Annotated in this window: 54 protein-coding genes and 3 pseudogenes (1 of these 57 cut by a window edge); 22 read left to right on the top strand and 35 right to left on the bottom strand. The window is 70.3% G+C overall.

The genetic code is table 11. The annotated features are described in order from the left end of the window. The 3 genes and pseudogenes from H4N64_RS12865 to H4N64_RS12855 all read left to right on the top strand — a co-directional run. Positions 1–56 (top strand): annotated as a pseudogene (locus tag H4N64_RS12865) (Dyp-type peroxidase); its annotated part reaches 493 nt to the left of the window's first position; the annotation flags it as partial. 4 nt (positions 57–60) lie between these two features. After that, positions 61–933, top strand: coding sequence for an iron uptake transporter permease EfeU (efeU, locus tag H4N64_RS12860; protein ID WP_186282398.1), 873 nt, complete (start codon positions 61–63; stop codon positions 931–933). After that, positions 893–1,888, top strand: coding sequence for an SCO2278 family lipoprotein (locus H4N64_RS12855; RefSeq protein WP_186282397.1), 996 nt, complete (start codon positions 893–895; stop codon positions 1,886–1,888). Before efeU ends, H4N64_RS12855 begins: the two co-directional genes overlap by 41 nt. A gap of 31 nt (positions 1,889–1,919) precedes the next feature. Here H4N64_RS12855 and H4N64_RS12850 read toward each other — a convergent pair whose 3' ends face one another. Continuing rightward, a complete protein-coding gene (locus tag H4N64_RS12850; protein ID WP_186282396.1) occupies positions 1,920–2,651 on the bottom strand; it encodes a bifunctional DNA primase/polymerase in 732 nt (243 codons plus the stop codon). Positions 2,652–2,810: 159 nt separating this feature from the next. Here H4N64_RS12850 and H4N64_RS12845 point away from each other — a divergent pair, with 159 nt between their 5' ends. Continuing rightward, positions 2,811–3,650 carry a glycerophosphodiester phosphodiesterase gene (locus H4N64_RS12845; RefSeq protein WP_186282395.1) on the top strand — a complete coding sequence of 280 codons (840 nt, stop codon included), beginning with the start codon at positions 2,811–2,813 and terminating at the stop codon, positions 3,648–3,650. Here the strand turns inward: H4N64_RS12845 and H4N64_RS12840 are convergent. Then, complete coding sequence (locus tag H4N64_RS12840) at positions 3,620–4,234, bottom strand: TetR/AcrR family transcriptional regulator (RefSeq protein ID WP_186282394.1); 615 nt, start codon at positions 4,232–4,234, stop codon at positions 3,620–3,622. The genes H4N64_RS12845 and H4N64_RS12840 overlap by 31 nt on opposite strands. A 99-nt stretch (positions 4,235–4,333) precedes the next feature. Here H4N64_RS12840 and H4N64_RS12835 point away from each other — a divergent pair, with 99 nt between their 5' ends. Continuing rightward, entirely contained in the window at positions 4,334–4,516 is a 183-nt protein-coding gene (locus tag H4N64_RS12835; protein WP_186282393.1) for a DUF6243 family protein, read from the top strand. Here the strand turns inward: H4N64_RS12835 and H4N64_RS12830 are convergent. Then, positions 4,513–5,502 (bottom strand): small ribosomal subunit Rsm22 family protein, encoded by a 990-nt coding sequence (locus tag H4N64_RS12830; RefSeq protein WP_186282392.1) that lies wholly within the window; start codon positions 5,500–5,502, stop codon positions 4,513–4,515. The two genes, H4N64_RS12835 and H4N64_RS12830, sit on opposite strands and share 4 nt — an antisense overlap. A gap of 435 nt (positions 5,503–5,937) precedes the next feature. Here H4N64_RS12830 and H4N64_RS12825 point away from each other — a divergent pair, with 435 nt between their 5' ends. After that, complete coding sequence (locus H4N64_RS12825) at positions 5,938–6,606, top strand: hypothetical protein (RefSeq protein ID WP_186282391.1); 669 nt, start codon at positions 5,938–5,940, stop codon at positions 6,604–6,606. A 6-nt stretch (positions 6,607–6,612) separates the two neighbouring features. Here H4N64_RS12825 and H4N64_RS12820 read toward each other — a convergent pair whose 3' ends face one another. Both H4N64_RS12820 and H4N64_RS12815 read right to left on the bottom strand, forming a co-directional pair. Beyond that, positions 6,613–7,788, bottom strand: coding sequence for a serine hydrolase (locus H4N64_RS12820; RefSeq protein WP_186282390.1), 1,176 nt, complete (start codon positions 7,786–7,788; stop codon positions 6,613–6,615). Next, the gene (locus H4N64_RS12815; RefSeq protein ID WP_186282389.1) at positions 7,740–9,044 is read right to left on the bottom strand and encodes a multidrug effflux MFS transporter; all 1,305 of its coding nucleotides are present in this window, start codon (positions 9,042–9,044) and stop codon (positions 7,740–7,742) included. Before H4N64_RS12815 ends, H4N64_RS12820 begins: the two co-directional genes overlap by 49 nt. A gap of 88 nt (positions 9,045–9,132) precedes the next feature. Here H4N64_RS12815 and H4N64_RS12810 point away from each other — a divergent pair, with 88 nt between their 5' ends. After that, the gene (locus H4N64_RS12810; RefSeq protein WP_186282388.1) at positions 9,133–10,155 is read left to right on the top strand and encodes a Gfo/Idh/MocA family protein; all 1,023 of its coding nucleotides are present in this window, start codon (positions 9,133–9,135) and stop codon (positions 10,153–10,155) included. Here the strand turns inward: H4N64_RS12810 and H4N64_RS12805 are convergent. After that, entirely contained in the window at positions 10,142–11,812 is a 1,671-nt protein-coding gene (locus H4N64_RS12805; protein WP_186282387.1) for an alkaline phosphatase D family protein, read from the bottom strand. The genes H4N64_RS12810 and H4N64_RS12805 overlap by 14 nt on opposite strands. A gap of 135 nt (positions 11,813–11,947) precedes the next feature. Here H4N64_RS12805 and H4N64_RS12800 point away from each other — a divergent pair, with 135 nt between their 5' ends. The 3 genes from H4N64_RS12800 (at position 11,948) to H4N64_RS12790 (ending at position 15,353) form a co-directional block, all read left to right on the top strand. Then, complete coding sequence (locus H4N64_RS12800; RefSeq protein WP_186282386.1) at positions 11,948–12,715, top strand: SDR family oxidoreductase; 768 nt, start codon at positions 11,948–11,950, stop codon at positions 12,713–12,715. A 375-nt stretch (positions 12,716–13,090) separates the two neighbouring features. Next, positions 13,091–14,548: an ABC transporter permease gene (locus H4N64_RS12795; protein ID WP_186282385.1), complete on the top strand. Its 1,458-nt coding sequence runs from the start codon at positions 13,091–13,093 to the stop codon at positions 14,546–14,548. A gap of 121 nt (positions 14,549–14,669) precedes the next feature. Continuing rightward, complete coding sequence (locus tag H4N64_RS12790; protein WP_186282384.1) at positions 14,670–15,353, top strand: ABC transporter ATP-binding protein; 684 nt, start codon at positions 14,670–14,672, stop codon at positions 15,351–15,353. Here H4N64_RS12790 and H4N64_RS12785 read toward each other — a convergent pair. Beyond that, the gene (locus H4N64_RS12785; protein WP_186282383.1) at positions 15,325–16,347 is read right to left on the bottom strand and encodes an aldo/keto reductase; all 1,023 of its coding nucleotides are present in this window, start codon (positions 16,345–16,347) and stop codon (positions 15,325–15,327) included. The two genes, H4N64_RS12790 and H4N64_RS12785, sit on opposite strands and share 29 nt — an antisense overlap. Before the next feature lie 55 nt (positions 16,348–16,402). Then, positions 16,403–16,729: a nuclear transport factor 2-like protein gene (locus H4N64_RS12780; RefSeq protein WP_186282382.1), complete on the bottom strand. Its 327-nt coding sequence runs from the start codon at positions 16,727–16,729 to the stop codon at positions 16,403–16,405. 131 nt (positions 16,730–16,860) lie between these two features. On the opposite strand from H4N64_RS12780, the gene H4N64_RS12775 reads away from it, so the two are divergent. Together H4N64_RS12775 and H4N64_RS12770 are read left to right on the top strand one after the other, a co-directional pair. Next, entirely contained in the window at positions 16,861–17,418 is a 558-nt protein-coding gene (locus H4N64_RS12775) for a DoxX family membrane protein (RefSeq protein ID WP_186282381.1), read from the top strand. A 44-nt stretch (positions 17,419–17,462) separates the two neighbouring features. Continuing rightward, complete coding sequence (locus tag H4N64_RS12770; protein ID WP_186282380.1) at positions 17,463–17,801, top strand: MazG-like family protein; 339 nt, start codon at positions 17,463–17,465, stop codon at positions 17,799–17,801. Between the two features lie 10 nt (positions 17,802–17,811). Here H4N64_RS12770 and H4N64_RS12765 read toward each other — a convergent pair whose 3' ends face one another. The 21 genes and pseudogenes from H4N64_RS12765 to H4N64_RS45015 all read right to left on the bottom strand — a co-directional run. Beyond that, the gene (locus H4N64_RS12765; RefSeq protein ID WP_222108881.1) at positions 17,812–18,174 is read right to left on the bottom strand and encodes an ArsR/SmtB family transcription factor; all 363 of its coding nucleotides are present in this window, start codon (positions 18,172–18,174) and stop codon (positions 17,812–17,814) included. Positions 18,175–18,236: 62 nt separating this feature from the next. Beyond that, positions 18,237–19,031 carry a winged helix-turn-helix domain-containing protein gene (locus H4N64_RS12760; protein ID WP_186282379.1) on the bottom strand — a complete coding sequence of 265 codons (795 nt, stop codon included), beginning with the start codon at positions 19,029–19,031 and terminating at the stop codon, positions 18,237–18,239. Positions 19,032–19,099: 68 nt separating this feature from the next. After that, entirely contained in the window at positions 19,100–19,975 is an 876-nt protein-coding gene (gene pstB, locus H4N64_RS12755; protein ID WP_186282378.1) for a phosphate ABC transporter ATP-binding protein PstB, read from the bottom strand. Between the two features lie 4 nt (positions 19,976–19,979). Next, positions 19,980–20,894, bottom strand: a complete 915-nt coding sequence (gene pstA, locus H4N64_RS12750; RefSeq protein ID WP_186282377.1) for a phosphate ABC transporter permease PstA — start codon at positions 20,892–20,894, stop codon at positions 19,980–19,982. Continuing rightward, complete coding sequence (pstC, locus tag H4N64_RS12745) at positions 20,891–21,841, bottom strand: phosphate ABC transporter permease subunit PstC (RefSeq protein WP_186282376.1); 951 nt, start codon at positions 21,839–21,841, stop codon at positions 20,891–20,893. The genes pstA and pstC overlap by 4 nt, the downstream gene beginning before the upstream one ends. Next, positions 21,838–22,818: a PstS family phosphate ABC transporter substrate-binding protein gene (locus H4N64_RS12740; protein WP_336246698.1), complete on the bottom strand. Its 981-nt coding sequence runs from the start codon at positions 22,816–22,818 to the stop codon at positions 21,838–21,840. Before H4N64_RS12740 ends, pstC begins: the two co-directional genes overlap by 4 nt. Positions 22,819–23,075: 257 nt before the next feature. Next, complete coding sequence (locus H4N64_RS12735) at positions 23,076–24,758, bottom strand: SWIM zinc finger family protein (protein WP_186282375.1); 1,683 nt, start codon at positions 24,756–24,758, stop codon at positions 23,076–23,078. A 66-nt stretch (positions 24,759–24,824) separates the two neighbouring features. After that, on the bottom strand, positions 24,825–26,141 hold the full coding sequence (locus H4N64_RS12730; protein WP_186282374.1) for a TIGR02679 family protein: 1,317 nt from the start codon (positions 26,139–26,141) through the stop codon (positions 24,825–24,827). Then, the gene (locus H4N64_RS12725; protein ID WP_186282373.1) at positions 26,138–30,361 is read right to left on the bottom strand and encodes a TIGR02680 family protein; all 4,224 of its coding nucleotides are present in this window, start codon (positions 30,359–30,361) and stop codon (positions 26,138–26,140) included. Before H4N64_RS12725 ends, H4N64_RS12730 begins: the two co-directional genes overlap by 4 nt. Then, positions 30,358–31,701 (bottom strand): TIGR02678 family protein, encoded by a 1,344-nt coding sequence (locus H4N64_RS12720; RefSeq protein ID WP_186282372.1) that lies wholly within the window; start codon positions 31,699–31,701, stop codon positions 30,358–30,360. The genes H4N64_RS12725 and H4N64_RS12720 overlap by 4 nt, the downstream gene beginning before the upstream one ends. Then, a complete protein-coding gene (locus H4N64_RS12715; protein WP_336246697.1) occupies positions 31,701–33,332 on the bottom strand; it encodes a TIGR02677 family protein in 1,632 nt (543 codons plus the stop codon). The genes H4N64_RS12720 and H4N64_RS12715 overlap by 1 nt, the downstream gene beginning before the upstream one ends. Before the next feature lie 220 nt (positions 33,333–33,552). Further along, complete coding sequence (locus H4N64_RS12710; RefSeq protein ID WP_186282370.1) at positions 33,553–33,945, bottom strand: hypothetical protein; 393 nt, start codon at positions 33,943–33,945, stop codon at positions 33,553–33,555. A 15-nt stretch (positions 33,946–33,960) separates the two neighbouring features. Then, positions 33,961–34,095 (bottom strand): hypothetical protein, encoded by a 135-nt coding sequence (locus H4N64_RS45025; RefSeq protein ID WP_260859700.1) that lies wholly within the window; start codon positions 34,093–34,095, stop codon positions 33,961–33,963. A 181-nt stretch (positions 34,096–34,276) separates the two neighbouring features. Further along, positions 34,277–34,600: a hypothetical protein gene (locus H4N64_RS12705; protein WP_186282369.1), complete on the bottom strand. Its 324-nt coding sequence runs from the start codon at positions 34,598–34,600 to the stop codon at positions 34,277–34,279. Then, positions 34,594–35,001 (bottom strand): ATP-binding protein, encoded by a 408-nt coding sequence (locus H4N64_RS12700; RefSeq protein ID WP_186282500.1) that lies wholly within the window; start codon positions 34,999–35,001, stop codon positions 34,594–34,596. Before H4N64_RS12700 ends, H4N64_RS12705 begins: the two co-directional genes overlap by 7 nt. A gap of 172 nt (positions 35,002–35,173) precedes the next feature. Continuing rightward, the gene (locus H4N64_RS12695) at positions 35,174–36,022 is read right to left on the bottom strand and encodes a helix-turn-helix domain-containing protein (protein WP_186282368.1); all 849 of its coding nucleotides are present in this window, start codon (positions 36,020–36,022) and stop codon (positions 35,174–35,176) included. 15 nt (positions 36,023–36,037) lie between these two features. Further along, positions 36,038–36,571, bottom strand: coding sequence for a DUF6879 family protein (locus H4N64_RS12690; RefSeq protein ID WP_186282367.1), 534 nt, complete (start codon positions 36,569–36,571; stop codon positions 36,038–36,040). Next, positions 36,540–36,806, bottom strand: a complete 267-nt coding sequence (locus tag H4N64_RS12685) for a hypothetical protein (RefSeq protein WP_186282366.1) — start codon at positions 36,804–36,806, stop codon at positions 36,540–36,542. The genes H4N64_RS12690 and H4N64_RS12685 overlap by 32 nt, the downstream gene beginning before the upstream one ends. Before the next feature lie 142 nt (positions 36,807–36,948). Continuing rightward, the gene (locus H4N64_RS46350) at positions 36,949–37,263 is read right to left on the bottom strand and encodes a hypothetical protein (protein ID WP_186282365.1); all 315 of its coding nucleotides are present in this window, start codon (positions 37,261–37,263) and stop codon (positions 36,949–36,951) included. Between the two features lie 591 nt (positions 37,264–37,854). Then, complete coding sequence (locus H4N64_RS12675; RefSeq protein ID WP_186282364.1) at positions 37,855–38,850, bottom strand: hypothetical protein; 996 nt, start codon at positions 38,848–38,850, stop codon at positions 37,855–37,857. 391 nt (positions 38,851–39,241) lie between these two features. After that, positions 39,242–39,316: pseudogene (locus H4N64_RS45015) on the bottom strand (DNA-binding protein); the annotation flags it as partial. A 274-nt stretch (positions 39,317–39,590) separates the two neighbouring features. Between H4N64_RS45015 and H4N64_RS12670 the strand changes: the two are divergent. Further along, on the top strand, positions 39,591–40,643 hold the full coding sequence (locus H4N64_RS12670; protein ID WP_186282363.1) for an RNA polymerase sigma factor: 1,053 nt from the start codon (positions 39,591–39,593) through the stop codon (positions 40,641–40,643). A gap of 124 nt (positions 40,644–40,767) precedes the next feature. Here the strand turns inward: H4N64_RS12670 and H4N64_RS45010 are convergent, their stop codons facing one another. After that, entirely contained in the window at positions 40,768–42,066 is a 1,299-nt protein-coding gene (locus tag H4N64_RS45010) for a NucA/NucB deoxyribonuclease domain-containing protein (RefSeq protein WP_186282362.1), read from the bottom strand. Positions 42,067–42,248: 182 nt separating this feature from the next. On the opposite strand from H4N64_RS45010, the gene H4N64_RS12660 reads away from it, so the two are divergent. Next, positions 42,249–42,899, top strand: a complete 651-nt coding sequence (locus H4N64_RS12660; protein WP_186282361.1) for an SMI1/KNR4 family protein — start codon at positions 42,249–42,251, stop codon at positions 42,897–42,899. A 78-nt stretch (positions 42,900–42,977) separates the two neighbouring features. Here H4N64_RS12660 and H4N64_RS46735 read toward each other — a convergent pair. Beyond that, positions 42,978–43,197, bottom strand: a pseudogene (locus tag H4N64_RS46735) (ISKra4 family transposase); the annotation flags it as partial. A 103-nt stretch (positions 43,198–43,300) separates the two neighbouring features. Between H4N64_RS46735 and H4N64_RS12655 the strand changes: the two are divergent. Together H4N64_RS12655 and H4N64_RS12650 are read left to right on the top strand one after the other, a co-directional pair. Then, positions 43,301–43,513: a hypothetical protein gene (locus H4N64_RS12655; RefSeq protein ID WP_186282360.1), complete on the top strand. Its 213-nt coding sequence runs from the start codon at positions 43,301–43,303 to the stop codon at positions 43,511–43,513. 603 nt (positions 43,514–44,116) lie between these two features. Further along, positions 44,117–44,320: a hypothetical protein gene (locus H4N64_RS12650; protein WP_186282359.1), complete on the top strand. Its 204-nt coding sequence runs from the start codon at positions 44,117–44,119 to the stop codon at positions 44,318–44,320. Positions 44,321–44,535: 215 nt separating this feature from the next. On the opposite strand, the gene H4N64_RS45005 is transcribed toward H4N64_RS12650, so the two are convergent. Further along, the gene (locus tag H4N64_RS45005; protein ID WP_260859699.1) at positions 44,536–44,820 is read right to left on the bottom strand and encodes a hypothetical protein; all 285 of its coding nucleotides are present in this window, start codon (positions 44,818–44,820) and stop codon (positions 44,536–44,538) included. Next, the gene (locus tag H4N64_RS45000) at positions 44,781–45,125 is read right to left on the bottom strand and encodes a protein kinase domain-containing protein (RefSeq protein ID WP_336246696.1); all 345 of its coding nucleotides are present in this window, start codon (positions 45,123–45,125) and stop codon (positions 44,781–44,783) included. The genes H4N64_RS45005 and H4N64_RS45000 overlap by 40 nt, the downstream gene beginning before the upstream one ends. A gap of 128 nt (positions 45,126–45,253) precedes the next feature. Between H4N64_RS45000 and H4N64_RS12640 the strand changes: the two genes are divergently transcribed. Next, positions 45,254–45,481 carry a hypothetical protein gene (locus H4N64_RS12640; RefSeq protein WP_186282358.1) on the top strand — a complete coding sequence of 76 codons (228 nt, stop codon included), beginning with the start codon at positions 45,254–45,256 and terminating at the stop codon, positions 45,479–45,481. A gap of 80 nt (positions 45,482–45,561) precedes the next feature. Here the strand turns inward: H4N64_RS12640 and H4N64_RS12635 are convergent, their stop codons facing one another. After that, complete coding sequence (locus tag H4N64_RS12635; RefSeq protein ID WP_186282357.1) at positions 45,562–46,773, bottom strand: HupE/UreJ family protein; 1,212 nt, start codon at positions 46,771–46,773, stop codon at positions 45,562–45,564. A gap of 314 nt (positions 46,774–47,087) precedes the next feature. Here H4N64_RS12635 and H4N64_RS12630 point away from each other — a divergent pair, with 314 nt between their 5' ends. The 5 genes from H4N64_RS12630 (at position 47,088) to H4N64_RS12610 (ending at position 53,766) form a co-directional block, all read left to right on the top strand. Beyond that, positions 47,088–48,470, top strand: coding sequence for a CBM96 family carbohydrate-binding protein (locus tag H4N64_RS12630; RefSeq protein WP_186282356.1), 1,383 nt, complete (start codon positions 47,088–47,090; stop codon positions 48,468–48,470). Between the two features lie 98 nt (positions 48,471–48,568). Continuing rightward, entirely contained in the window at positions 48,569–49,846 is a 1,278-nt protein-coding gene (locus H4N64_RS12625; protein ID WP_186282355.1) for an MFS transporter, read from the top strand. Next, positions 49,843–50,886, top strand: a complete 1,044-nt coding sequence (locus H4N64_RS12620; RefSeq protein WP_222108879.1) for a TolB-like translocation protein — start codon at positions 49,843–49,845, stop codon at positions 50,884–50,886. Before H4N64_RS12625 ends, H4N64_RS12620 begins: the two co-directional genes overlap by 4 nt. Positions 50,887–51,667: 781 nt before the next feature. Further along, entirely contained in the window at positions 51,668–52,159 is a 492-nt protein-coding gene (locus H4N64_RS46345; protein WP_186282354.1) for a DUF485 domain-containing protein, read from the top strand. Next, positions 52,159–53,766: a sodium/solute symporter gene (locus H4N64_RS12610; protein ID WP_186282353.1), complete on the top strand. Its 1,608-nt coding sequence runs from the start codon at positions 52,159–52,161 to the stop codon at positions 53,764–53,766. Before H4N64_RS46345 ends, H4N64_RS12610 begins: the two co-directional genes overlap by 1 nt. A 920-nt stretch (positions 53,767–54,686) precedes the next feature. Here H4N64_RS12610 and H4N64_RS12605 read toward each other — a convergent pair. After that, positions 54,687–55,382, bottom strand: a complete 696-nt coding sequence (locus H4N64_RS12605) for an ester cyclase (RefSeq protein ID WP_186282352.1) — start codon at positions 55,380–55,382, stop codon at positions 54,687–54,689. Between the last annotated feature and the right edge of the window lie 644 nt (positions 55,383–56,026).

The following is a 56,026-nucleotide window of genomic DNA, read 5'->3' as shown; positions in this document are numbered from 1 at the left end:
GCGTCCGTGACAAGGACGACTGGTGGGGCCGGGCGCTGTTCGCCGGGGAGGCGTAGGACCGTGTTCGCGAACTATCTGATCGGCCTGCGTGAGGGGTTGGAGGCCAGCCTCGTCGTCTGCATCCTCGTCGCCTACCTGGTGAAGACGGACCGCAGGGACGCGCTCAGGCCCGTCTGGATCGGCATCGGGGTCGCGGTCGCGCTCGCCCTGGGCTTCGGCTGCGCCCTCGAATTCGGCTCCCAGGAGCTGACGTTCGAGGCGCAGGAGGCGCTCGGCGGCTCGCTGTCCCTCATCGCCGTAGGCCTGGTGACGTGGATGGTGTTCTGGATGCGGCGCACCGCCCGGCATCTGAAGGCCGAGCTGCACGGCAGGCTGGACGCCGCCCTTCAGATGGGCACCGGCGCGCTGGTCGCCACGGCGTTCCTGGCGGTGGGCCGGGAGGGCTTGGAGACGGCTCTGTTCGTGTGGACGTCGGTGCGCGCGGCCGGTGACGGCTCCCCGCGCCCCGTGGTCGGCGCCGGTCTCGGCCTGGCCACCGCGGTGTTCCTGGGCTGGCTGTTCTACCGCGGCGCCCTGAGGATCAATCTGGGCAAGTTCTTCACCTGGACCGGCGGGATGCTGGTCGTGGTCGCGGCGGGTGTGCTGGCGTACGGCTTCCATGACCTCCAGGAGGCCGACTGGCTGCCGGGCCTGACCTACAAGGCCTTCGACATCACCGGCACGATCCCGCCTGACAGTTGGTACGGCACGCTGCTGAAGGGCGTGTTCAACTTCCAGCCCGATCCGACCGTCCTCCAGGTCACGGTGTGGCTGCTGTACCTGGTCCCGACGCTCGCGCTGTTCCTCGCCCCGGTAGGGTTCGCCTCCGGGAAGGGGAAGGTGAAGGGACCCGATGAGCAGGGATCGCAGCCCTCGAAGGCTTCGCAGGCTTGACCGGAGGGCGCTGATAGCGGCCTCCGTGACCGCTTTGTCGTTGACGGCGAGCGGGTGCCTGGTGGTGCACGGGGAACGGGAGTTGATCCCCGCCGCCACACAGGCCGAGGCCGCCGAGGCGCTGAAGGACTTCACCGCCGCGTACAACGCGGCCGACAAGGCGTACGACAGTTCCCTGGACGCCGACCGTGTCACCGGCGCGCTCGGCGACATCGACGAGGCGCGGCTGAAGGCGGGCCGCGCCAACAACCCGGACGGCAACACCGGGCACTCGCCGCTGGCGTTCACGGACGCCGAGTTCACCATCCCCAAGAAGCCGGGCTGGCCGCGCTGGTTCCTGGCCGATGCCAAGGCCAACCGCGGCGGTGACTCCCGCTGGCTGCTGGTGTTCACCCGGGACGGTCTCGAAGACCCGTGGGAGGCCGCGTATCTGACGCTGGTGGCGCCCGACGACATGCCGGAGTTCAAGAAGGACAAGGACGGCTGGGCCGAGGCGGTGGACCCGAATTCCACCGAACTGGCCGTCGCCCCGGACGACTTGAGCAAGGTCTACACGGCCTACCTCAAGGACGGCGGGGAGACCTTCGCGGACGGCAGCCACACCTCCGGCTGGCGGGAGAAGCGCGCGAAGAACGCGGAGCGGCCGGGTCTGGTCACGCAATACATCGACGAACCGCTGACCGAGGGCGACTACCGGCCGCTGGCGTTGCGCACGGCGGACGGCGGGGCGCTGGTGTTCTTCACCACGCACCACTACCAGAAGCAGACGGCCGCGCCGGGCGCCGCCGTGCCGACCCCCAACAAGGACGTGCTGGCCCTGACGACGGGCGAGATCAAGCAGTCGCTGACGATGGAGTTCATCTCGAACGAGGTGGCGCTGGACCCGGCGGGGGGCGCGGGCGGTGTGTCGGTGCTGGGCCGGATCGAGGGCCTGACGGGCGCGAAGGGCGAGTAGCTTTCTCGGGTGAGCAGCCGCTTCGGGCCGTTCAGCGGCGCGAGGGCCAGGCGGTGTGCGCGTGGTCGGACTCCTGGCCGGCGTGGCGGGCGCAGGAGTCGGTGAGGACCTCCAGCAGGCTGAGCGGATCCGGCAGGGGATGCTCGGTCCCGCGTACCCAGCGCACGCTCTGGTCGTCACCGCTGAGGCGGGCGGGCGGCACGAGGACGTACGAACCGCGGCAGTGCCACCGTAGGCCCGGATGCTCGTCCATCGTCTCGGGGTGGCAGTCCAGCTCGCAGGGCCACCACTCGTCCTCGTCCTCGGGGGTGCCGCGGGTGAGGGTGAAGAAGAGCAGGCGGCCATTGTCGCTCTCGGCGACGGGTCCGACCTCGACGCCGGCGTCGAGGAGCCGGCCGAGGGCCTCGCGGCCGGCCTCCAGGGGGACGTCCAGGACGTCGTGCACCATGCCGGTGGCGGTGATGAAGTTGGCCTGCGGCTGGTTGCGGGCCCAGCGTTCGATCTGGGCGCGGTCGGTGGTGGACTGCGTCTGCCAGGCGAACGACACCGGGTGCTGGGCGGGGGTCGGACAGCCGACGCGGTCGCAGGAACAGCGGTAGCCGGGCGCCGGGTGGGCGGCGGGCGCGAGCGGCAGTCCCGCGGAGGCGGCGGCGAGCAGCAGAGCCTCACGACCGCCGTCGTCGGCGGTCTGCTGGGGGCGGCGGCCGCGCAGCCACCGGGAGAGTTTGCCCTGCAGGCCTCGGTCGCCGAACTCCGCGCTCATCTATCCCCTCGCCTCGCTGTCGTGCGGAACAGCATGCCTCATGGTCCCACCATCGTGCGCTCCGGGGGGCCGTAGCCGACAACAGGGGTAGGTGGGACGAGGCCCGGGATCGAGTGTCATTGCGCGCTTTGGCATGATGTACACCCCTACGGTGTCGCCATGATCACCTGGACCGCACTGGCCGCCACTCTGGCGGGCACGGCCTCCCTGATCCCGCCGACCCCCCTGGAGTGGGGCACGGGCCCCCTCACCGTCGACGCGCTGCCCCGCATCACGTACGTCGCCCATCGCGGCGGCGCCCACGAGGTCCCCGAGAACAGCATGTCGGGCCTGATGGCGGCGTACGCGCGCGGGACGGCACAGGTCCTGGACTTCGACACGCGCGTGCTGCGCGACGGCACGCCGGTGGTGTTCCACGACCCGACCCTGCGCCGCACGACGGACCGGTCGGGAGAGGTGCGGACCTTGGACGTTCGCGACTGGCACACGGTACGGCTGCGCCCGGCGCCGTCCCTGCCGGGCCGCTGGCGTCCGGAGCGGCCGCCGACGGTGGCGGAGGTGCTGGATCGCTTCGGCGGCCGGATCGTGCTGATGCTGGAGGTGAAGGACCGTCAAGCCCTGGGCGCCCTGGCCCGCCTGATCCGCACCCGCGACCTGACCCGCTCGGTGCTGGTGAACACGAACGACCCGAAGGTGGCGCGGCGGGCCGACCGCCTGGGCCTGCTGTCTCAGCTGTGGCGCTCGGCCCGCCAACTGCGAACGGACCGCCCCGCCCGCTGGCGCTCCTACGTGGACGTGCTGGACGTGGACCACCGGGCCCGGGACGCGGATCTGCGGCGGGCGGTCCGGTCCGGGATCCCCCGGGTGTGGGCGCACACGGTGGTGACCCCGGCCCAGCGGGACCGGGTGCTGGCGCTGGGCTGCGACGGGGTGATCACGGACGCGCCGGGCCGTCTTGCGCGGGCGGCTCAGCGGGGTGCGATGCCGTGGAGGGCGTAGTCGACGAGGGTGTCGGTGTACTCGTGGGAGATGGGCCCGGAGTACTGCAGCCACCGCTGGGCGAGAGGTGAGACGAACAGCTCGAGGGCGATACGCGGATCGACGTCCGGGCGGACGTCCCCGGCCGCCTGGGCGGAACGCAGGCGCTCGACGTAGAGCTGGAGCGAGGGTTCGAGAAGCTTGGCCACGAACTGCCGCCCGAGCTGCTCATTGACGACGCCCTCGGCGGCCAGCGCACGGGAGGGCACCTCGAAGCGCGGGTCCTTGAGCTCGTCGACGGTGGCGCGGAGCACGGCCTTGAGATCGGCGGCGAGATCGCCGGTGTCGGGGATGACGTACGGCTCCTGCCCGACGTCCCGGTTGACCTGCTCCCCCAGATCGAGGAACGCCTCCATGAGCACCTCGGCCTTGGAGGACCACCACCGGTAGATCGTCTGCTTGCCGACACCCGCGCGGGCGGCGATGCCCTCGATGGTGGTCTTGGGGTATCCGACCTCCCCGACGAGGGCGAGGGCGGCGTCGTAGATGGCACGGCGGGACTTCTCGCTGCGGCGAGTGGAGTCGGGGGCGAGGTTCTTGGCCATGGGTCGAATTTATCAGGTTGACAAGACGGAGCGTCTCGCCGGAGAGTTGTTTATCGAGACGATACGTCTCGTCGTGGACGCTGTGGAGAGGAGCCGGCGATGGCCCGAGGCGGAAACATGCTGGGAGTGGGCGGCACCCGAAAGAACCTGGGCCGAGACGCACTGCGCGGACGCGCTCGCGGCAGCCGGGTGGGCGGAGCAACCGACCCCCAGGCGCAGAAACGGGAACTGCTGCGGAAGTTGCAGGAGAAGCGGGGGGAGGCCGGCCCGGTCGACGACTAGTCGTCGACCGGGGGCCAGGCGTCGCCCCAGTCGGCGTCGCGGGCGGCTTTGTAGAGGTCGCCGTGGCGCTTGGTAACCGTCGTGCGGTTGAGGGCCGGGTGTGTCTCGCAGAGGTCGAGGAGCACCTGGCCCTTGCGGATCTGCGGTTTGCGGACGACTCGGGCGGGGGCCGGGGTGACCGGGAAACGGGCGGCGGCGACGTAGGCGAACTTCTCGTCCTCGTAGGCGAGGGAGCCGCCCTTGACCTGCCGGTGGAGGGAGGAGCGGCTGACCCTCGTCGAGAAGTGGCACCAGTCGGTGCCGGGGGTGATGGGGCAGGCGGCACTGTGGGGGCAGGGGGCGGCGATCCGGAAGCCGGCCGCGATGAGCCGCTCCCGGGCCTCGATGATCCGGGTGTAGCCGTCGGGGGTGCCGGGTTCGACGATGACGACGGCTTGGGCGGCGGAGGCGGCGGTGTCGATGAGGGTGACGCGGTCGCCCTCGTCGAGCTCATTGAGGACGTAGGAGATGGTGACGAGGTCGGTGCTCTCGATGGAGAGCGCTGATCCGATGCGGGAGCGTTGCCAGGTGACTTGGCGAAGGGCCGGGTTGGCGGCGGCGATCTCGCGGCCCAGGGCGAGGGCGGGTTCGGCCCAGTCGAGGACGGTGACGTCGCGGGGGCCGGACCAGGTGGCACTGACGGCCCAGGTGGCGGCGCCGGTGCCGCCGCCGACGTCGATGTGGCCGGACGGGGTCCAGTCAGGGGTGGCCTCGGCGAACGCGTCCAGCGCGGCGCGTACGGCCTCGAAGGTGGCGGGCATGCGGTATGCGGCGTACGCGGCCACGTCTGCGCGGTCGCGGAGGATGGGGGCGTGGGTGGGGGTGGCCCCGCGATAGTTGGCGATCAGCCGATCGACTGCGGCGGCGGCCTGCCGGGGCGGAAGTCCATCAAGGAGGCCGGCAAGGGCGGCACGCAGAGTCTCGGCCGGGGCTACGGGGTCGTTCACCCGCCGATTCTAATCCGGTCCGCGGCGGCCCTCCGGGCCCCATCCGGCGGGCAGGACCTCGATGGAAGGTGCCGGCAACCAGAAGGCGGGCCCGTCTGGGCTCACGTGCCGAGCCCGTTCCGACTCACCGGCCCGTCACCGATCCCGGGTTCCGATATGTCCGGCTGTTGGTGTACGGGGTCCGGAGCGGTGTATATCCGGGGGCGTTGATCCGGTGGACATGATGGGGAGTTGGGCATGGCCAGGCGCGGTGTGGGACGGATGGGTGCTGTCGCTGTGGGTGTCGCCGGTCTGGTGGGGATGCTGGGCGGGTGTTCCGGGGGTGAGGAGGAGCCGGAGACCGGGGCTTCGGGCAGCTCTGTCTCCGCCTCCGCCTCAGTCAGTTCTGCGCCGCCCACCACTCCGGGCGGCATTCTCGATGCCGCCGAGGAGGCTATGCGGGGCGAGCCCGGGTGGACCTTCGATGTGGAGGGGCAGGAAGCTCTCGATCTTGCGGGTGGGGGGAGCGAGGCGTCCTATCGCGCCACCGTGCGACGGACCGGGGAGTCCGAGGCCCTGCATTCCAGCGGCACCGTGGTGAGCAAGGGGAGCAGTACCCCCGAAGAGGTCTTCGTCGTGGACGGGGTGGGGTACGTCCGGGAAGGGGAGGGCGCCTGGGAGTCGGGGGACGTCTCCGATCCTGAGATCGCCAACAAGGTCGAGGACCCCGTTGCTGCCCTCGACGTGTTTCGGGCCTACTCCAAGGGCGGCGAGCGCATCAGCGTCGCCCACGAGGGTGGCGGCATCACCCTGCGCGTCGAGGTTCCCTCCGGGAAGCTCTCCGATGACCGGCCCGCTCTCGCCAAAGCCGTACGTGAAGTGCGGCCGACCATCGAGCAGTTGCGTGAGGGCGGGGTCACCGCCACCGACAGCGAGATCGTCCTTACCCGCCTCGCCGATGTGCTCGTGCTGGACCAGGACACCTATCGGATCAAGTCCCACCGGTTCTCCTTCGGCTTCACCATCCCCTACCAGGGGCAGCAGATCACCTACCGGCAGGAAGTCGGGGAGGAGAACCGCGGCGTCTTCACCGGAGACATCACACTTCCCGACGGCGTCGCTTGACGCGCATCACCGTTCCCGTACCGCCCGTGCCACCCGGGTCCCCGCCGCCGCCCGAGGCCGGCTGTCCGCCGCCCGCCTCCGTGGGTGCACCGTGTTCGCCAGCAGGACCAGGAAGGTGTCTGTCGCCCGGTCCAGGACGAGCATCGTTCCGGTGAACCCGGTGTGGCCCGCGGCCCCCCGCCCCGCCAACTCCCCCATGAACCACTCCTGGTCCAGGGCGAAGCCGAGGCCCGGTGGGGTCAGGAGGAGTTCCACGAAGTCGGGGCCGAGGATGCGGGCGGGGCCGTAGGAGCCGCCCGTCAGCAGTGTCCGGCAGAACACCGCCAGGTCGCGTGCCGTGGAGAACAGGCCCGCATGACCCGCCACCCCGCCCAGCGCCCACGCGTTCTCGTCGTGGACCACCCCCCGCAGCATCCCCCGGTCCGCCTTCGCCCACGGCCGCCGCTGGTCCTCGGTCGCCGCCGCACCGGGGAACGGACCGAACCGGGTCGAGGTCATGCCCAGGGGGCGGGTGATGCCGTCGTGGATCAGGACGTCCAGGCCACGGCCCGTGATGCGTTCCAGCACGTGCTGGAGCAGGAGCATGTTCAGGTCGGAGTAGCAGTACGTGCCGGGGACCCCGATCGGGACCTCGGTCCGCAGCCGCGCCAACCTCTCCTCGTCGTCCGCGCAGTCGTACAGCGGGAGTTCGGGCCGCAACCCGGACGTGTGCGTCAGCAGCTGCCGTACCGTCACGCCGTGCCGCGCCGCCCCGCGGAAGTCCGGCAGGTACGCCCCCACCTCCGCGTCGATGCCGAGCGTCCCCCGCTCGATCTGCTGCACCGCCGCGACCGCCGTGAACACCTTGGTCAGGGACGCGAGGTCGAAGGCCGTCGAGACCGTCATCGGTACGCGGGCGGAAGGCGGCAACTCCACGCCAGTGTCCGTCTCCGGGTCGTACGACGCGTAACGGACCGCCCACCCCGCCGCCTCCTCCACGGCCACACAGGGGCCGCGTCCGGCGATCACCACCGCGCCCGCCGCCCAGGGCCGCTCACCCGTGGTGAGGGCCTGGACGTCGGCGGCCAGACGACCGAGTTCCTCGGGGTCGAGGCCGGCCCGCTCCGGTGTGTCGCCGCGCAGTCTCGGTGCGCTCAGCTCCCCGCTCCCTCCACGCCGGCCCCCCTGTTCCAGGGACGGCACATTCCCATGAAGCAGGCCGACGCCACCAGTGCGGCGGCCACTTGGACGACGGCCATCGGGACGGCGGTGTCCTCCCCGGCGACACCCACCAACGGGGACACCACCGCGCCGATCAGGAAGGACGATGTACCCAGCAGCGCGGACGCCGAACCCGCCGCCTGCTTGGTCCGCAGCAGCGCGAGGGTCTGGGTGTTGGGCAGCGTCACGCCCATCGCCGACATCAGCACGAACAGCGCGGCCGCCACCGGGGCGAGGCCCACCTCCCCGAACACCCCCGTCGACATCAGCAGCAGCGCACCTGCCGCCAGCACCACCACACCGAGCCCGACCGCCAGCACCGCGTCCAGGCTCACCCGCCCCACCAGCACCTTGCCGTTGATCTGGCCGACGACGACCAACCCGATGGAGTTCAGGCCGAACAGCAGGCTGAAGGTCTGCGGAGACGCGCCGTAGATCTCCTGGATCACGAACGGCGACGCCGAGATGTACGCGAACAGCGCCGCGAAGGAGAAGCCGCCCGTCAGCATGTAGCCAGCGAAGGCCCGGTCCGCCAGCAGTCCCCGCATCGAGCGCAGCGCCTCGCCCACGCCTCCCTCGTGGCGGTCGGCCGGCGCCAGCGTCTCCGGCAGGCGCGCCCACACCAGCCCCGCGAGCAGCACGCCGACCACCGTCAGGACGACGAACACGCCCCGCCAGTCCGTCACCCGCAGGATCTGTCCGCCGATCAGCGGCGCGATGATCGGCGCGACCCCGGAGATCAGCATGAGCGTGGAGAAGAAGCGGGCCATCGCCACGCCGTCGTAGAGGTCGCGTACGACCGCCCGCGCGATCACGATCCCGGCGGCGCCCGCGAGCCCCTGCGCCAGCCGGAAGGCGACCAGGAACTCGACCGTGGGGGCGATGGCGCACAGGGCGGTGGCGACGACATAGACCGCGAGGCCGATGAGCAGCGGGCGTCTGCGGCCCCACTTGTCGCTCATCGGGCCGACCACGAGCTGGCCCAGCGCCATGCCGGCCAGGCAGGCGGTGAGGGTGAGCTGGACGGTGGCGGCGGGGGCGTGCAGGGCCTCGGTGACCTGCGGGAGGGAGGGGAGGTACATGTCCATCGCCAGCGGGGGCGTGGCGGTCAGGCCGCCGAGGACCAGGGTGACGAGAAGTCCGGTGCGCCGCATGGCGCGGGCGGCCGGTTCCGTCGTCGGCACGGCCGCCTGCGCTTCGTTCGATATGGATGCCCTGGACGCCCCGCTCTCGGGCATGTGCCCTCCCTCTCCTCGCGATACGGCACCTATGCTCTCAGCTCGAACACAGTGCCGAGGGTCACTAAAGCGAGGGTGGGGTTCGGGGATGGCGGAGCAGAGCGTGCGCTGGGGGATTCTGGCGACCGGGGGGATCGCGGCCACGTTCACGGCGGATCTGGTGGATCTGCCGGATGCCGAGGTCGTGGCGGTGGCCTCGCGCTCGCAGGAGTCGGCGGACGCGTTCGCGGAGCGCTTCGGGATCGGGCGGGCGTACGGCGACTGGGCCGCGCTGGCTGCGGACGAGGACATCGATGTCGTCTACGTCGCCACCCCGCACTCGGCGCACCGCGTGGCCGCAGGGCTGTGCCTGGAGGCCGGACGGAACGTGTTGTGCGAGAAGGCGTTCACGCTGAACGCGCGCGAGGCGGAGGAGCTGGTCTCGCTGGCCAAGGCACGTGGGAGCTTCCTGATGGAGGCCATGTGGATGTACTGCAATCCGCTGGTGCGGAGGCTCAAGGGGCTCGTCGACGACGGGGCGATCGGTGAAGTGCGCAGTGTGCAGGCCGACTTCGGGCTTTCGGGGCCGTTTCCGCCTTCGCATCGGCTGCGCGATCCGTTGCAGGGCGGGGGCGCGCTGCTCGATCTCGGGGTCTATCCGGTGTCGTTCGCGCAGTTGTTGCTCGGGGAGCCCTCGGACATCGTCGCGAGAGCAGCGCTCTCCGACGAGGGCGTCGATCTCCAGACCGGAGCACTGCTCTCCTGGGAGAGCGGGGCTCTCGCTTCGGTGCACTGCTCCATCATCGGCGGTACGGCGACCTCGGCGTCGGTCACCGGCTCGCGCGGCCGGATCGACATCCCGTACGGCTTCTTCTTCCCGGACCACTTCGTGCTGCACCGGGACGGCCAGGACCCCGAGAAGGTCGCCGCCGACCCGGCCGACGGCCCCCGCAACAGCATGCGCCACGAGGCCGCCGAGGTGATGCGCGCCCTGCGGGCCGGCGAGACGGAGTCCCCGCTCGTCCCGCTCGACGGCACCCTCGCCGTGATGCGGACGCTCGACGCGATCCGGGACCGCGTCGGCGTCCGCTACCCGAGCGAGACGAGCGAGGCCGCGCTCACGCAGGCCTGAGCCCCGGCTCCCCCGCATCCGTGACGAAGGACGCGGCCGTCGTGACCGGCGCCCCCGGCGTGGTCACGTACGGCACCGTCTTGAAGTCCGCCCGCGCCTGGTCCTCGCCCAGCGCGACGGTCACATAGCCGCGCCGGCCGTTGTAGAACCTCAGGTGCGGGTTGGCGGTCATGTAGGTGTCCCAGTTCGCGGGCTTGTCGGCGCCGTCCCGGCCGCTGGCGATCGAGGTCGCCACGATCTCGGTGCCGCGCACCCGCGAGCCCGGGTCGTCGAAGTCGTCCTTGATGTCGAAGGCGTACCCGACGTGCACATCGCCGGTGAGCACCATCAGGTTCTCCACCCCGGCGGCCTCGGCACCGTCCAGGATCCGTCGGCGGGAGGCGCGGTAGCCGTCCCAGGCGTCCATCGAGACCCGGGACGGTTCGGTCAGGTCGAACTTGCGCTGCGAGAAGACGACCTGCTGCGGGACGACGTTCCACAGCGCCCGTGACTGGCGCCAGCCCTCCAGCAGCCACCGCTCCTGCGTCTCGCCGGTCATGGTGCGCGCCGGGTCGTCGACCTCGGGCCCCGGCACCTTGGCGCCGTCGCCCTGGGCCTGGTTGCTGCGGTACTGCCGGGTGTCGAGCACGTCGAACTGGGCGAGCCCGCCCCAGTGCAGCCGCCGGTACAGCTGCATGTCCGGGCCCTCGGGGAGCTGGGGGCGGCGCAGCGGCAGGTTCTCCCAGTAGGCGCGGTAGGCGGAGGCCCGGCGCAGCAGGAACTCCTCCGGCGGAACGCTGTTCTCGGGGGTGTCGTCGGCGTAGTTGTTCTCGGTCTCGTGGTCGTCCCAGGTGACGACGAAGGGGTGCGCGGCGTGCGCGGCGCGCAGATCGGGGTCGGTTTTGTAGAGGGCGTAGCGCAGGCGGTAGTCCTCCAGGGTCACCGTCTCGCGGTTGAAGAGCGCGGGCAGGGTGCGGTCGGTGTAGTTGCGGGAGCCGCCGACGGAGCTGACCGCGTACTCGTAGAGGTAGTCGCCGAGGTGGAAGACGACGTCGACGTCGTCGGCGGCGAGATGCCCGTACGGGGTGAAGTAGCCGTCGTGGTACGCCTGGCAGGAGACGGCGGCGAGCTTGAGGGCGGAGCTGTGGGCGCCGAGGGCGGGGGCGGTGCGCGTGCGGCCGGTCTCGGAGATCCAGCCGCCCACGCGGAAGCGGTAGTAGAAGACACGGTCCGTGTCGAGGTGGTCGACCTCGACACGGACCGTGTGGTGGAACTCGGGGTGTGCGGTGGCGGTGCCGCGTCTGACGGTGCGGCGGAAGTCCTCGTCGCGGGCCAGCTCCCAGTGCACCGTGACGCGTTCGGCGGGCAGGCCGCCGTCGGGCTGGTAGGGGGCGGGCGCGAGGCGCGTCCACAGCAGTACGGAGCCGGGCAGCGGGTCGCCGGAGGCGACGCCGAGCGTGAACGGGTCGTCGGTGATCCGCGCGGCGTCGAGCTCGGCGGCGCCGGCGACACCGGCCGTCGGCAGGTTCACCGCGAAGGCGAGCGCGGCGGCGGCGCCGGTGGCCGTGAGGAAGCGGCGCCGACCCAAGTGCCGGGCCGCCGCGTGAAGTTCGGGGGCGTGCCCTGAGGGCGTGTCTCCTGAGGGGGTGTGCTGTGACTGACGTGCGTCGGGTGTCATCCGGTCCTCCCCTGGCGTAATGAATGCACCTGGGATTGGAGTGGCCCGGGACGACTCATGATTGGCGCGTACACAACACCCGGATGGCGGACGGATGAGTTCCGTATGGCGGACCCTCCCGTACGCTGCGGGGCCATGAATACGAAGCGAACTGGCAGGCCGAGGACCGCCGTGGTGACCGGGGCGGGCTCCGGCATGGGACGCGCGGTCGCCGTGGAGCTGCTGCGCGCGGGCTGGTCGGTGGCGCTGGCGGGCCGCCGCACCGAGACCCTGGAGGAGACGGCGGCACTGGCACCCGAGGGCGCCGGCATCGCCGTACGCACGGATGTGTCGCGGCCGGACGACGTGGCCGCGCTGTTCGCCGCCGCGGTGGACCGGTTCGGGCGGGTCGACCTGCTGTTCAACAACGCGGGGACGTTCGGGCCGGGCGGGGTGCCGGTGGAGGAGCTGTCCTACGACGCCTGGCGGCACGTGGTGGACACCAACCTCAACGGGGCGTTCCTGTGCGCGCAGGCGGCGTACCGGCAGATGAAGGAGCAGGACCCGCAGGGCGGCCGGATCATCAACAACGGGTCGATTTCCGCCCATACGCCCCGTCCGCACTCCGTCGCCTACACGGCGACCAAGCACGCGCTGACGGGCCTGACCAAGTCGCTGGCGTTGGACGGGCGGCCGTACGGCATCGCGGTGGGGCAGATCGACATCGGGAACGCGGCCACCGACATGACGGCCCGCATGCAGACGGGCGCGCTCCAGGCCAACGGCGAAGTGGCGCCGGAGCCCGTGATGGACGTGGCCGATGTGGCGCGCACCGTCCGGCACATGGCGGAGCTGCCACTGGAGGCGAATGTGCAGTTCGCGACGGTCCTGGCGACGGCCATGCCGTACGTGGGCCGCGGCTGAGCACTCCCAGTGGACCCGGGCTCCACAACCTGCACAACCGGAATTTGACCGTCCGCTGCATTGCGGCCGGTCGGAGACTTATGCTCAACTCTCCTACACAAGAGCTTCACAGTTGGAGTGGAGAGCTTCCGCCGGCCACACCCGAGGGGGGAAGACGGCAGCCGTACCACGGCGCGGGTTGGGGGTGGACCCCGCGTGGGACCGCGGGGTACGCACCGCGCCGTGGACGGCTGCCGTACGTATGCGGCGGCCGCATTCTCAGCTCGCGCACATTCCTTCTCAGGTCGCACATATCCCTTACTCACGGCCACGCAACGTTTCGTCCCTAGCTTGAGGTCGCGCCCACAGCGGGCGCCAAGAACCTCTAGGAACGGGATGTTTGGCATCTATCTCAAGCGCGAGCTGAGTCGGCGCAAGAAGGTGGCTCTGGTCGTCGCCCTGGGTCTGGCGCTCGGAATCGCGCTCGTCATCACCGTCAACTCCGTGTCGGCGGGCATGCAGAAGGCGCAGGACAAGGTCCTCGAATCGCTCTACGGCCTGGGCACCGACATGACCGTCACCAAGGCCAGATCGGCTCCCGGCGACAACGCCTCGGGCGGACCGCGGTTCGAGTTCGACGCCCAGTCCGACGAGGACGAGGAGCAGAGCTCGGACCGGGTGATGACACAGGGCGGTGAGGCGCTCAGCGCGTCCCTGGTGGAGAAGGTCGGCAAGCAGAGCGGGGTCGCGAACGCGGTCGGCGCCCTCACCCTGAACGTCACCAAGGTCGACGGCTCCTTCACACAGGGCCAGGCGCAGTCGGGGAGCGGCCAGTCGCAGGGCGAGGGCGGCCCCGGCGCCGGCGGCACCAGCACCGGTCAGCCGCAGGTCCAGGGCGGCGGCGCCTCCTTCGACGTCAACTCCTACTCCGTCGCCGGCGTCGACGTCACCGACCAGGACCTCGGCCCGCTGGCCGGCTCGGAGATCACCTCCGGCAAGACCTTCACGACCGCGCAGAGCAACGCGAAGGTGGCGGTGCTCAGCAAGTCGTACGCCAAGGAGAACGAGTACAAGGTCGGCGAGACCTTCAAGATCTCCGGCACCAAGTACACGGTCATCGGCATCGCCACCCCGGAGAGCAGCGAGTCCACCACCGACGTCTATCTGCCGCTGAAGCAGGCGCAGACCCTGGGCGACGCCAAGAACAAGGTCACCACGATCTACGTCAAGGCGACCGACTCGCAGCGGATCGACGCCGTGAAGTCGGCGATCCAGAAGAACATCTCCGGTACGACGGTGACGACCTCCGCGGATCTGGCGGACACGGTGTCGGGCTCCCTGTCGACGGCGTCCGACCTGGCGTCGAGCGTCGGCAAATGGCTGTCGATCGCCGTGCTGGCGGCGGCCTTCCTGGTCGCCGGGCTGCTGACGTCGTCGGCGGTGTCGCGCCGGGTACGCGAGTTCGGCACGCTGAAGGCCCTGGGCTGGACCTCGGGCCGGGTGACCCGGCAGGTCGTGGGCGAGGCCGTCGTCAGCGGCCTGGTGGGCGGTGTCCTGGGCATCGCGGTCGGCCTGGCGGGCGCGTACACGGTGACGGCGATCAGCCCGACCCTGGAGGCGGAGTTGGGCGCGACGGCCGGCGGCATGGGAGGAGGCCCGGGTGGCGGCATGGGCGGCCCCGCGGCCCAACAGTCCTCCAACGCCCTGGAGATAGCCCTCACCGCCCCGGTGAGCGCGACGACGATCGCCCTGGCGGTGGGCCTGGCGGTGACAGGCGGTCTGATCGCGGGCGCGTTCGGCGGCTGGCGGGCATCGAGACTCCGCCCGGCGGACGCACTGAGGCGAGTCGAGTAGCACCTGTCCGCCGGAGCGGGCCGGGGGACGGTCAGCCCGCGGCGGAGCCGCATATCGACACAGCCCCCACAAGCCCGCAGCCGGCACCGAACTCGCACCACCCCGAACTCCAGGAGCCCCCATGTACGAACTCAGAAACGTCACCAAGCGCTATACGCGCGGCAAGGAGACGGTGGAGGCGCTGCGCGGCGTCGACCTCACCATCCAGGACGGCGACCAGCTCGTCATCCAGGGCCCGACCGGCGGCGGCAAGTCGACGCTGCTCCAGATGATCGGCGGCCTGGACCGCCCCTCCGAGGGCAGCGTGGAACTCGACGGCGTCGACCTCGCGACCATCAGCGAGGCCCGGCTGACCCGGATGCGCGCCGAGAAGATCGGCATCATCTTCCAGGCGTTCAACCTGATCCCCACGCTGACCGCGCAGGAGAACGTCGAGACCGCCCTCGTCCCCCTCGGCGTCAAGCCCGCCGAACGGCGTGAGCGGGCCGCCGAGGCGCTGCGCTCGGTCGGTCTCGGCGAGCGCCTCACCCACGTCCCCTCCGAGATGTCCGGCGGCCAGCAGCAGCGCGTCGCCATCGCCCGCGCGCTGGTCAAGCGGCCGAAGGTGCTGCTCGCCGACGAGCCCACCGGCAACCTCGACGAGGGCACCCGCGACGACATCATGGCCCTGCTGGAGGGGCTGTGGCGCGAACACGGACTGACCTTCGTCCTGGTCACCCACGACTCGTCGATCGCCCGCCGCGCCCCGCGCCTGGCCACGATCAGGTCGGGACGGATCACACTGACGGAACAGCAGGTGGCGTAGTGGCCGAGGGGCCGCTCAGGATGCCGTCGATCTCGGTCAACTGGTCGGCGGTGAGCGGCCCTCGGTCCATCGCCCCCGCGTTCTCCTCGGCCTGCGCGACCGTACGGAACCCCGGAATCGGCACCGTGAGCGCACTGCGCGCCCAGATCCAGGCGAGCGCGCCCTGGGCGAGCGTACGGCCGCCGCTGGTGAGGATCTCCCTGAGCGCGTCGACCCGCTTCAACCACTCGGGATCGGCGCCCCCTTGGGAGAAGCCGGGCAACCAGGCGGGCGGCGTGCTGCGGATGTCCCCGGCGTCCAGCGCCTGCCCGGCGGCCCGCTTCCCGGTCAGCAACCCCATGGCCAGCGGGCTTCGGTTGATGCTCGCGAGCCCCGACTCCTCGCACAGCGCCAGCATTTCGGGCGCGTCCTGAAGCACATTGAGCCGATGCTGTACGGCCGCACAGTGCGCACCCTCGGCGAAGACAGCGGCGCGGGCGGGGTCGTCGGTGCTCCAGGCGTAGGCGCGGACGAGCCCTTCGCGCACGAACTCCTCGCAGACGTCCCGGAGTTCGAGAGCCCGCTCGGGATCCGCCTCCGACAGGTGCAGCTGGTACAGGTCGACGTAGTCGGTGTCGAGGCGCCGCAGAGAGGCCGTCAGGGCCCGCCGGGCGTACGCCGCCGAGTCGTCGCCGCCGGTGAGGGTCCGGGTCTCCTCGTCGAAGACGTTGCCCCACTTGGTGGCGACGACCACATCGGCGCGGCGCTTGCCCAGCGCACGGCCGAGGACGCGCTCGCTGTGCCCGGCGCCATAGGTGTCGGCGGTGTCGAAGAAGGTGACGCCGAGGTCGAGGGCGCGGCGCACGGCCCGTACGGACTCCTCGTCGTCGACCCGGCCCCAGCCGAGCGGCTGCCCGTCCGGGTCGGTCCACTCACCGCCGATCGCCCAGCAGCCGAAGCCGAGCGCGCTGACGCCGATGCCGGTACGACCCAGGGTCCTGAAGTTCGTCTCCATGGGGGCAGACGCTACGAGTTGGAGCGCACTTCAGGGCAAGAGGTCGTACGACGGTCTACGCCTGGCCGGTCTCGAAGCGGCTGATCTTGCCGCTCTCGTCGACCTCGAAGCGCCAGCGGGTGCGCATCTCGCCCCAGGTGTCGTTGCGGTAGCGGGCGATGAGGGCGTGGCCGCCGTCGGACTCGCGATCGACCTCCATGTGCCCGTGGGACTGGAAGATCTCCCGGTCGATCCAGTCGTCGAGGTCACGGTCGGCGCCGTCGTCCGCCATGGTCGCGTCCGGGGTGAGCAGGGCCATGAAGGCGTCCCGGTCGTGCTGGTTGACGGCGGTCACGAAGTCCCGGACGACCGGGTCGCTGAGGTTCTTCGGTTGGATCGTCATGACGGCAGACTCACACCGCTCCCGGCGCCCCGCCACCCGAACGGCGGTCCGGGCAGGCCCGTCGGGTGTGAGCGGTGCGACCGTGGACACGCGGGAGGGGACTGTTCCTGCTGACTGCCACGGGAGAGATCGTGAGCGCTTACGACCGACGTGATCTGGGTCTGCTTCTGCTCCGGCTGGGTGCCGGAGGGGTGCTCGCCGCACATGGCGCGCAGAAGCTGTTCGGCTGGTTCGGCGGGGGAGGTATCGAGGGCACCGGCGAGTTCATGGAGTCCGTCGGATACCGGCCCGGCCGGACGAACGCCACCATGGCCGGGCTTGCCGAGGCGGGCGGCGGCACGCTGCTGGCGCTCGGTCTCGCGACCCCGGCGGCGGGTGCGGCGGCCTCCGGCGCGATGGCGGGCGCGGCCGCGGTGCACACCCCGAACGGCTTCTTCAACGCGAGCGGCGGCTACGAGTACGCGGTGACCCTGGGCCTGGCGGCCATGGGCCTGGCGGTCTCCGGCCCCGGCCGGCTGTCCCTGGACCACGCCCTCGGCCACGTCTTCGACCGCGGCTGGATGGTCCCGGCGGCCCTGGCGGCGACGGCGGCGGGCACCGCGGTGGTCGTGGGCATGCGCAGCAAGCGGCTGCGCGAGGAGCAGGAGGGCGAGCAGGTGGCGCTGTTCGAGGAGGAGTTCTCGCGGTAAGGCCCATGGGGCCCGCTGTCAGAGGGGCATGGCAGTGTCGCCGTATGACTGAACAGGCGCCCCCTTCCGCGGACCTTTGGTCCGGCATCGACGACCTCTGGACCTGGCTGGACGCCAACCGTCCGATCGGCGGCCAAGAAGGCCTGCTCCTGCGCGTCCTGAAGCTGTCGGAGGAGGTCGGCGAGGTCGCCGAGGCGGTGATCGGGGCGACCGGTCAGAACCCGCGCAAGGGCGTCACGCACACCTGGGACGACGTCCAGGCGGAGCTGTGCGATGTCGTGATCACGGCCCTGGTCGTCCTGCGGACCCTGACACCGGACACCCGGGAGGTCTTCGCCGGGCATCTGGCCCGGGTGAGGGAGCGGTCGCTGGGGAGGGCTTGAGACGGGTGCTCTAGGCCGCCCGCGGCAGGATGTCCCGCACCCGGTGCAGTCCGGCCCGGTCGACCGCGTACCAGACCCAGGTCCCCCGCCGCTCCCGGGTGAGCAGCCCCGCCTCGGTCATCACCTTCAGATGGTGGCTGACGGTCGGCTGGCGCAGTCCCAGACAGTCGGTGAGGTCGGCGACGCAGGCCTCACCGTCGGGGGCGCGCTCGATGAGCCGGAGCAGTTGCAGCCGGGTCGGGTCGGCGATGGCCTTCAGTACGGCGGCGAGCCGTTCGGCCTCGTCGCGGTCGATCAGCAGACGGGACAGGGACGAGGTGCGCGCTTCCGGTTGGTCGGCCGCGGCCTCCGTTTCCGCAGGAGAGACGTTCATCCACCCACCATAGGGCGGCTCCGGCGCGCCCTTCGAACCCGGTGGGCGCACCCACGGGTTGTTCACCCACGGTTCACCTTGACCCCGGCGCGGCCGCTTGCGCCGGGGTTCTCACGCCCGCTCTCCAGCCGGTAGCCCATGCCCCGGATGGCGTCGATGGTGCACCGGCTGCCCGCCTCGTCCCGCAGTTTGTTGCGCACCCGGCGCACATGCACGGTGAGTGTGTTGCTGTCGAGCTTCTCCGCACCCCACAGCGCCTTGGTCAACTCCCCTCGGCTGACGACCTTGTTGGGCCGTTCCATGAGATAGCGCAGGAGCAGGAACTCACGGACGGGCAGGGTGAGCGAGCGCCCCCGCACATACACGTGAAAGCCCTCGACATCGAGCTCGATGTCACCGACGACCAGCATCCGCGCGGCGCCCTCGGAGGCGGTCCCGACCTTGAGGAGCGGCAGGATCTCCTCGGCCCGGTAGGGGCGGGCGACGAAGGCCACGGCGCCCGCCGAGAGCGCGGCGGTGGCCTCTGCGGCGCCCTCCGCCCCGGCGCCCACGATGACCGGCACCGGGTGGAGCCGGGCGATCAGCTCGGTGACCGCGGCGGCGCCGACCACCGGCAGCGGCGCGGCGAGCAGCACCGCCTTCGGGCGGCTGGCGCCGACCCGGAGCAGGGCCTCGGCACCGTCGTGGCAGACCAGGGTGCGCACGCCCGCGTTCAGGAAACGGGCCACGACGTCCCGGGCGAGCTCCCGGTCGGGTTCGGCCAGCAGCAGATCCGGGGGCCTGCCGTCGTCCGGCCTGCCATCGTCGGGACCGCCGGTGGACGCGGTCGCCGGCGGTCCGTGTGCCTCGGGTGTCACCCGTCGTACTCCTTCACGTGGACGCGCAAAGGGGCGCGGAGCGGACGGACCTCGGACGGGACATCGGCTCAGCCGAAACGGCCGGTGATGTAGTCCTCGGTGCGCTGGTCGGCGGGGTTCTCGAAGATCTTGACGGTGGTGTCGTACTCGACGAGCCGGCCGTGCCGTACGCCCTTGTCGTCGACGTCGGCCGTGAAGAAGGCGGTGTAGTCGGAGATGCGGGCGGCCTGCTGCATGTTGTGCGTGACGATGACGATGGTGAAGTCGGCGGCGAGTTCCGCCATCAGGTCCTCGATGCGGGCGGTGGCGATCGGGTCGAGCGCGGAGCAGGGCTCGTCCATGAGGATCACCTCGGGCCGGACCGCGATGGCCCGCGCGATGCACAGCCGCTGCTGCTGCCCGCCGGACAGGGCGAGGGCGCTGTGCTTGAGCTTGTCCTTGACCTCGTCCCACAGGGCGGCCCCGGTGAGCGCCTCCTCGACGAGGTCGTCCATGTTGCCCTTCATGCCGTTGACCCGGGGCCCGTAGGCGATGTTGTCGTAGATCGACTTGGGGAACGGGTTGGGCTTCTGGAAGACCATGCCGATCCGCTGGCGCACCTCGATGGGGTCGACGTCGGCGTCGTAGAGGTTCTCGCCGTGGTAGGCGACCTTGCCGGTCACCCGGGCGCCTGGGATCAGGTCGTTCATCCGGTTGAAGCAGCGGATCACGGTGGACTTGCCGCAGCCGGAGGGGCCGATCATCGCGGTGATCTGGCGGCGTCCGATGAGCATGGTGACATCGCGTACGGCCTGGTGGTCGCCGTACCAGACGTCCAGGTCGGAGATGTGGAACACCGGGTCGTTCAGGGAGGGTTCGGGCCGGCCCCGGCGGCGGTCGCCGACGGCGAGGGGGAGGGCGTGGGCGTCGTCGGTGTTCTGGGCGGGTATGGCGTCGTCGGTCATGGGGTCACCAGCGCTTGCTGAAGCGGTTGCGCAGCCAGATGGCGGCCGCGTTCATGAGCAGGAGGATGGCCAGGAGGATGACGATCCCGGCCGCGGCGAGGTGGTGGAACTCCTCGCGGGACTGGCTGATCCAGCCGAAGATCTGGATGGGCAGCACGGTGTACGCGCTCTCCAGACCCTCCGGGTTGAACGCCACGTAGGTCACCGCGCCGAGCAGCAGCAGCGGTGCGGCCTCGCCGATCGCCCGGGACAGGGCGAGGATCGAGCCGGTGGCGATGCCGGGGACGGCGGCGGGCAGGACCTGGCGCCAGATGGTCTGCCACTGGGTCGCGCCAAGTGCCAGCGAGGCCTGTCGAATTGACTGCGGTACGGCTCTGATGGCCTCGCGCGAGGCGATGATGACGACGGGCAGGACCAGCAGCGACAGGGTGAGGGAGGCGGTCAACACCGTGGTCCCGAGGGACAGTTCACGGGCGAGGAGGCCAAGTCCCAGGATGCCGTAGATGATTGAGGGCACGGCGGCCAGGTTCTGGATGTTCAGCTCGATCATGCGGTTGTACCAGCGGTTCTGGTCGGCGTACTCCTCCAGGTAGATCGCCGCCATGATGCCGGTCGGCAGACAGAACAGGGCGGTGAAGGCGATCACCCAGATCGTGCCGAAGATCGCGGACTGGGCGCCGGCGCGCTCGGGCCGGCGGATGGAGGGGAAGTTCTCCCACAGCCGGGAGTCGAGCCGGGGCCAGGCCTCGACCAGCACATAGGTGATGAGGACGCCGAGGAAGATGATGCCCACGGCCAGACAGCACAGCAGGAGCAGCCGGAAGGCGCTCTCGCCCGGCCGGAAGCGCGGTCCGGCGAGCTTGCGGGGCGCGGGGTGGGAGGGCGGTTCGCTGACCCGGATTCCGGTCCCGGCGGTCATTCGTACACCTCCCGGTACTTGCGCACGAGCCGGATGCTGATCACGTTCATGACGAAGGTGATGACGAACAGCAGGGCGCCGACGGCGAAGATGGTCTTGTACTCGAAGGACTGCACCGGCACGTCGCCCTGCCCGGCCTGGGCGATGAACCCGGTCATGGTCTGCATCGCTTCCAGCGGGTTGACGGTGAGAGTGGCGGTGAGCCCGGACGCGATGGCGACGATCATGGTCTCGCCGATGGCCCGCGAAATCCCCAGCACACAGGCGGCGACGATGCCGGAGAGCGCGGCGGGCACGACGACCCGCACGGAGACGATCCGCTTGCCCGAGCCGAGCGCGTAGGCCCCGTCCCGCAGCGAGTCCGGTACGGCGGCCATGGCGTCCTCGGAGAGCGAGGCGATGGTCGGGATGATCATCACGCCCATGACGAGCCCGGCGGACAGGGCGTTCTGGAAGTCGGGCCCGGTGCCACCACCGGGCCACCACTCCCGCAGCCGGGGCGTGACGAAACTGAGCGCGAAGAACCCGTAGACGACGGTCGGAACACCCGCCAGCACCTCAAGGGCGGGCTTGAGAGCGGCCCGCACCCGCCGATCGGCGTACTCGCTGAGGTAGATGGCGGCCCCGAGCCCCACCGGAACGGCCACCGCGAGGGCGATGACGGTGATGAGCATGGTGGCGCCGAGCAACGGCAGCACACCGTACTCAGGAGTGCTGAACAGCGCGGTCCACTCGGTCCCGCCGAGGAACTCAGCGACACTGACACGCTCGAAGAAGTCGACGGTGGGCGGGATGAGCGAGACGACGATGCCGACGGTGGTGGCGACGGAGACGAGGGCGGCCACCAACAGCAGGCCCTGGATGACCCGTTCGCCATAACGCGGCTTGGCCCGCCGCAGGGACCGGGGCCCGGCCCCTGCGGGGGCCTTGAGCGTCGGCGAGGTCACCCCGCCGCTGCCTTCAGCTTGTCGAGGTCGGCCTTGAGCTCGGTCTCCTGCTCGGCGTTGAGCGGGATGAACTGCGCGTCCTCGGCGATGGCCTTGTGGTCCTCGACGTAGTACTCGACGAACCCGAGCACCTCTTCCCGCTCAAGGGCCTTGGCGGAGGGGTAGATGAAGAGGGGCCGGGCGAGAGGGGTGTAGGACCCGTCCTGAGCGGTCTCGACGCTGGGAGACACACACCCTTCGCCGCCATCGATCTGAAGGGCCTTGAGTTTGTCGGCGTTCTCCTCGAAGTAGGAGAAGCCGAAGTACCCGAGCCCGCCCTTGGACCCGGCGACACCCTGGACGATGACGTTGTCGTCCTCGCTGGGGCTGTAATCAGTCCGGGAGGCCCCCTCCTCACCATTGATCTCGTCGGTGAAGTAGTCGAAGGTGCCGGAGTCGGTACCGGGCCCGAACAACTTCAGTTCCTCGTCGGGGAACTTGGGGTCGACCTGGTTCCAGTTGTTCATCTTGGAGCCGGGCTCCCAGATCTTCTTGAGCTGCTCGACGGTCAGACACTCGACCCAATCGTTCTCCTTGGGCACGACGACGGTCAGGGCGTCGTTGGCGATCTGGAACTCCTCGTAGGTGATGCCCTTCTCCTCACAGGCCGCCTTCTCCTCATCCTTGATCGGACGGGAGGCGTCGGAGATGTCGGTCTCACCGTTGCAGAACTTCTCGAACCCACCGCCGGTACCCGAAGTACCCACGGTGACCTGGACCTTGGGCTGCTCCTCGGCGAAGAGCTCGGCGGCGGCGGTGGTCAACGGGGCGACGGTACTGGACCCGTCGACCTTGACCGACCCCGACAGCTCACTCCCCCCGGAACCACTGCCGTTGCCGTCATCGCCGTCGTCCCCACCACACGCGCTCACCGCCAGCATCACAGCCGCCATCAGAGCCAAGGGCGCCTTGGCCCGGCGCAACAAATGAATGTCCACGTGACTCTCGATCCTCGTCTCCGCCGGCTTGCCCGGCCGCGTTGCTGGATCGAATCTCGACTATGTGAACCCTCCGCGTATGGGCCGCTACCCAAATATGAACAATAGACGGTCATCTATATAGAAGGATCTTGTTCCAGGGTCACGGAAGGGTCACTTGAGCTGCCGGTTTCCAGTTCACCTGCAGTACATGTGGGATGAGGGGCGCGGGGCGGGGACGGAAGCGGAAGTACACCGAACCCAGGGCTGTCTCCGGGCTAGATCCCCTGCTCGTCCATCAGCCGCATCAGATTCCTCTTGCGTTTGTGGGCGGCGCGCAGAGCGTGGACGTGCGCGGCGAACTCGTCCGGCGTTCCCAGGCGTCGGTGGCAGTCGCGGATGCTCACGAGCAGGCTGACGAGCCGCTCGTAGACCGTGTTGCCGGTCTGCTTGGTGAGCGGTTCGGCCAGGCGCTGGTAGATGCCGAGCGCCTCGGCGGGACGGTCGGCCCGCGCCTGGTCGGCGAGGATGAGCCACTGCCGGTCGTCGGCGCCGGTGACGGTGGCGGCCCGCCAGGCTGCGTCGACGTCCTTGTCGTCGAGCAGGGCGTCGACGAGTACCGGGCCGCCGTTGCTCACCTGGCGCTGCCGCTCGGCATCGGCCCGCAGCAGAGTGAGCGCCCCTTCGCGCTCCGCCGGCCAGCAGTCGGCCGCCCGCGCGGCAGTGCGCAGCTGCCGGTACGTCAGTAGCGTGCGGCGTGCGCGGAAGTGGTCGCGGCGCAGGGCGACGGCATCGGAATGCCGTGCCGCTCGCGCGTAGCGGTCGTAGAGGTAGTCGACGAGGGCAGTGTCCACGGTGGCGAGGTCGCGCGTCTCTCTGATGCCGCGTTCCGCCCAGCGCAATGCCTCCTCGGCACGTCCCGCCCCGTCGAGTTCGCCGGCGATGGCCAGGTGCGTGTGGCCGTTCGCCGCAAGGTCGGCCGCGTACACGGCAATCACCGTGTCGACGTCACCGCCCGCCCTGGCCAGACGCTCCATCAGGGACTTCTCCGCCCAGCCCGTACGGTTGCGCCGCCACGCCCCGATCGCCAGCTCACGCAGGGTGGACATGCCCCGTCCGCCGAGGATGTCCTCGTAGTCGAGCGGGTCGATATCGGTGAGGCCGTCGTCGCATTCGCCCAGCGCGTGATCGACCAGCCAGCGCGCGAGTTCCTCCGCGTCCGGGCGTGCCGCACGGCACGCTTCGAGGTGGGCGTCGGCGAGACCGTCACCGACCTGGCCGAGCCCGCCGTCGGAGTCGTCGACGCTGTCCACCGCGTCGGCCAGCAGCCGCATCGCCTCTCGCGCCAGGGTGATCGCGTCGGCTGCCCGGCCTGAGCGAGTGAGCGAGCCGATCGCGGACACTGCCTGCCCGGCCTGGCCGGCGTAGGCGCGGGCATCGGCGTACTCGACGTACCCGTAGCGTGCGAACGGGCCGATGTCGAGGAGTTCACGGATGCGGGCCCGGACCCCGGCAAGGTCCCCGCGGGCGCTCGCCGCCCGCAGCTCCAGGCGGTGCCTCAACTTCCGGTCCTCACCGACCTGTTCGCGTACCAGGGCGAGCAACTCGTCCTTGGACAGGGCGGACAGCCACACGTCGAGGCCCTGCACGCGGGTGCGGGCCGCCTCGCGCTGCCGCGGCAGGCTCTCCCGCTGGGCGAGAACCGTCAGCCCGAGCGCGACCAGGTGCTTGCAGAAGTTGCCCTCCCGGCCATAGGGGCAGTCGCACTCGCCGGAGAGCCCGCTTGGATCGTCAAGGGTCAGCTCCACCTCGTAGCGCTCGGTGCCGTGGACGGTGGCGGCGACCCAGCCGTCGCCGATCTCCACTCCGGAGACGGCGTCGAGGTAGCCGATGCCGCGCTCGAAGGAACGCGCTCCGGCCAGTGCTCTGAGACTTGCCTCGGTAAGGCCGCCCGTGCCCATTCCGCCCAGCTCCCATGGTGCGCTTGATGTGCTGACTCAAGAGTGCCGTAGGCCGAGGGTGCGATGTCACGGACGCTCACACCCCGCGAGGTCGCCCAGCAACAGATCCAGCGCCGCCTCCTCATGCAGAGCGACACCCAAAGCGTCCATGGTCGCGGCCAGTTCCGCGTCCCAGGCCGCCTCGATCGGTGTGCCGGTGAGGGGAAGCGGCGGCGTTCCCTGCAACTCCGCGCGCGTTGCCAGGTATTCGTAGTCTGCCGCCGTCATGCGCCACGGTTCCGCCTGGTACCGCCCCATGACCCGGTTGGCGAGCGCGATACCCGGCCAGTCGAAGTCACCGTGGTAGGCGAAGGCGCAGCCGGCCGCCGACAACGCGTCCAGAAGGGTGAGGACCACCGTCGCAGCACTGCCCGAGGTGCAGATCAGGGATGCGGTGCAGGCGGTGTCCGCCGCGGCCTCCACCACGCGCGGGTTCTCGCAGACGTGGATACGCGTGCCCGGTGGGAACGTCAGGTGCAGGGCGCGGAGTTCGCGCAGGGTCAGGTGCGCCTCCAGCCGGTGGTCGGCGCGTTGGCGCAGGGCAGCTTCCTGCCAGGTGGCGCCCGTCGGCCGAAGGCCATAGGTGAGCACGGTGCTGGAGACCTCGTCGGGAGTGACCGAGGCCTGCCGCCACAGAGCACGACGGCCCGGAGCGTCACCGGGGAAGTCCACGCCCCGGGCCACCGCTATGCCGCGCTGGACCAGGCGGGCCAGCAAGGTGCCGTCGTCCAGGCCATGAGCCGAACCGGTCGTGCGGGTGGCCAGTTCACCGCGGCCCCAGGTGGCGGGGGTGGGATCCGTTCCTGTGCCGGGGAAGAGGGTCGCGAGGGTTTCGATGGCCTGGGTGATGGTCGTGAGCGCGGTGCCGGCGGACGATTGTCGCGTCAGCGTGCCGCCTCGCCGTATCTCCTCCAGCCATTGGCGGGCCCACGCCTGGTCTGCCAGTGGTGTTGCGGCGAGGGCCTTTTCCGTCGCGGACCACAGACGGGTGCGTTCGGCCTGCGCCGCGTCCCGGACCGCCCGCCGGTCGGTCAGCGGCGGGCCCAGTTCCGTCAGGGTCGCGGCCAGGCTCCGGCCGACCGCACTGGTGCGCAGGCGGGTGTCCAGGTCCGGCAGGCGGATCGTGGCGGTGGGGCCGGTGACCGGTCTGGCCAGGAGGAGCGACAGGGCCTCGCGCTCCTCCGCGTCCAGGTCCGCGAGTCGGATCGTGCCGGCCGGCAGGAGGCCGCCTCGTTCGAGGCGGGTACGGGCTGCCGTCCACAGACGCTTCAGCCCTGGCCGGGTCAGGAACGCCATCGCTTCGGCGGTCAGCGGCGGCTCGTCCTTCACTCGGGCGTCCGTCATACCGACACCAGCCTCCTCTGCCGCCCGTTCCACGTGTAGTGGAGCGTGGCCACGCCACGCACGTGCGGGTCGCGCAGGCACTCGTAGATGTGCAGCGACGGCACGTCGGGCCAGTTGCCGATGAGGCGTTCGCTGGTGAGGACGAAGTCGAGGTCCAGATCGACGAGTATGCGGCCGAGGCGGGCGTGGGTGGGCTCGTCGACCTTGGCGAAGGCGTCGTCCAGCAGGATCAGGCGGGGTGCGTGCGGGGCGGATTCCGCGAGGCTCGTGAAGTGGGCCGCCGCTGCGGCGAAGAGGACCAGGTACGACAGGACACGCTGTTCACCCTGGCTCAGTCCCGTGCGGCCCGAGAGTTTGCGGCGGCTGCCGGGAACGGCGTCGTTGACCACCCAGGGGATGAAGGTGAACCAGTCCCGGTAATCGAGGGCGGTGCGCAGATGGGCCGCATAGCCTGCGCCCGGGTCGGCGCGGCGGGCGTCCTCGATACGGCGCTGGAGCACGTCTCGGAGCTGGTCGGACTGGTCGTGGGTGCGCAGGCCGGACGGGCTGCGCAGGAGGTCGACCGCCGCCTTGACGTCGGCCTCCACGCCGTCCGCCAGCTTCCAGTCCAGCGTGACGCCCAGCCCGTGTGACGTCCGGACCGTGGACAGCGTGCCGTTCAGTGCGGCTACCAGGGCGCCCGCGGACAGGACCTGCGAGGAGAGGTGGTCTCCCAGCTCTCCGGTGAGGAAGCGTTGGAACACCTCTCGCTCGCGCTCCGTCAGCCGTTCGCGGGCCTCGGTCGCCTGGGCCGCGATGCGCTCGCCGACCGCGGCGATGTCGTGCGGGCCGTGGTCGTCGACGAGACGGCAGATCTTGATGCCGTCGTGTTCCTCCAGTGTGGCGTCGTAGCCTCCGGAGAGCTGGTCGCGCAGGCTCGTGTGACGGATGAGGAGCGCGGTGTCCGAGATGTCGCGCCGCTCGGCGTCCAGGCGGCTTCGTACGTCGTCCACGAGCAGGCGCAGGGCCGTGGTGCGGTCGTGTGCGCCGTCCCCGAAGGGGTGCGCATCGCCGTCCTCTGCGGAACGCTCCTCGCCGTCCTCGACGGAGTGCGCCTCGCCTTCCTCGTGCTCCGCCGACATGTCGAGGCCCGCACCCCTGGTCACGCCCGGCAAGGACAGCGCCGTACGCAGTCTCCTGCCAGTCGCGACCGTCTCTCCCTCCTGCGTGGCGAGCGCCTCTCGCCTGGTTTTCTCCTCCTCCTCGGCGCGCACACGTTCGTCGTGCACGGCATTCAGGTCGCGCTCAGCGCCGGGAAGCTGACGCCCCACGGCCTCCAGCCGCCGCTTCGCCTCGTCCTCGCGGGCGAGGATCTCCTGTTCCGGCGCATCCAGCGCCTCCTCCAGACCCCGGACCGTGCGGCGGGCGGCGTCGAGGCGGGCGAGTGGTTCGGAGTAGTCGGATTCCGCCTCCCGAGTGGACGTCAGGGCGCGCGCGAAGTCTTCGCGACCCTGGCGATGGGCGTCGGTGGACGACACCACCACGCGCAGCCGTTTACGCAGTCGTTCCGTGCCGGTGCCGAGGCGGTCCAGACCGAGCCGTACGGAGTCGAGTGCGGCAGGGTCGACCGGGAGGTCGTGCGCGCTCGCAGTCGCCTCGGCCTCTCGCCGGGCAGCGACCGCGCGGGCACGCGCCTGCTCCGCCTCACGGGCGGCTGTGGACGCCTTGCCGGCCAGCATCTGGGCGGTGCGTTCGGCCTCGGTGGTACGGGCCCACGCATCGGTCAGTGGGCGTCCCGGGGGCGGGTGGCTCAGTGCGTCGGCCACGTGGGCTCGGCGCTCCGTGAGGATCCGCATCTCCTGCTCCTGTTGCGTCACCTCCGCCTGCACATCCACGAGTTGTCGATCGAGTTCGGCCAGGGCCCGGCGACGGGTCTCGGCACGCACCTCCGCACCGACGTACTCGGCAGTCTGCTTGGTGTGACGGCCTCGGGCGACGCCCAGCTTCCAGAAGCCGTCCGTGCCGAGCGCGGATCCGGCCTGCGTGCCGGTGGTCCCGTCCGTGATCAGAGCCACCGCATGGAGCACGTGCTCGACCTGCTCGGTCGTCACACCGCTGTCCGGTGTCATGACCGGGCGCAACCCCTCGGCGAGCACAGGTCCGGCGGGCGGGGCGCCGGGGGTGAGGAGGGTGTCCCGGGTGGCCGGGTCCACGACGGTGCCGTCGGCGCACACCCAGGCGTCGAGCAGGCCGCTCGCTTCGAGTGCGGCTTCCAGGCCCGCCCGGGCCGCCGGTTCCAGGCCGTCGGCGAAGTCCACGAGCCGGTACAGGGGTGCGCCGGTGCCGGGGGTGCGCGGTGCCGAGCGGTGGGGCGGGGGCGCGGGCTCGGGGTCGGTGCGGGCTTCCCAGTCGTTCCGCTCCCGCCGCAGGCGGTCCTGTTCGGCAGCCAGCTCGCGGATCGTCACAGCACGCGCGACGCGCTGTTCGCCCAGTTCCGCCAGCCACGGCTCGATGGCCGACCGGGCGGTGTCGGCCACGTCGTCGGGGGCGTGCGCGGGCAGCGGACCCTCTGCCGGGTCGTGGACGAGCAGCCCGTGCACGGCGTCGAGGGACACGCCGGTGAGGCTTTGCAGTCGCTCGGTCCAGGTCCGTACGGCGCCTGCGTATGCCTCCCCTTCGTGTGCTGTCTCCTCCCGTCGGCGTACGGCCCGCTCACGTGCGTCGTCCGCCTGCTCCTCCAGCCGCTCTCGCGCGGCGTCGGCCTCGTGCGCCTCTCGCTGGGCCCGATGTGTCGTGTCGATGAGCGCGGTCAGTTCGGTCACGGCCCGGGCGCGGTTCCTGATCACCGGCCCGGCGGCGGCCAATTGGGTGTCCCAGGCGTGCAGGCCCGCCGCGCAGGACTCCGTGTCGACGGCAAGCACCTCGCTGTGCCGCACGACGTGGAAGTCGCCGTCCGGGGAGGTCAGTTCGGCCGCCGCCGCACCCGCGACCGGAGTGACCGGGACCGTCCCGGGTTCGCCCAGATGCACCGGGCCGAGACCCGACCGCTCCGCCTCGCGCAGCAACTCGCCGTGTGCCGCGTGGAGTTCGGCCAGTTCCGCGCCGAGCCTTCCGGCTTCTTCGGTGAGCCGCCGCCCTGACTCCTCCTGAGTGCTGTGGGCCTGGCGCAGGGCCTTGAAGGCGGTCGCCGCCGCGCTGTGCAGGGCGGTCACCGTGGCGCGCTTCTCCCCGAGTTCCTGCAGGCTGCGGTAGCTGGCGCTGGCGTGCAGGGCGGCGAGGTCCGTCTCGGCCGCTTCCGCCTCCGCCTTGAGGACGTCGAGGCGGGCGGTGAGTTCGTCCTCGCTCGTGCGGAGCTTCGCCGCCTTCTTCACTGCCTCGCCCGCCAGACGCCGGTGCTCCGCAAGCCGTTCCAGTGCGCCGTTCACCTCGTCGGTCCGGCGGCGCAGCGTCCCGTGCAGGTAGCCGCGGTAACCGGCCAGGAAGGTCCGCAGCGCCTCGTCGGTCCGCTCCAGGCGCCCGAGGTCGGTCCGGACGGCGTCCAGGTCGTCGAGGCTGCGGGCCACCTTCTCCACGACCTCGTCGTCGAGCGCGGGCAGCGTCTCCGCGAGGACGGAGACCAGACCGCCGGAGTCGATGCGGTCGCCGATGGTGGGGCGGCGCAGGCGGTGCAGCAGGTGGAGCAGGTTGCGGTAGCGCGCCGGATCGGTGAGGCCGAACAGCTGGCGGGCGACCCGGGCCCGGTGCTCCACGGCACGGTCGGTGACGTTCTCCGGGCCGACGAGCGACTTGAGTTGGTCGAGCGGCAGCGGCTGACCGGCGGGGGCCAGGTGCAGGTCCTCGCCCACCCGCAGCGGGGTGACGAAGAAGAACGGCTTGGCCGTCCTGGTCGACTGGGAGGCGCGGATGGCCGCGCCGAGGGTGAGGTGGTGGTCTTGGCCGTCCTCGTCCGTGCGCGCGAACTCCACCCACAGGTAGCCCAGCCGGTTGGTCTGCTCGAATCCGTCCAGCATGAGCCAGAGGAGGGTGGTGCGCCCGGTGCCTGTCGCGTCCAGCGCGCGGGCGTCGCCGTCGAGGAGGTAGGGCAGCAGCATCTCCAGGGCCTTGGACTTGCCGGCGCCGTTCTTGCCGCGCAGCAGCAGGCGGCCGTCGCCGAAGACGAACTCCTGCTCGTCGTACTGCCAGACGTTCCGGATGCCGGCGCGGTGCAGGCGGTAGCGGTGCGGGGAAGGGGGGCGGTTCACCGGGTCGGCTCCTCGGGTCCCTCAGAGACATCGTCTGCTTGCGGCTGTTCGGTGCGGGAGGTGACGGCCACCGTGGTGGCGAACCGGGCGGCAGCGGCGAGCAGCACCCAACCGTGCGTACCGTCCTGTCCGCGGGCGCCCGAGACGTCGGTGACGGACCGGCCGTCCAGCACTGCGTCCTCGTATCCCCCGGGCAGGCCGTGGCCGTCGGCGCGCACCGGACCGGCGGGTGCCATCAGGCGCATGCGGACCAGCAGGTCGAGGACGGCGGCGAGCAGCCCCTCCCGGTCTTCCAGGAGACCTCGCTGCCAGTTGCTGCGTCGGCCGTACTCCTCGACGAGCTCATCGAGCAACTCGGGCAACAGCCCGTCCGGGACCCGGACGCCGATGACCAGCCTGCCGCCGACCGCGGGGTGGCCGGGATCCTCGGGGCGCAGTCGGTCGACCAGCCGTCCCACCAGCAGCAGCGCTGCCTGGGCGACGGTGCCGGTGCCGGGCAGGTGCAGGTCGGTGAGGTCGCCGTCCGGGTCGACCAGGGCGATGCCCTCGGCGCGGATCTCGGCCTCCAGACCCAGCAGTTCGGAGAAGGCCTGGGACTCACGCCGCTGTCGGGTCCGCAGCCATTCCCGCTCGGCGCTGGTGAGGTCGTCGAGGTGGACGGCGGGTGTCTCGACGAGGCGTCTGCGCACGTAGGTACGCGGGCCGCCGAAGCCGGGGTCGGCGGCCCGCCGGACGAGATCCGCGCCGTCGCGGCTCTGCGCCAGCGGTCCGGCGACGACCGCGCGGGCGATCTCGCGGTCCACGGTCAGCAGCGCCTCGCCGCCCCGCTCCTCGGCGACGGCCGAGACATGGCCCTCGGTCTCCGTCAGCACGCCCCAGTCGACGAGTTGGCGCAGCGCGGCGGCGAGTGTGCGCCGCTCCGCCTGGCGCCCGCTGTCGCTGATCTCGATCCCCGCGTCCACGGCCGCGGCCCTCAGGTCCGCGACGAGCTGGGAGAGCAGGAGCTGCTCGGGGGCGGTGACGAGGACCGAGAGGGCGAGGGCCAGGTAGGTGTACGTCCGTGGCGTGAACGGTGTGCCGGTGGACGGCCGCTCCAGGCGGTGGCCGGAGCCGGGGCCGAGGCCTGCCTTGAACAGGCGGGCGTACGACGCCTCGACGAGGAGTCGGTAGCCGAACACCTGCTGGAAGCGCTGGGCGAGCCAGTCGGCATGGCGGCGGATCAGCGGGAACGTGTCGCTGTGCGGGCCGTGGCTGGTGACCAGTGGGTGGGCCAACAGCAGACGGGCGGCGGCACGGCGTTCGGCGGCGAGTGCCACGTCATGGGCCGAGGGCAGCGGCATCAGGCGCTCGCCTCCTCGGCTGCAGCGGGCGCCGAGGCGCTCTGGACGGCCAGGGTGAGATCGTCCACCGTAAGGTCACCGTCCACGGAACGCAGGAGAGTGTGCCTGCCCGGGGTGCGCCACGCCGTCAGCCTGATGCCCAGATCCGCATCGCCGGCCCGCGCCCCGTCGAGCTGGAAGTCTCCGGCCCCTTTTTTCAGTTGGGCATTGCCGAGGGCGGCGGTGAGGAGTTCCAGCAGCAGCCGCATGGCCCCCGTCCCCAGCCTCACCTGATCGAACCGGCCGGACGCGCTGCGCAGTTCGGCGGCAGCCTCCTGGCGGACGGCGGCCTGCTGACGCGCCTGCTCCATGAGACGGCGCTTCTGCTCGCCATGGTCCACTACCGCCGCAGCCCGCCCGCGCGGCGCCCGGCTGCCACGCTCGCGCAACGCCACTGGCACGTCCACAACCGGCCCGGTCCACCAACTCACATACGCCGGTACGGACAGCTCGGGGTCCGGCGCCACGCCCAGATGCCGGGCCCCGTACAGGCCGAAGGCGGCGACCGCGATGTCGTGGGCCTCCTCGGGCTCGGCGGAGTCGAACCAGGCGGCAAGCCTGAGGAGGTCCTTGCGGCGGGACATCTCCCCCGACGCCGAGCGCAGCATCCGTTTGGCATTGGCGAGAAGCGACTGCAGGGCGCGCAGGGTGGCGTCCCGCAGCTGGTCCACCTGGCTTCCGTGGCCGTCACTGTCGGCAAACCAGTCGCGCAGCCCCTCCCAGTCGGCCATCTCCCGTCCCCGGCTGCGCTGCACCCGTGTCTCGGGCAATGCGCCGGAGAGCGCACCGAGGCCTGACGCATGGGTATCGATGCGGCTCAACAGCGTAGGCAGGTACGGCCAGATCGCCCGCAGATGGGCGGCGATGCGCGGGGCACGGAAGGACACGTCCTCGGTGATCGCTTCCACGTAGTCGAGCAGCAGCTCCTTGAACCCCTGGTACTCGGCTCCGTCGAGGTCGTAGCGGGCGAGTACCTGGCCGAGGTAGGCGTAGAAGTCCCGCACCGACTCGGCGAATTCGGCAAACTGCGCGAAGAGGGTGCTGATCTTCTCCAGCGCCTGCTGCGGGTCCATGCCGCCCGGCGCGGCGGCCAGAGCAGCAATCTCCTTGAGCCCTCGGTCGACGAGAGTGAGCAGCTCACTGCTGACCTCACGCGCGGCGTCCGCTCCCGCCAGCACCTCGTCGGCGTCGCGCTGCACTCGCTCGCCCAGCTTGGACAGCTGGTAACGGGACCGGGAGCGCTGGTAGTCGGCGATGCTGGTCGCGGTGACCGTGTGGGTGCTGCGCAGCAGATTGCCCCAGCGCACGAGCTGTTCGAGCCGGGCGGTCAAGGTCTCCGCACCAAGGGCGGCCGCCGGGTGCCCGGCCTGCGCCAGCTTGGCGAGCACATCGGGTACGGCGAGGTCCGCGAGCAGGGTGCCGCAGAAGACCCGCATCACCGCGACGTACTCCAGGCGTTCGGGTGCGCTGAGGTAGGCGTAGGCGCTCAGCCGCTGCCAGGTCTGGCCGCCGCTCCCCTCCTCGGGCCGCTCGCCATGTGGTTCTTCGTGCAGTTCGTCCCCCACCATGTTGTCGAGCGTACGGATCGGCACTGACACTCCGGACTGGGTTCGGGGAATCCGGCTGGGCCGTGCGGTCTCTCGGGGGGGGCTTAGCTGCACGTGGGCGAGCGTGGCTGAAGCCCTGACTTTGGCGCTGCAGATTCGTGGCGCTGTTGACGTGCATGAGGTTCGGCGCGAGCGCGTCGGCCGTCGCCGGCGCGCAGCATGAGAGAACGACGCCCCGATCCCCCGGCGGCACGCACCCACCCATTCACCCGCAGCCCCCTGTCCTTCTTCTGCTTCGGGCGAGTGTGGGGTGTGCAGAGGGGGATGTCGGGCTGGCAACCACGCCGTAAGTGCCGCGGGAAGCAGTATGGATGCCGATGATGGCCTCGGTCAGCCAGGCGTGCCGCACCGTGCGGGCCGAGGGCGGGCGGTTGCGCCAGGTGTAGTAGCCGGACTCCGCCACGTACAGCACCCGGCAGGCCCGCTCCACGGAATGCCCCCCGCCGGCCATCATGCGGATGGCTTCGAAGTTGAGGTCGTCCCACGTCAGGATGGATGAGAAGTCGGCGACGCCGCGCCAGATCCGGTAAGTGCGGCCGAAGGCCCCGGTGGGGAAGTCCCCACCGAGGTTTTCGACCACCTTCGAGAAGGTGGTCACTGCTGACGGCTCCGCTCAGTCGTTGGTGTCGGAGACGCCGGTCGAGCCGCCGTCGGACGGCTGCTCGGCACGGGAGCGCGCAGCGGCGATGGACTTCCGGGAGACGATCAGTCCGTCCTCGGCCGGCTGGATGGCAGCGTTCTCGGGCATCGTGCACTCCTGTTCTTTCGGTTTCCTCCCGCTCGGCTGGAGCGGAGAGGTCTTGAGCAGATCCGCTGTGAAGGCTGCAAGCAGCGGGTCTGGAGCGGCGCCCGCCCACTCGGGGAGACAGACGGGCGGATGCCGCACCGCCCGGGCTTTCCTTCGGTGCACCGGGCGGGGTCTGCAGGCGCTACACGAAGGCCCGCAGGCCCTCCAGGACACGGGAGAGCAGGGCCGTATCCGGCTCGTTGGCTTCGACGGCGGCTCGCCCCTCGGCGTGCCACTTCCCGAGTCGTTGGCGCCAGGCGGCCTCGGCCCGCATGACTTGGTTGCGGATGTCCGCCAGCGCCAGATCGGTTGCCGTGCGGAGCCGTACGAGGTCGGCGGGTGTCAGGCGCAGGGTGCGGACGGCGATCCTGTCCGCGGTGCTGCGGGGTACGGCCAGCTCGACGCACCGCTCCGGATCGGCGACGCCCGCCAGTTCCTCTTCGGGCAGCAGCCGCAAGGTCAGCATGCCGGGACCACCAGCTCGGCCCAGACGGTTTTGCCGCAGCGCATCTCGTCGTAGCCCCAGCGGTGTGACAGCGCGTCGACCAGTACCAGGCCGCGCCCGGTCTCATCGCCGCCGGCGACCGGATCCATTTTCGGCAGGGCATGGGATTTGTCGGTGACGCCGATCCGTACGAGATCGTCCGTGACGCGCCGGACGGATACCTGGACCAGACGGCAAGAGGTGTGGCGGACCGCGTTGCCCACGAGCTCGGAGACGATCAGCGCGCCCGGGTCCACCAACTCGGCTATGCCCCAGGTGTTCAGCGCGGCCGAGAGGAGGAGCCTGGCACGGCGGGCCGTCTCGGGCTCGCAGGGGAGGGTTTCGGTGTAGCCGGGCGGTCCAACTTCGGTGGGTCTGGTCATGACGCTCACGGGGTCGTCTCCTCGGGGCTGGGATGTCCCGCTCACAGTGGGGGCACGAGCGGGACTGTCCTCCACTGCCGCCGAGGGGGAGAGTGGACCTGCCCGGCGACGCCAACGACCGTACGGAGAGCCGGAGTTTCCCCTCAACGAAATTGCGGGGAATTGCGCAACGTCATCCGAGGGAGCTGATCGCCGTCTCAATCACGGCGCGGGCGGCGTTGCCGTGGACGGCCATCTTCGTCAGCTCACCGAACGCCTTGCGGTAGTCGGCGAGTTCACGCGGCTGCACCACGTTGACCTCGGCGGTGAGGGTCTCCACGACGCTGCGTGTGCCGTCATGGAGGTAGAACGCCTCCAGCGGCCACATGATCCTTCGTGCGGTGAAGGGGATGATGCCCAGGGAGACAGAGGGCAGCGGCATCACGGTCAGCAGATGCCTCAGCTGTCCGGCCATCGTCTCGGCATCGCCGACGCGGTAGCGCAGAACGCACTCCTCCATCAGCACGACGAACCGGTGGCCGCCCTCGTACAGAAAGCGGCTCCGGGCGACGCGGGCCGCGACGGCCTCGGAGACATCGTTCGGGGTGCCCTGGAAATCGGTGATGGCCTCCATCAAGGCCGTGGCGTAAGCGGGCGTCTGGAAGAAGCCGGGCACGACGTTGGACACGTACGCGCGGGTGACGCCGGTCTGCGCATAGAGGTCGTAGAAGTTCTCCTGGGTCTTGCGCATGCCGGTCCGGTGGCTCCTGCGCCACTCCACGTACATCGAGTCGACGGCGCGGGCCGTGGCGATCAGGTCATCGACCTGCTCGACGGCGCCGCAGGCGGCGCACCAGGCGCGGATGTCGGTGTCGGTGGGCTGTACCTCGGCTTTTTGGATGCGGGTGGTTTTCGCAGGGTGCCAGCCACACCGGGCGGAGAGTTCCTTCCCGGTGAGGCCGGCATCCTTACGCAGGTGCGTCAGGCGCACGGCGAGCGCTTCACGGGCTGCCTGAGCGCTGGACGAAGGGGAGGCGGGCATGGGGTGAGGTGCGGGTCAGACGGTGTACTTCTGGTGGTCGACGGCACGCTCCCATACGGCCTCGAACCCGTCGGAGCAGAGCTTGACCACGGCGGGGTCCTCGCTGAATTCCTTGGGCGGATCCGCCCAATCGCCGTCCCCGGTGAAGATGTTGAACTGCACCAGGCGATCGTCGAACAGCCAGAAGTCGGCTCCCGGCAGGGCAATGTCCACGGCACGCCGGCGGGGCAGCCAGCGCACCAGCTCACCCGCCTCGACGTTCAGCGGGGTGGCGGTGTGCTCCCACCGGATGTAGTCCGTCACGGGCTCGGACACGATCCGGGCCCGGCGCATCACCACGCCACGGCCCACGGCCTCCCGCACGAGGCCCAGCCACTTGGGCCACCACCGCGCCGTCGGGTCGAGATCGACGTGGCCGGTGCGCTTGAACTGCTCGAACTCCTCGGCCTCGTCACCGACGCCGTACGCGTCGCGCATCTCCAAATGCACGGCGCTGCGGCGCGTACCGGCCAGCAGCTCAGCGAAGCTCGGCACGCCGTTCCGCGACATCACACGCCTCCCTCAGAATCGGCACCATGCGAGCGGGGATGCGGATCACCGTCTCGTGGGCGGGGATTCCCACCGCGTGACCGGCGACCCACTCCGTACCGCTGACCAGTGCCTCCAGCGTTTCCTCGGCCCTGACCCCCTGGAGGACCAGGTCAGCCGTCTCCTCCTCCACCCACACCGTCGGCGACCCCTCGCCCCCGGTGTTGGGGTCGATCCCGATGAACTGTAGGTCCACGATGACCTCCCGGATCAAGCGGGTTGCGTGTTCTTGCGTGCGACGCTTCCGAAGGACGCGAGGGTCGTCAAGAGCGTGGGGCGGGTTCGAAGCGACGTTGGCTTGAAGCCACCGGCTCTCCGTCGCGAAGCCGCAGGGAACGTCAGCGGTCAGCGGATGGGGTGTTCCCACCGCGTACCGGCTTGTCCCCGATCCACTTCTCACCGCTCGTCGTGGTGATCCGCTGCCCTCCGATCCAGTACGTGTGAGCCCACTCGGTGATGTGAACGCGTACCGCGCTGATGGGCTGTCCGGCGTCCTGCCACGCGGTCAGGGCCCCTTCGATGTCGTCCCACAGGGACACGGGACCGCCTTGGCGGACCGTCCCGGAGGCGCCCTCGGTGAAGGCGGCGAACGACTCGCGGTCTGCGTCGAGCAGGTACAGCGACAGCGCTCCGTCTGCGCCAGCTGCCTTCACTGGGCCCGCGGGGCGGCGAGCTGGGCGAGGAAGGCGGGGATCCAGTAGTCCAGTAGCGTCGGCGGCACCTTCGCCTCTCGCTCGGTGTCGGCGTAGGCGCGATGCGGGCCGACAAATCCCCGGCCAGAGGTACGGCGCGGCCTGTGGGCGAGCGTGCATGAAGGACGACCGGCCGATGATGCGCCCCTCACCTGAACCGGGGTGCCGCACTCGACCGGAAGTTAGCCATGCGCCGCGCACGCGACCTGACAAACGCTCAGCTTGACGCTTCCCTCCAGGGGAGCCGCATCCGTCTCACATCGCCCCCTCTGCAGTGCGTTGTCCTGCGTTGGGGAGTGAAGGGATCACGCACCCGGTCCGAGCGGAGGGGAAGGGGGACGCAGGGCAGATCGCGTGGGGCGGCCCGGGCGCCCGTCGGCGTGGGCGCCCGGGCCTTTTCAGTGGGCAAGGTGATGGGGACCGCTTGGATCAGCCCGAATGGGGGGCAAGGTGGACGAGCCCTGCCTGGCAGAGCCATAGGCACGACAGCAACGAGAGCGGTCGCCGGCGGGACGACGCCGACGAGCCTGTCGGCCCCGGAACCTGAGTCTGTCAGCGTACGGGCTCCAGCAATGCCAACAGGCTCCCGGTCTCCTCGGAGTCGGCCGTGCCGCTCACCTCGAGACAGGTCCTGCCCCGGACGGTGACCGGACCGGACGCGTCCCGTGCCGCGTGTTGGATCAGTACGACGTGGCGGCCGGAGGCCAGGTCCACTTGCACGCGGATCTCGCGCCGGCCGACTGGCTGCCTGCGGTCCCAGACCCGCAGCGACGCCCCGGGAGGCAGGAGCTGCGGCAGAAGGAGGTCGAACCCTTCCGCTGCCGCGTACCGTGCTGCGCGTGTGGGTGGAACGCGCCGACCTGGCCCGACCTCGCCCTTGCGGTAGAGGACGTCGTGGGGCGCGAGGTCGGGCCGGAAGAGCCCAGGCGACACGTCTGGATCGAGCTCCAGCCGGATCACCTCGTCCACTCGCAAGACGTGCCCGGCGAAAGATGCCTCAGTGCGCAGCACGACGCCGGTCGACTCGTCGATGTGCAGCCGGTAGGTGTCGGCTCCGGCTCCCCAGCAGGCGAACGCCCGAGGGGAATGTTCGGGGAGCGGGTGCGCCACCACCACGCGGACGCTCCGTCCGTCCAGGACATCCGGTCGCACCTGATCCACCCGGCACAGGGACAGCAGAGCATCCGGCGTGAACAGGTGCCGGAAGGTTTCCGGGGCGGTGTGCTGGTACTCGTCGTATGCGACGGCGTCTTCCGGTTGGTACTCGACGTCGTCGTTCGGATGGAACCAGTACCAGCGGTTCCCGTCGACAAGGCGTTCATCGCGCCCCGGCGACTCGCCCCCTATGTCGCGAACACGGCGCAGCCGCCAGCGGACGGGCGGCTGCGCGTAGAGCTCGTAGTCCACGGTGACCAAGCCGGTGTGGAGGTGGCCTGGGGGGAGGTACTGCGCCTGTCCCAGAGCCTCCAGGCTGCGCGCGAAGTCCATGCTGTGGCATAGCCGCAGCCCGTAGAGGGCAGGCCGGGCCGGGGTAGGGCGGACCGCCATGCCGACAGGATACGTGCCTGGCCCGTCCTGCCCCGGCGTGGCGTCACAGGATGCAGCTCCCCTCGGTCCAGCCGTTCTGCGCTGTCGGTACGAAGTGGACGGTGACCCGGACAGTGATCCGGTCGCCCTTCTGCCAGGGGTGCCACAGGCCGAGGCTGTCCCGCCAGCCTCCCTCCCACTCACCGTGCAGCCAGTAGCCGGGCTGTGGTTGGGGTGCGGGCTGGCCTTCACCGATACACCGTTGACGGACATGAAGGTCTCGTAGTTGGCGACAGTAGCGCCTTGCCTGTACGCGGGCTTGTCCAGGTACTCGTACGCGAAGAAGTCGTCGGGCCGCAGCTGCCGAACGCCTCGTTCGGTCCGTCGGAAGCGACGACTGCTCACCGGCGCTTACCCGGAGGCCGTCGGCGCGGGGCAGGGCGAGCCATCCGGTGACCTTGCGGTCGCGCAGGACGGCCTTGGCCAAGCCCTCGCGTTCGCCCCGGCGCCCGGGGCGGGTGAGCCCTGGGTTCCGGTGTCTGGTTGAGGATCTGCTGCTCGACGGAGGCGAACCGGCGTCCTGCTGGTCCTCCCTGCAGAGGGCGTGTGCCCTGACCGGCCAGTCCCCTGCATCGCGCACGCCGACCGGCTGCCGCGCAACCGGACTCCGGTCGGACACCCGCGCGGGTTAGATTGCCGTCCTGATTCCGGGTATCACGGCACCGGCCTCCGGATGCCGGCTGGAAGGACGAGGTAGTCGCATGGGCGAGGCGCCGGATGCAGAGAGTTCCAGAACGTCAGCTGAGCGATGGCAGCGGATCTGGGCCCACCGCGAGCAGTTGCTGAGGGTGGCGCGTCGGCGGTCGGCGAGTGCGCAGGACGCCGAGGACGCGGTGTACGAGGCCATGGCCCGGGCCGCGGAACGCCCGCACCTGGACGATGACCGGCTGGGCGCCTGGCTGACCTCGGTCACTGTACGCCTGTGCGTGGACCGGTACCGGCAGCTGAACCGGGACGCGGGCATCTGCCGGCGAGCCGGGGCGATGCTGACCGTGCCCAGCGCGGTGCCGTACGACGAAGCCCTGTGCGACCGCGCGGAGGCGCAGTGGCTCGCGCTCCAGGGCGCGAGGCTCCCGGCGCAGCAGGCGGAGGCGCTTCGGCTGAAGGCGGAGGACCTGGACGTGGCGCAGGTGGCGCAGCTCATGGGTGTCACATACAAGGCGGCGGAATCCCTGCTGGGCAGGGCGAGGCGGGCGCTTCGTGCGGTTCTGGCGGCCACGCTGACCGTCGTCGCCGGGGTGTGGCGGGGACGTCCACGTGCCGAGAACGGGGCGCCGGCGGCCGCGCCGACCGGGGCGCTGGTGTCCGTAGGGGCGACCGTGATGCTCGCGGGGCTCGTCCTGGTCTCGCCTGTCGAGGCCGATGGCGCGACCACGCCACGGCCCGGCAAGGAGCCCCCGGGTGTCGCGAGCACACCGCTCAGCACCACGCCGGAGCCCGCGCGGTCGATGGACCTGGCGTCGGCCCCCGATGCGGAGGACCGCAGGACACCCGTGCCGTCCGGGCCGACGGGACGACCCGGGGGAACCCTCCCGACCGGCCAGGTTCCCGCTTCGGCGAGCGAGTCGGCACCCGAGGAGCGGGCGCTGCCCGGTGCCCCCACCGTCGGGCAGCCGACGCTGCCGCTCGTGCCGCCCCTTGCGGTACCGGAGGATCCGGCCGCCATGATGCGCCTGGACGACGCCGTATCCGTCCTCTCCGAACTGCCGGACCCGCCCGTGCCGACCGCTGCGTTGCCCGTGCCCCTGCCCTGAGCCGGGCACGGAAGCACATGCCGACACGGGGCGGGAAGACGCCGCCCGTACCGTCGGGGCGGTGAACACCGCCGCCGCGCCACGGACGGCGTCCCGCCCCGATCAGATCAGGTCCCGTGCCCGGTCAGCCGGTAATGGCCACGTAGAAGCGGTCCTCCGTGTCCAGCATCCGGTTGAAGCTGTAGAAGGCGCTCAACTGGCCGCCGCCGGAGCGGTTGTCGCTGTCATTGATGGGCCTGGCCGAGTAGTTCGTGCCGGCTTTCGACGCGCCCTGGTGGGTACTGGCGTACGGGTACTCGTCACAGTCCAGGTTGGAACTGGTCGAGTACGCCGGGTAGTACGCCGTACAGGTGTCGCCCGCCTTGTCGCGGTTGGCGTCGATCAGCGTGGCGCTGGTGGTCCTGGTGAGCGGCCGGCCCGACTCGACGGAGCCGGGGATGGACTTGTTGGGGTCGGCCGGGGTGGTCGTCTCCGGGTAGTACTGCGCCTGGTAGATATGCAGCGCCTCCTGGGTGGCACCCGAGTTCACGTTGAGGGTGAACACCGAGGTCACGTTGGGGAACACGCAGCCGGATCCGGCCGCGGTGTTCTTGATGTACGTGGCGGAGTCGCAGCGGAAGTTGTTAGTGCCGAACGAGACGCTGTCACCGCCCGCGACGCTGAGGACGGTCCGGAACTGGTACCGGCTGATCAGGTGGGTGCCCGAAGCGCCGGTGGTCGGGGAGTCGAAGCGGGAGTAGGCGCTGTTCGACGCGGCCCACTGGCTGATGGTCCTGGTGTGGCCGGTGGGTGCGGAGGCGTCGCACGCGGAACCGAGGGTCGTGGTGCATCTGATGTTGAGGGTCATCGAGGTGCTTCCGGCATTGCCGGTGATCCGCCACTGGTCGAGTACGTCCGTGAAGCTAGCGAACCGGCTCGCGTTGTGGCCGCGGCCGACACTGGAGAGCCGGAAGTCCGCCGTGCCCGTGACCCGGCAGTTGGTCGGTACGCCGTTGACGATCGTGCATTGCAGCACGGTCACCCGGAAGTAGCCGGCCAGGCAGTAGTTGAAATGGTCGATGACATGCCCGGCGTCGCGGTAGGCGGCGGCGTCGTTCTGGCAGTCGCTCTGGCTGAGGCCGGGGCCGTAGGCGGCCGAGGCCACCGGCTGCGGTCCGGTGGTGAGCGCGGATACGGTCTGCGCGGAGGGACCGGCCGTGCCGTCGGTGTAGACCGTTGTGCCCTGCGGCAGTTGGGCGATTGGCGTGGTGGTGACCGTCTCGGGCGTGATGGGGACACCGCCCTGGTCGGGTGGCCCGTCGTATCCGGTGAGGCTGACGAACTGCGTGGCCGTCGGCTCCGAGGCGGCCGAGGCGGGGGCGGCAGCGGGTATGAGTAGGCCCAGGGTGGCTGCGGCCACGGCCAGCAAAACGTATCTGCGCATGAAACTCCTGCCAAGAGATCGGCGATGGGACAGCGACCCGACGTCGCGTCACTTGATCGACGCAGTCACACCCCGCATCCCTCGGTCACGGATTGATAACGCCCCGCGCGGCAGGGTCAGGGAACAGGAACCGGGGACATCCGCCGTGGCATTCACGGTCCGCCTCGGCCAGAATGATGCGCGTGACCGTACCCGCCGTGGACGACGCCTGGGACCGGATCGCGGCGTGGCTGGCACGCAACGCGCCGGCGACCGCCGCCTGCCTCGACGCCCCGGCCGCCCACGTGGACCGGGCCGGCGCCGAGCGGGATCTGGGACGCGCACTGCCGCAGGACCTGGCTCAGTGGTGGGCCCGGGCCGACGGCATGAGCGGCCCCCGGCCCCACGTGAAGCTGCTTCCCCCCTTCTTCACGCCGCTGAGCATCGCCCAGGCACGCCGCAGCCGTCATCTGTGGCTGGAGACGGGAGCCGAGCTCGGTGCCACGCAGTGGCCCCTCGACGAGGAGGGCAAGGACGCCGGCTCCCCCGTCGGCGAGTTTCTGCGCGTCTTCATGCCCATCGCCCGGGACGGCAGCGGCAACGAGCTGTTCGTCGACCTGCGGTCGGGGCCGATGCATGGCTGCGTCGGCCACTGGGACCACGAGCAGGGGTGCTTCTATCCGCCCCGGTGGCCGAGTGCCGCCGCGATGCTGGCCGAGGTCGCCGACGCGCTGGAGAGCGGCATGCCCGCTCTGCAGGACTTCGCCGACCGGGCCCGCGCACAGGGCCTGGAGGCGCAGGCGTACCGTCCAGTGGTCACTGGAGAGGGTGCCATCTCCTGGGAAGCCGTATAAATGGCCGCTGCGGCCCCCGCACAGCGCACGATGAGTGTGTGGTTGCGCATGCCGAGTTCGCGAAGGGTGCGGCTCTTCTGCGGTGAGATCGTCGTTGTGCTGGTGGGGTGAGGGATAGAGGCGTTTCGCGTTCCCTCTGGGTGTGGTCGGTCCAGTAGGCCGGGAAGTCGCCGCTCCGCAGACACTCCATCGGCTGCCGGTGATGTCGAGGCGGTCGGCGATCAGGTGGCGGGCTGCTCCTTCGACAGTACCGCTGGCGATCGGCCAACCGGCGTCGAGGGGCCTGGTCGTAGTGAACGAAGACGGCATTGTTCTCTGGGGGGCCTGGCGGGTGCGCCTCTGCCCGCCGTACTGGCCGGGCTGCTGCGGTTGGGGCCAACGCCGTCGGGGCCAAGCCGTGCATGAAGGACGGCCATGGGCTCCTCGTCGAAGGCGGCGGCACCTCCATGACCGAGTGGGGATGCGACGTTTCGCTTCCGACCACCGCAGGACAGGTCACCGGCCTGCTACCCACGCTCAGCGAGCCCGTCGCGGGCGCGGCACTGACCGCAGGACTGGCCGGTGCCGTACCGCCCAGCATCTGCCTCTGGTTGGCGACCCGGCGTCCGCGCTGACGCTCCATCTTCCCCGACATCCGCAATATCCCCTCTCACACGAGCATTTGGATAAGTTCCCGAATAGGCCGCCATATTTGGGTCGCAGCGGCGAGCGGTGTAACACGGTCGCCCTTGCAGTGCGCAGAAGTAAGCAGAAGAGAGTCAATGCCCAATCTGAATCTGGGCCCTGGGTGACCCTGCCGACCGCGCGACACGTCCGATTGGATCGTCTTGTGAACAACACCGACCCCATTGCCGAACACCCGACGTACGACCAGCCCGCGGGGCCTGGCCGCCCCATGCGTAATCAGTCCGGCGAACGGCAGGCCACTGCCTTCATCGAGTTGTGCACGAAATGGCGGACTGACTGTCCGGGTGGGCACAGGAAATTTTCACGATGAATACAGAAGGTCTGCGCGCTGTCCTCAATTACGGCCTCCCAGCCGTCCTTTATTTGCTGATCGGGCATGGCATCGCCGCCCGGCTCAACGGGACCTGACAGGCACCATGGAGGGTCGTTCAAACTCAGGGACACCAACCCACCCAGGTCTGGGATGACCTGGTGGCCGGCATCTTCGTGCCACTTCGGGATGAAGGTACGACAGCGGAAGGACCGGCGCTGTGACACACAGCCCCACGGAAGACGATCACCTGCCGATCTACGAGGACTTGGTGCGCGAGCGCGGAGACGCCGTCGCGGAAGCCCAGACGGCGGCGACGCACATGCAGCACCAGGCAGCGGAACTGCTGAACAGCCCGGATGCGCACGGGCCGGACCGCCCTCGCCCGGCTCACCACCCTGACGGGCCGTTCACTCGGCCCTGACGGGTAGTTCACAAGGCGCGTCCGTGTGCTGTCGGCGGGTGAGCGCGGGGCGCTGCGCCACCGTTTGAAGCAAAGGATTCAGGGCACGCGTCACCGCAGGGATTGATCGATGGATCGCCGGCGGAGACAGCGATGTTACAGCCACCTGACGAAGCAGATGCTTCTCATCGGTGCGCAGGGGATCCCCCCTTTGTCCGCGGAACGCGCTCGCAACATCACCCGCGGATTCCTCCTGGCCTGTTCCCCGTCGCCGAACGGCCATGGCGATGACGTGCTGCTGCAGCGGGGCCAGTGACATCGACCACCGGTACGAGCATCTGTGTGGCCACGGCGTCGGAGGCGAGCACGTCCTGTGTGCCGGCCGCCTCGGCGGCGTCGCGCGGCCGGTCGCCGGGGTTCTTGGCGAGCAGGGCGTGCACGGTGCGCAGCAACTCCGGCGGGGCAACGGGGAGTATGTCGCTCAGCCGGGCCGGGGCTCCGTGGACCTGGCGGTAGAGCACCTGAGCGGCATCGGCGCCAGGAAACGGTGCCGTCCGGCAAGGAGTTCGCACAGCACGCAGCCCAGCGCATACAGGTCGGCGGCCGGTCCGGCCGGGTGGTGCAGTGCAAACTCGGGGGCCACGTAGGCGGCCGTACCGAGCGCGGGCGCGCCCTCATCCGGTGAAGCCCAGTAGGTGAGGTGGGCGATGCCAAAGTCCACGATCTTCGTGGTGCCGTCGTCGGTGACCAGCAGGTTGGCGGGCTTGTGCGGGCGGCAAGTACGGCTCTTCATGAGGGTGTTGACCTGGCAATCATTCTCTGTCACCCGTGAATGAGTGACCCCGTCGGGGTCAAAGGCGCCTGCACTCCGGGGGGAGGCACGCGGGCGCCTACGTGCAGGGGCAGGCCTTTTTCCGGAGTGACGGATCTGCCCCCGCACGCATCCTGCGGCCGGTGTGCCGCGTGGTGGCCGGCGTGATGCCCGGCTGCAGCTTTGACGTCACCCCCGATGATCTGCCGAATGCCGACTTCGAACGGCACACACACGCCGCCGGGCCCATGCGGGCACGATGGCGTTTCAGCCTCTGCGCCAAGTGCCGTAACGGTTGGCTCGGCCCGGGCGTCGAGGCGCTGCCGCAGAGCGACCGGGCCCGGGTGCGGATGTGGTGCCACGACGAGTGAAGCCCTGAAGCCCCACCGTGCTCGCCACCATGTGCGCCTGGAACATGAGGTTCGCGATCACGCAGTCACCCAGGGGAGGGCTACGCGGCGCCGCTCGGCGCCAGCAGGCGCTCGGCGAGCCAGACCAGGCCGAGGACGCCGACAATGGCGGTCGCGCCGGTGTGGGCGACGGTCGACCAGGAGTACCGGCGTGCCAGCAGAAGCAGCGGGAACACCAGCAGCACAATCGCGAACTGTCCCAGTTCGATGCCGAGGTTGAAGCTCAACAGTGAGACGAGCAGCCGGCCGCTGAAGTCGTCGGTGAAGTTCAGCGCCCCGGCGAAGCCCAGCCCGTGCAGCAGGCCGAAGCCGAACACGACGAGGGCGCGGTGGCGCGTCTCGCCGCGCGCGATGTTCTCCACCGCGACGTACACGATGGACAGGGCGATCAGCGGTTCGACGAGCTTGGCAGGAACCTCGACCCATCCCAGCACCGCCAGGGCGAGCGTGACGCTGTGCGCCACGGTGAAACTGGTCGCGAGCCGGACCACGCTGCGCCATCCCCGCGCGCCGAGCAACAGGAGCACCAGGAAGAGCACGTGGTCGATGCCGAGCAGGATGTGTTCCAGCCCCATGCCCACGAACCGGCCCACCGATGACAAGAAGCCCGACTTGCCAGCTGGTGATTCGCGTTGGCCGGCGGCGCTCCGGCCGACCCGCAGTTCGCGATGGCCGGCGTCGAAGACGTCGCTCCCACCGGAACCGCCGAGTTCGTAGTCGACCATGTTGGTGTGCTCGGCGCCGATGGCGGCCGTGTCGGAGAACACCTCATAGCGCACGGTGAACCGGCCGCTCCCCGTGCCCGGGCAACGATGGGTCAGGAGCAGGCGAGCGTAGAGGAAGTTCTGCCGCTTGGTGATTCTCGTGTCTTCGAGTGCGGCGGCGCAGCGCACGCCGTCGAGGGCGACGGTCAGGCGGTCGGCCAGGTATGACGCGAGCTGCGCGCGGTGGGACTCGAGAAATGCCTCGCGCTCGGCGTCCGTCGCTTCGCGCGGGACCCCACCGAGGCGGGCGGCCTTCGTGAGCTTGTCGTAGTCGACCTCCAGTTCGTAGCGCACCAGGGACCCGTGCTGGCGGATCGTGGACGTGCCGTCCGTCGTCGGGACATGTGCCGAGGCGACCGATGCCGTCAACGACACCAGGACCCCTGCGAGAACCGCGCCCCCCAGCATGACCAGAAGCGCGCGGATCAGTCGGCCGGGGAGACATCGAAAGCCTTGCGGCGGAGCCCAGAGCGTCATGCTGAGGAACAAAGCCGCCCCCGGGCAAGGACCGCGTGGCTTGCCCGTATCCCCGCTGTGGCGCCGAGCTGAATTCTTGACGACCCCTGCCGGGCCTTGCCACGGAGCGTCCAACTGGCAGGCAAGGCCGCCCAGTTGACCGACTGTCAGCACATCCGTTCGGACGGTGACGAAACGCCATCTGCCGCACGCTCAACGTTCATTTCCGCACCGTGGCCGTGGCCCACGGCGGACTCATAGGTTCCACACCGCCCCCCACACGGAGTCACAGCCTTCACCTCGGAAGGGATCACGTGATGGGCACCCGCCACATCCGAAGAGCCTCGATGGCAACGGCAGCAGTCGTCACCACCACCGCCGCCGTCGCGGCTCTGCTCACGACCGCCTCCACGGCCACCGCAGCCACCATCACCATCAATCCGACCGCCGACACCTACGTGCAGGACAGCACCCCGTCGACGAACTACGGCACCTCCTCGCAGTTCACCGTCGACAACTCGCCGGTGCGCCAGTCGTTCCTGAAGTTCACCGTCAGCGGCCTCACCCAGGCCGTCACCAGCGCCAAGCTGCGGATCCGCGTCACGGCCGGCGGCAACAGCAGCAACGGCGGCACCTGGAAGTCGATGACCGACACCACCTGGTCGGAGACCGGCGTCACCTGGAACAACAAGCCGGTCATCGACGGCGCCACCGTCGCGTCGCTCGGCTCGGTGGCCAACGACCAGTGGGTCGAGATCGATGTGACCTCGGCGGTGACCGGCAACGGCACGTTCAGCTTCGGTGGCACCTCCACCAGCACCAACGGCGCCTACTACGACTCCCGCGAGTCCGGCGCCGACGCCCCGCAGCTGGTGATCACCACCGGCACCGCCCCGTCACCCACGCCCACCACGTCCACGCCGCCGCCGTCGGGTGACCCGGTGCTGGTCGGCGCCGGTGACATCGCCAACTGCGGCACGGCGGGCGACGAGGCCACCGCCAACCTGCTGGACGGCATCACCGGCACCGTCATGGCCATCGGTGACACGGCCTACCCGGACGGCACGTCCTCCGACTACACCAACTGCTACCAGCCGTCCTGGGGCAGGCACAAAGCCCGCACCCGGCCGGCCACCGGCAACCACGAGTACCACACCACAGGTGCGTCGGGTTACTTCAACTACTTCGGCGCTTCGGCGGGAGACCCGACCAAGGGCTACTACTCCTTCGACCTGGGCAGCTGGCACGTCGTGGCGCTGAACTCCAACTGCTCGATCGTGTCCTGCTCGGCGGGCTCGGCACAGGAGCAGTGGCTGCGAGGCGACCTCGCGGCCAGTACCAAGCCGTGCACCGTCGCCTACTGGCACCACCCGCGCTACACCTCCGGCTCCAGCCACGGCCCGAACACCGCGGTCAAGCCGCTGTACCAGGCGCTGTACGACAACAACGCCGAGGTCGTCGTGACCGGGCACAACCACAACTACGAGCGGTTCGCCCCCATGGACGCCAACGGCGCCCTGGACAACACCCGCGGCATCCGGCAGTTCGTGGCCGGCATGGGCGGCACCAGCCTGGGCGGGTTCGGCACCATCCAGCCCAACAGCCAGATCCGCAACAGCAACACCTGGGGCGTGCTGAAGCTGACCCTGCACCCCAGCAGCTACGACTGGCAGTTCGTCCCCGAGGCGGGCAAGACCTTCACCGACAGCGGCACCACCGCCTGTCACTGACCAGCACTTGAGCGTTCGGTGCCCTCCCAGCCAGGGAGGGCACCGCCCTGCCGACCGAGTGCCCCAGTCCTGTCTTCCGCCCCGAAAGGTCCGCCCGCATGTATCTGTCCTCGATCGACCGGCCCACGGCCGACGACCCGTCACCCCCTCAACACTCCGGCCGACGCGGGCTCGCGCTGGTCGGCGGGAACGTGTTCGCACTGGGCACGGTCAGCCTCGTCACCGACATCTCCGCCGAGATGGTCACCGCGATCCTGCCCGCCTACCTCGTCCTCGGGCTGTCGTTCAGCCCGTTGGCCTACGGCATGATCGACGGGATCTACACCGGGGCCACAGCGGTACTGCGCCTGGTGGGCGGCTACGTCGCCGACCGGATCCGCACACCCAAGTGGGTGGCAGGCACCGGGTACGCGATGTCGGCAGTGGCCAAGCTCGGGCTGCTCGCGGCAGGCCGCTCGGCCGGCGCGATCGGCCTGGTCATCGCCGTCGACCGGGCGGGCAAGGGGCTGCGCACCGCACCCCGCGACGCCCTGATCACCCTGTCCGCCCCGCCGCACGCGCTGGGCCGCGCGTTCGGCGTGCACCGGGCCATGGACAGCGTCGGCGCGTTCCTCGGCCCGCTGGCCGCGATGGCCGTGCTGGCGGCGGCAGGCCAGGTGCTCGACGCCGTCCTGGTCACCAGTTTCTGCATCGCCGCGCTCGGCGTGCTCATCCTCGTACTCTTCGTGCGCGACCGGCACGACGACCGCCCGGCCACCACGCCGGTGTCCCCCAGGGACGTCGCCGAACTGCTGCGCGCCGCACCGATACGCAGACTGCTACTGGCCGCCTGCCTGCTCGGCTTCGCCGTCATCGGCGACGGCTTCGTCTACCTGCTGCTGCAACGCCGCGAGGACATCGCCCTCGGCTGGTTCCCGCTGCTCGCGGTCGGCACCAGCCTGACCTACCTGCTGCTGGCCATCCCCATCGGCGCCCTGGCCGACCGGATCGGCCGCCTGCCGATCGTCCTCGCCGGCTACGCCGCGCTGTGCGCGGTCTACCTGCTGCTGTTCGGCCCCCTGCACGGCTGGCCGCTGCTGGCCGTGGCGCTGGCCCTGTACGGCTTCTTCTACGCCGCCACCGACGGCGTACTGATGGCGCTGGCAGGACCGGTGCTGCCCGAACACCTGCGCACCACCGGCATCGCACTGATCCAGACCGGACAGGCCCTCGCCTACCTCGCCTCCTCAGTCCTGTTCGGACTCGCCTGGCAGCTGTGGGGCCCGCTCACCGCCAGCCGACTGGCCGCCGCCGTGGCCGTACTGGCCGTCGTGGCCACGGCACTCCTGCTGATCAACCGATCCACCACCACGAGCGACACCGAGGTGACCGCATGACCGAGCAGACCACGATCGACGCCGAGACGCCGCAGCCAAGCCCGCCGCCTGCGCCGCCCCGGTTCGGGCGAGCCGCCCGCATCACCACCACGGTGGCCGCCACCGTCGCACTCGCCGGTGTCGCGATCGGCTACGTCCAGCTCACCTCGTCGGCCACGACCCCCGAGGCACCCGCCACAGCCCAGACGGTCTCCCTGGCACCGGCCCCTCGGCTGCTCACTCTGACGAGCACCGGCCAGGTGACCACGGTCGGCAAGGACAACCCGGGCGGCACCCGCGCGGTCTCGAAGACCAAGTGCGACCGCATCTACGCCGCCGCACGAACCGTCGCCTGCCTCTATGCCGACGGCATCCTCGGCACCGTCAGCATGCGCATCCTCGACGCCGACCTCAAGGAACGCAAAGCCATCCCGGTCAGCGGCATCCCCAACCGGGTCCGCGTCTCGACCAGCGGCCGCATGGTCTCCTGGACCGCCTTCGTCGGCGGCGACAGCTACGCCACCCTCAACTTCGCCACCCGCACCGGGATCTACGACACCAAGACGGGAACTCTGTTCAAGACACTGGAAACCTTCGACGTCATCAAGGACGGCAAGCCGTATCAGTCGGTCGACGTCAACTACTGGGGAGTGACGTTCACCGACGACGACAACACCTTCTACGCAACCCTGTACACCAAGGGCCACCGCTACCTGGTCCAGGGTGACTTCGCCGCGCGAACCGTCCGCACGCTGCGCGACCACGTCGAATGCCCCTCGCTCTCGCCCGACGGGACCAGGATCGCGTTCAAAGCACCCATCAACGGCGACTCCACCAAGGGCTGGCGACTCTCCGTGCTCGACCTGGCCACCAACAAGGTCACCCGCACCGCCGAAACCCGCAGCGTGGACGACCAGGCGGCCTGGCTGGACAACTCCACCCTCGCCTACGTCCAGCAACACGACGACGGCACCAAGGACCTCTGGACCGTGCCCTCCGATGGCTCCGGCAAACCGAAGCTGCTGCTGCGCAACGCCCATTCCCCTGCCGCGCTCGGCTGATCACCGCCGATGGGAAACCCGAGACAGGGCCGGCCCCATCAGTGGTCCCGCCGAACATCAGGACGCGAGCCCGGCCGGGGTGGTGAAACGGGGCGGGTCCGACGGTGGACTGATCGGCGTCCTGGGCTGGCACCCCTCGAAGCTGCCGAGAGGCTCCAGGTGCCGCACAGGCCGGGTCCGCGGGGCAGCAGTTGGCCGCGGAAGTCCTCGTGGTGGGCACGTACGAGGGCGGCGAGACCGACGACGTGGGCCGAGGGCGTGCCGGTGCCGTCGAGGGCCGTGTATCCGCCCTGCGGCAAGCACGACAGGACGGGATCCGAAGGCTCCGAGCGCGCCCACGGTGAACACGGTGGGCAGCGAGCCGGGGAAGCAGACCGGTCCGCCGAATCGCCTGCCGGGGCGACGCAGGCGATACCGGCGGCGCTGGCGTCGGCCGGTTTGCGGGAGCAGCGTCGACGGGTACGGCCGTCGCCACGGCGATGTGCGCGATGTCGACCTCGCGTCCGCGCTGGCGCTCCTGGTGTTCCTGGCGCCGTGAGGATTCGACGGTGATCAGGGCACTGTCGGGCCCGGCGGTGGCGCCCGGCCGCCGGACCCGGTGTGACCTGCCGTGACCCGACCGTTGCGGAACCGACGTACCGAACAGTCGGTAACCCCTTACGCCACGATACTACCGGCCAGTAACGTACGCGCTCCGACCGCGATACATCTCCCTGCGCCCGGCGGGCGCAGGGACACCCTCAGGCCGCGAGGGCCACAAGGGCCGCAAGGAGCCACACCCATGTCGTACGAGCACTACTTCCCCGATCCGCCGCCGCACCCCGGTCCGCCGTGGCACGAGCAGCCGCGGGCGACTCCCACCCCGGACGGCGACCTGCACAGGCTCCGCGCGGGCTACCGCAGACTGCGCCGGGTGGCCACCCTGACGGCGCTCGGCTACTTCACGTTCTTCCTCATTCTCTCCGCGTACGCGGACGGACTGATGACCAGCGGCAGCGGCGACGGCGGCCTCACCACCGGACTGACGCTCGGCCTGTGCCAGCTGCCGGTCGTGCTGGCGGCGATCGCCGTGTACGAACGGATCGCGCGCCGCCGCGTCGACCCGCTCGCGGCGACGATCCGGCAGCACGCCGAACAGGCAGCCGAGGCGCAGCGTGCGGCAGAGTCGGCCCGAATCGCGCAGGCTGCCCACACGGCCCGACAGGGCCACCCCGGTCGGCCGGGCAGGGCCGGATGGCAGCGTCCCACCGGCCCGGCAGGGGGTGCCTGGTGATGAACGGATTCAGTTCCGCCTCCCAGACGATGTCGCTGATCGCGTTCATCACCGTCACCACCGTCACGCTGCTGCTGTGTGTGATGACCGCACCCGAGCATGACGATCTCGGCGAGTTCTACACCGGCTATCGCTCGCTCTCCCCCATGCAGAGCGGGCTCGCCGTCTCCGGCGACTACATCTCCGCCGCGACCGTGCTCGGCACCATCGGCGTCGTCTCGCTCGTCGGCTACGACGGCGTGGTGCTCGCCCTGAGCACCGTGCTCTCGCTCGTCCTGATGATGTTCCTTCTGGCCGAACCGCTGCGAAACGCCGGCCGGTTCACCATGGGCGACGTCCTCGCCCGCCGTGCGTCCGACCCCGCGGTCCGCATCACCGCCTGCGTGGTCACCCTCACCGCGCTGCTGCCGCTGGTGATCTTCCAGCTCTCGGGCGCCGGCGATCTGCTGGCGGTCGTTCTCGGCTTCGACTCGGACGGTTTCAAGACCGGCTTCATCGTGTGCCTCGGCGGACTGATGATCGTGTACGCCGCGATCGGCGGTATGAAGGGCACCGCCTTCATCCAGATCGTCAAGACCGTCGTCCTTCTGGCCGCGACCGTCACCATCTGCCTGCTCATCCTGGACCGCTACGACTTCAGCCTGTCCGCGCTCCTGGACGCGGCCAAGAAGGGCAGCGGCGCGGGCGACGCCTACCTCTCCTCCGGGCTCCAGTTCGGCGGCGACGGACTGGACATGATCAGCGCCGAGCTGACCATCGTGCTCGGGGCGGCGGTCCTGCCCCACATCACGATGCGCATGTTCAGCTCCCGCAGCGCGTCCGGCGTGCGGCGCTCGATGTCCTGGGCGGTCTCCACCGTCGTCGTCATGTGCCTGCTGATCTCGGTGATCGGCTTCGGCGCGGCGGCGCTCGTCGGCCACACACAGCTCGTCGCGGCCGACCCACAGGGCCAGACGGCGTTCCTGATGGTCAGCCAGGCCGTCATGGGCCCCGATCCGTCCATGGTCGAGACCCTGCTGTTCACGATGGTGACCACGGCCATCTTCCTCACCCTGCTCGCCTCGGTCGCCGGGATCACCCTCGCCTGCGCCAACACCCTGGCGCACGACCTGATCGCCCAGGGCCTGCGCAGGACCACCCTGCCGGACGCCACGGAGATGACCATCGCACGGACCGCCGCACTCGGCGTCGGCCTCACCGCGATCGTCGCCGCCGCCTACGCCCAGGACTTCAACGGCCAGCTGATGGTCACCCTCTCCTTCTGCGTCGGCGCGTCCGCCGTGGGTCCGGCCCTCGTCTACAGTCTCTTCTGGCGGCGCTACACCCGTACGGGCCTGCTCAGCACGCTCATCGCCGGCACCGTGAGCGTCCTCGTCCTGATGACCGGCACCACCTTGGTCTCCGGCTCACCGCAGTCGGTCTTCCCGGACAGCGACTTCACCTGGTTCCCGTTCACCACGACAGGCCTCGTGTCGGTCCCGGTGGGCTTCCTCGCGGGCTGGCTGGGCACGATCCTTTCCCACCACGATGCCTCGGCACAGCTGCGCCGTTACGAGGCGGTGGAACCGACGATCCTGGCGGGGGCTCCGGCGCCCGACGGGCACTGACCGGGTCCCGCCCCGCATCGCGGGGCCGAGGACGGGGCGGACGGAGCGCCGGTCGGCGCCCCGACCTGATTGCGTTGCGTCTGCCCCGCACGGCCGGGTGACGCGGGCAGAGGTGGAGAACCTTGGCCTGGCGACGGTTGTCGACCCCGGAAAACGGCAGGTTCCTGACCCTCGACGCGATCGGACGCGATCTGCGTGGCGTGCGGCTCACCCCCGCGTGGGCGGGGAGCACTGGGGCGGAGGCGATGGCAGCGGTTGCGGTACTGGCCCAACAACCCGTTCCTGACTGCGGCGAGGACTTCCGTGCGGCTGCGCGGGCCGTGACGGTCGCGGGGGCCGCGACTTCGTGAGCAAGGGTTTCCCGGGGCGGGCGGTGGACTTGCTAGGGGGTTGGGGCGAGGCCGCGTACGTTGGCCGGTCGTGCACCAGTCAGGGCGGGCCGGTGGCGGCGGGACAGGGCACGGGAACGAGCCACAACCGTCGTCGAGATGGTGGGGAGAACCTGTGGGGCCCCGGCGTAACGGCCAGGGCCCCACGGGCTGTTGTGCCCTGCTGTGCGGCTTACGGGATGTTCAGGCGGGCGGCCTGGGGGTCGTGGTCGGTGGGGTGGGCGGCAGGTCCGTGAGACCCGCCGCGGTGAGTCTGCCGCGGCGCCGATCGCGTTGATGAGCCTGCTCCAGGTCTGGCGCTGACCGTGGAGTCGTCGGTGGCGCCGTTGTTGTCCTGGATCTCCTGCAGGACGACGATGTCGGGTGCCTTCAGGCGGCCGACGATCTGTGCGGCCAGGGCGTCGAACTTGCTCTGCGCCTCGCCCGGGTCGAGGTTTCTCCACGTGGAGCGCCGCCACCGCCAACTGGCCGGACCCGGCCGCCGTGGTGGTCTCCTGCCCGATGGTTCCGACGGCTCGGGACCTGGATGGGTCAGGCCTCGATGGCCCCGAGTTGCCGCAGCAGCCCGAGGTCGTCCCAGTTCCACCAGCTCTCGGCGATCTTGCCGCCCTGGCAGCGGAACGTGGCGTGACCAGTTCCGGTGACGTCCCGGTTGGTGGGCTCCAGCCCCTGGTACGTGCCGGTGTGCCGGCCCTGGAAGGTGATCCGGCAGGTCACCAGGTCGCCCTCGGCGATCATGCTCTCCACTGTGAGCAGGGGATTGAAGGCGTCCAGGATCTCGCCGTTCTCCCGTTTGGCCTGGGCGAGGTCCACGTCGTAGGAGGAGAGGGCGGGGTCGTGCTCCCGGTAGTCACCGGTGCACAGCTCGTCGGCCAGGTCGAGGTTCTTGGCGTTGATGACCTCGTCGAACAAGCGGCGGACGACGAGCTTGTTGAGCTGTTCGTCCCGTACGACGTCGAGGTCCGTGAAGGTGGGTGTCTCGTCGCAGGCGGCGACCAGTTGCTCGAAGATGCGGTTGGTCTCGGGGAGGTTGGAGTTCTGCATCGCCTCCTCGTACGACGGGAACTCCACGATCTCGACGACATGGGCGGAGTCCGAGCGGTCCCGCCCGACGATCGAGTGCGTGGCGGTCCGCTTGCCCTGGGTCGCCTCGACCCAGCTGTCCATCAGCCGGTTGAGTTGATCGACGTTGCTGGTCTTGCAGTCGATGAGCTGGACGAAGGTCATGAGCCCCTCCCGTGCGATGAGCAAGGCATGCCGACTAACAGGGCCATTTCAGGCTATACCCGATCTTTCACCCTTGCCTCTTCGTCGCTCCAGAGCTGTCTCTTTGGCGCTTCAACCAGCCGATCGAGGGCTGCCGAACCTGACCCGGACAATGACTGACAGCAGGCGTGACAGGCCGCCGCCATGGAAAAACGCAGCTCCGTGGCGGTCCTGCTCGGAGCCTGTGCAGGGCTACGCCAGGGCGAGGCCTTCGGGCTGAAACGACGTCAGGCCGCCTGGGGACACAACCTGCTTCACGCTGTACGCCTCAAGACCAAAGCCAGTTACGCGACCCTGCCGGTGGATCACTTCCTGATCGATTCTCCGAGCCGGAGCCAATCTCGCCGAGCGCCGAGTACGGCTACGTCGAGCCGCCGGACGAGGGCCTGATCGTTACGAACCGTCTTGGCCGCTCTGTACTGCACACCGATCTCCACCAGAAGTGGCGAAGAGCAGTGAAGCAAGCCGGACCCGGACACGACCTCAAGCACCTCTACCGTTCCTAAAGACTGAGCGGGAGTGAGTCCTGTTGCCGGAACCCATGCTCAGCCGAACGCCCCGAACGGTGTTGGGCGTTCTGGTCCACCGCGTTCGCTCCGCGTCCA

It is taken from the genome of Streptomyces cupreus, assembly GCF_014257025.1.
Taxonomy (GTDB): domain Bacteria; phylum Actinomycetota; class Actinomycetes; order Streptomycetales; family Streptomycetaceae; genus Streptomyces; species Streptomyces cupreus.
This window is presented reverse-complemented; position numbering and strand designations above follow the sequence as displayed.

Excerpts from the sequence above, each read along its gene's own strand:
- H4N64_RS12855 (WP_186282397.1), top strand. The coding sequence starts at position 893 with ATGAGCAGGGATCGCAGCCCTCGAAGGCTTCGCAGGCTTGACCGGAGG.
- H4N64_RS12850 (WP_186282396.1), bottom strand. The coding sequence starts at position 2,651 with ATGAGCGCGGAGTTCGGCGACCGAGGCCTGCAGGGCAAACTCTCCCGG.
- H4N64_RS12845 (WP_186282395.1), top strand. The coding sequence starts at position 2,811 with ATGATCACCTGGACCGCACTGGCCGCCACTCTGGCGGGCACGGCCTCC.
- H4N64_RS12840 (WP_186282394.1), bottom strand. The coding sequence starts at position 4,234 with ATGGCCAAGAACCTCGCCCCCGACTCCACTCGCCGCAGCGAGAAGTCC.
- H4N64_RS12835 (WP_186282393.1), top strand. The coding sequence starts at position 4,334 with ATGGCCCGAGGCGGAAACATGCTGGGAGTGGGCGGCACCCGAAAGAAC.
- H4N64_RS12825 (WP_186282391.1), top strand. The coding sequence starts at position 5,938 with ATGCGGGGCGAGCCCGGGTGGACCTTCGATGTGGAGGGGCAGGAAGCT.
- H4N64_RS12815 (WP_186282389.1), bottom strand. The coding sequence starts at position 9,044 with ATGCCCGAGAGCGGGGCGTCCAGGGCATCCATATCGAACGAAGCGCAG.
- H4N64_RS12810 (WP_186282388.1), top strand. The coding sequence starts at position 9,133 with ATGGCGGAGCAGAGCGTGCGCTGGGGGATTCTGGCGACCGGGGGGATC.
- H4N64_RS12805 (WP_186282387.1), bottom strand. The coding sequence starts at position 11,812 with ATGACACCCGACGCACGTCAGTCACAGCACACCCCCTCAGGAGACACG.
- H4N64_RS12800 (WP_186282386.1), top strand. The coding sequence starts at position 11,948 with ATGAATACGAAGCGAACTGGCAGGCCGAGGACCGCCGTGGTGACCGGG.
- H4N64_RS12795 (WP_186282385.1), top strand. The coding sequence starts at position 13,091 with ATGTTTGGCATCTATCTCAAGCGCGAGCTGAGTCGGCGCAAGAAGGTG.
- H4N64_RS12790 (WP_186282384.1), top strand. The coding sequence starts at position 14,670 with ATGTACGAACTCAGAAACGTCACCAAGCGCTATACGCGCGGCAAGGAG.
- H4N64_RS12785 (WP_186282383.1), bottom strand. The coding sequence starts at position 16,347 with ATGGAGACGAACTTCAGGACCCTGGGTCGTACCGGCATCGGCGTCAGC.
- H4N64_RS12780 (WP_186282382.1), bottom strand. The coding sequence starts at position 16,729 with ATGACGATCCAACCGAAGAACCTCAGCGACCCGGTCGTCCGGGACTTC.
- H4N64_RS12770 (WP_186282380.1), top strand. The coding sequence starts at position 17,463 with ATGACTGAACAGGCGCCCCCTTCCGCGGACCTTTGGTCCGGCATCGAC.
- H4N64_RS12765 (WP_222108881.1), bottom strand. The coding sequence starts at position 18,174 with ATGAACGTCTCTCCTGCGGAAACGGAGGCCGCGGCCGACCAACCGGAA.
- pstB (WP_186282378.1), bottom strand. The coding sequence starts at position 19,975 with ATGACCGACGACGCCATACCCGCCCAGAACACCGACGACGCCCACGCC.
- pstA (WP_186282377.1), bottom strand. The coding sequence starts at position 20,894 with ATGACCGCCGGGACCGGAATCCGGGTCAGCGAACCGCCCTCCCACCCC.
- H4N64_RS12735 (WP_186282375.1), bottom strand. The coding sequence starts at position 24,758 with ATGGGCACGGGCGGCCTTACCGAGGCAAGTCTCAGAGCACTGGCCGGA.
- H4N64_RS12730 (WP_186282374.1), bottom strand. The coding sequence starts at position 26,141 with ATGACGGACGCCCGAGTGAAGGACGAGCCGCCGCTGACCGCCGAAGCG.
- H4N64_RS12720 (WP_186282372.1), bottom strand. The coding sequence starts at position 31,701 with ATGCCGCTGCCCTCGGCCCATGACGTGGCACTCGCCGCCGAACGCCGT.
- H4N64_RS45025 (WP_260859700.1), bottom strand. The coding sequence starts at position 34,095 with ATGCCCGAGAACGCTGCCATCCAGCCGGCCGAGGACGGACTGATCGTC.
- H4N64_RS12705 (WP_186282369.1), bottom strand. The coding sequence starts at position 34,600 with ATGCTGACCTTGCGGCTGCTGCCCGAAGAGGAACTGGCGGGCGTCGCC.
- H4N64_RS12700 (WP_186282500.1), bottom strand. The coding sequence starts at position 35,001 with ATGACCAGACCCACCGAAGTTGGACCGCCCGGCTACACCGAAACCCTC.
- H4N64_RS12695 (WP_186282368.1), bottom strand. The coding sequence starts at position 36,022 with ATGCCCGCCTCCCCTTCGTCCAGCGCTCAGGCAGCCCGTGAAGCGCTC.
- H4N64_RS12690 (WP_186282367.1), bottom strand. The coding sequence starts at position 36,571 with ATGTCGCGGAACGGCGTGCCGAGCTTCGCTGAGCTGCTGGCCGGTACG.
- H4N64_RS12675 (WP_186282364.1), bottom strand. The coding sequence starts at position 38,850 with ATGGCGGTCCGCCCTACCCCGGCCCGGCCTGCCCTCTACGGGCTGCGG.
- H4N64_RS12670 (WP_186282363.1), top strand. The coding sequence starts at position 39,591 with ATGGGCGAGGCGCCGGATGCAGAGAGTTCCAGAACGTCAGCTGAGCGA.
- H4N64_RS45010 (WP_186282362.1), bottom strand. The coding sequence starts at position 42,066 with ATGCGCAGATACGTTTTGCTGGCCGTGGCCGCAGCCACCCTGGGCCTA.
- H4N64_RS12655 (WP_186282360.1), top strand. The coding sequence starts at position 43,301 with ATGAAGGACGGCCATGGGCTCCTCGTCGAAGGCGGCGGCACCTCCATG.
- H4N64_RS12630 (WP_186282356.1), top strand. The coding sequence starts at position 47,088 with ATGGCAACGGCAGCAGTCGTCACCACCACCGCCGCCGTCGCGGCTCTG.
- H4N64_RS12625 (WP_186282355.1), top strand. The coding sequence starts at position 48,569 with ATGTATCTGTCCTCGATCGACCGGCCCACGGCCGACGACCCGTCACCC.
- H4N64_RS12620 (WP_222108879.1), top strand. The coding sequence starts at position 49,843 with ATGACCGAGCAGACCACGATCGACGCCGAGACGCCGCAGCCAAGCCCG.
- H4N64_RS46345 (WP_186282354.1), top strand. The coding sequence starts at position 51,668 with ATGTCGTACGAGCACTACTTCCCCGATCCGCCGCCGCACCCCGGTCCG.
- H4N64_RS12610 (WP_186282353.1), top strand. The coding sequence starts at position 52,159 with ATGAACGGATTCAGTTCCGCCTCCCAGACGATGTCGCTGATCGCGTTC.
- H4N64_RS12605 (WP_186282352.1), bottom strand. The coding sequence starts at position 55,382 with ATGACCTTCGTCCAGCTCATCGACTGCAAGACCAGCAACGTCGATCAA.